This window comes from Streptosporangium sp. NPDC002607, assembly GCF_053592655.1.
On the sequence record NZ_JBSFWD010000061.1, the window covers coordinates 1 to 47,304 of the forward strand.

28 protein-coding genes and 1 riboswitch are annotated in these 47,304 nt (G+C 72.4%); of the genes, 19 read left to right on the top strand and 9 right to left on the bottom strand.

Annotation, left to right across the window (positions count from 1 at the left end):
* The 4 genes from ACWD3H_RS40570 to ACWD3H_RS40585 all read left to right on the top strand — a co-directional run.
* Nucleotides 1-2,184 (top strand): S9 family peptidase (locus ACWD3H_RS40570; RefSeq protein ID WP_451958811.1); only part of this gene is annotated, 2,184 nt, incomplete at its 5' end.
* A gap of 38 nt (nt 2,185-2,222) precedes the next feature.
* Complete coding sequence (locus ACWD3H_RS40575) at nt 2,223-2,831, top strand: nucleotidyltransferase domain-containing protein (RefSeq protein ID WP_451958812.1); 609 nt, start codon at nt 2,223-2,225, stop codon at nt 2,829-2,831.
* Between the two features lie 468 nt (nt 2,832-3,299).
* Nucleotides 3,300-4,103, top strand: a complete 804-nt coding sequence (locus ACWD3H_RS40580) for an SAM-dependent methyltransferase (RefSeq protein ID WP_451958813.1) — start codon at nt 3,300-3,302, stop codon at nt 4,101-4,103.
* Between the two features lie 145 nt (nt 4,104-4,248).
* A complete protein-coding gene (locus tag ACWD3H_RS40585) occupies nt 4,249-4,737 on the top strand; it encodes a phosphotransferase (protein WP_451958832.1) in 489 nt (162 codons plus the stop codon).
* On the opposite strand, the gene ACWD3H_RS40590 is transcribed toward ACWD3H_RS40585, so the two are convergent.
* The 3 genes from ACWD3H_RS40590 to ACWD3H_RS40600 form a co-directional block, all read right to left on the bottom strand.
* Complete coding sequence (locus tag ACWD3H_RS40590) at nt 4,646-5,296, bottom strand: hypothetical protein (RefSeq protein ID WP_451958814.1); 651 nt, start codon at nt 5,294-5,296, stop codon at nt 4,646-4,648. The two genes, ACWD3H_RS40585 and ACWD3H_RS40590, sit on opposite strands and share 92 nt — an antisense overlap.
* A gap of 25 nt (nt 5,297-5,321) precedes the next feature.
* Nucleotides 5,322-6,233 (bottom strand): sulfurtransferase, encoded by a 912-nt coding sequence (locus ACWD3H_RS40595; RefSeq protein ID WP_451958815.1) that lies wholly within the window; start codon nt 6,231-6,233, stop codon nt 5,322-5,324.
* A 472-nt stretch (nt 6,234-6,705) separates the two neighbouring features.
* On the bottom strand, nt 6,706-7,710 hold the full coding sequence (locus ACWD3H_RS40600; protein ID WP_451958816.1) for an LLM class flavin-dependent oxidoreductase: 1,005 nt from the start codon (nt 7,708-7,710) through the stop codon (nt 6,706-6,708).
* Nucleotides 7,711-8,153: 443 nt separating this feature from the next.
* On the opposite strand from ACWD3H_RS40600, the gene ACWD3H_RS40605 reads away from it, so the two are divergent.
* From ACWD3H_RS40605 to ACWD3H_RS40625, 5 genes are all read left to right on the top strand, one after another.
* Complete coding sequence (locus tag ACWD3H_RS40605) at nt 8,154-8,828, top strand: TetR/AcrR family transcriptional regulator (protein WP_451958817.1); 675 nt, start codon at nt 8,154-8,156, stop codon at nt 8,826-8,828.
* Between the two features lie 341 nt (nt 8,829-9,169).
* Nucleotides 9,170-10,249 (top strand): hypothetical protein, encoded by a 1,080-nt coding sequence (locus ACWD3H_RS40610; protein ID WP_451958818.1) that lies wholly within the window; start codon nt 9,170-9,172, stop codon nt 10,247-10,249.
* Nucleotides 10,134-10,949: an SDR family NAD(P)-dependent oxidoreductase gene (locus ACWD3H_RS40615; protein WP_451958819.1), complete on the top strand. Its 816-nt coding sequence runs from the start codon at nt 10,134-10,136 to the stop codon at nt 10,947-10,949. Before ACWD3H_RS40610 ends, ACWD3H_RS40615 begins: the two co-directional genes overlap by 116 nt.
* 261 nt (nt 10,950-11,210) lie before the next feature.
* Complete coding sequence (locus ACWD3H_RS40620) at nt 11,211-11,654, top strand: hypothetical protein (RefSeq protein ID WP_451958820.1); 444 nt, start codon at nt 11,211-11,213, stop codon at nt 11,652-11,654.
* A 475-nt stretch (nt 11,655-12,129) separates the two neighbouring features.
* The gene (locus ACWD3H_RS40625) at nt 12,130-15,303 is read left to right on the top strand and encodes an AfsR/SARP family transcriptional regulator (protein ID WP_355557026.1); all 3,174 of its coding nucleotides are present in this window, start codon (nt 12,130-12,132) and stop codon (nt 15,301-15,303) included.
* A 190-nt stretch (nt 15,304-15,493) separates the two neighbouring features.
* On the opposite strand, the gene ACWD3H_RS40630 is transcribed toward ACWD3H_RS40625, so the two are convergent.
* The 6 genes from ACWD3H_RS40630 to ACWD3H_RS40655 all read right to left on the bottom strand — a co-directional run bounded on the left by ACWD3H_RS40630 (nt 15,494) and on the right by ACWD3H_RS40655 (nt 23,591).
* On the bottom strand, nt 15,494-16,765 hold the full coding sequence (locus tag ACWD3H_RS40630) for an allantoate amidohydrolase (protein WP_451958821.1): 1,272 nt from the start codon (nt 16,763-16,765) through the stop codon (nt 15,494-15,496).
* Nucleotides 16,762-16,938, bottom strand: a complete 177-nt coding sequence (locus ACWD3H_RS40635; RefSeq protein WP_355557032.1) for an MbtH family protein — start codon at nt 16,936-16,938, stop codon at nt 16,762-16,764. Before ACWD3H_RS40635 ends, ACWD3H_RS40630 begins: the two co-directional genes overlap by 4 nt.
* Before the next feature lie 87 nt (nt 16,939-17,025).
* Entirely contained in the window at nt 17,026-20,118 is a 3,093-nt protein-coding gene (locus ACWD3H_RS40640; protein ID WP_451958822.1) for a condensation domain-containing protein, read from the bottom strand.
* Nucleotides 20,119-20,138: 20 nt separating this feature from the next.
* Complete coding sequence (locus tag ACWD3H_RS40645) at nt 20,139-20,747, bottom strand: LOG family protein (protein ID WP_350925206.1); 609 nt, start codon at nt 20,745-20,747, stop codon at nt 20,139-20,141.
* 10 nt (nt 20,748-20,757) lie between these two features.
* On the bottom strand, nt 20,758-22,098 hold the full coding sequence (ccrA, locus tag ACWD3H_RS40650; protein WP_451958823.1) for a crotonyl-CoA carboxylase/reductase: 1,341 nt from the start codon (nt 22,096-22,098) through the stop codon (nt 20,758-20,760).
* Nucleotides 22,095-23,591 carry an amino acid adenylation domain-containing protein gene (locus tag ACWD3H_RS40655; protein WP_355557042.1) on the bottom strand — a complete coding sequence of 499 codons (1,497 nt, stop codon included), beginning with the start codon at nt 23,589-23,591 and terminating at the stop codon, nt 22,095-22,097. Before ACWD3H_RS40655 ends, ccrA begins: the two co-directional genes overlap by 4 nt.
* Nucleotides 23,592-23,734: 143 nt before the next feature.
* On the opposite strand from ACWD3H_RS40655, the gene ACWD3H_RS40660 reads away from it, so the two are divergent.
* From ACWD3H_RS40660 to ACWD3H_RS40705, 10 genes are all read left to right on the top strand, one after another.
* Nucleotides 23,735-28,123, top strand: a complete 4,389-nt coding sequence (locus ACWD3H_RS40660; protein ID WP_451958824.1) for an SDR family NAD(P)-dependent oxidoreductase — start codon at nt 23,735-23,737, stop codon at nt 28,121-28,123.
* A complete protein-coding gene (locus ACWD3H_RS40665) occupies nt 28,120-29,817 on the top strand; it encodes a fatty acyl-AMP ligase (RefSeq protein WP_451958825.1) in 1,698 nt (565 codons plus the stop codon). The genes ACWD3H_RS40660 and ACWD3H_RS40665 overlap by 4 nt, the downstream gene beginning before the upstream one ends.
* Nucleotides 29,814-32,645: a beta-ketoacyl synthase N-terminal-like domain-containing protein gene (locus ACWD3H_RS40670; protein ID WP_451958826.1), complete on the top strand. Its 2,832-nt coding sequence runs from the start codon at nt 29,814-29,816 to the stop codon at nt 32,643-32,645. The genes ACWD3H_RS40665 and ACWD3H_RS40670 overlap by 4 nt, the downstream gene beginning before the upstream one ends.
* Nucleotides 32,642-34,045 carry an amino acid adenylation domain-containing protein gene (locus ACWD3H_RS40675; protein WP_451958827.1) on the top strand — a complete coding sequence of 468 codons (1,404 nt, stop codon included), beginning with the start codon at nt 32,642-32,644 and terminating at the stop codon, nt 34,043-34,045. Before ACWD3H_RS40670 ends, ACWD3H_RS40675 begins: the two co-directional genes overlap by 4 nt.
* A gap of 8 nt (nt 34,046-34,053) precedes the next feature.
* Nucleotides 34,054-37,179: an amino acid adenylation domain-containing protein gene (locus ACWD3H_RS40680; RefSeq protein WP_451958828.1), complete on the top strand. Its 3,126-nt coding sequence runs from the start codon at nt 34,054-34,056 to the stop codon at nt 37,177-37,179.
* A 13-nt stretch (nt 37,180-37,192) separates the two neighbouring features.
* Nucleotides 37,193-37,621 carry an aspartate 1-decarboxylase gene (gene panD, locus ACWD3H_RS40685; protein ID WP_350925222.1) on the top strand — a complete coding sequence of 143 codons (429 nt, stop codon included), beginning with the start codon at nt 37,193-37,195 and terminating at the stop codon, nt 37,619-37,621.
* Nucleotides 37,618-37,923: a phosphopantetheine-binding protein gene (locus ACWD3H_RS40690; RefSeq protein ID WP_350925224.1), complete on the top strand. Its 306-nt coding sequence runs from the start codon at nt 37,618-37,620 to the stop codon at nt 37,921-37,923. Before panD ends, ACWD3H_RS40690 begins: the two co-directional genes overlap by 4 nt.
* A 73-nt stretch (nt 37,924-37,996) precedes the next feature.
* Nucleotides 37,997-42,175 carry an amino acid adenylation domain-containing protein gene (locus tag ACWD3H_RS40695; protein ID WP_451958829.1) on the top strand — a complete coding sequence of 1,393 codons (4,179 nt, stop codon included), beginning with the start codon at nt 37,997-37,999 and terminating at the stop codon, nt 42,173-42,175.
* Between the two features lie 59 nt (nt 42,176-42,234).
* Nucleotides 42,235-42,310, top strand: a riboswitch (S-adenosyl-L-homocysteine riboswitch).
* A 14-nt stretch (nt 42,311-42,324) separates the two neighbouring features.
* Entirely contained in the window at nt 42,325-46,002 is a 3,678-nt protein-coding gene (metH, locus tag ACWD3H_RS40700; RefSeq protein WP_451958830.1) for a methionine synthase, read from the top strand.
* Nucleotides 46,003-46,474: 472 nt separating this feature from the next.
* On the top strand, nt 46,475-47,122 hold the full coding sequence (locus tag ACWD3H_RS40705; RefSeq protein WP_451958831.1) for a leucine-rich repeat domain-containing protein: 648 nt from the start codon (nt 46,475-46,477) through the stop codon (nt 47,120-47,122).
* Nucleotides 47,123-47,304 lie beyond the last annotated feature (182 nt).

A 47,304-nucleotide genomic window follows, 5' to 3' on the forward strand; every position in this document is an offset into this window, starting at 1 on the left:
GGCACGCGGCGGACCCCCCCGGCGGGCACCGGCCTGACCGCCTGGAGCTGCCGGGCGCCCGCGCTGGCGCCCGACCTGAGCGCCGTCGCGTTCATCGCCGACAGGGACGGCTCTCCGCGCGTCTGGGTCCAGCTTCTCGGCGGCGATCTGGAGGCGTTGCTCCCGGGAGGAGCGCCGGCCGGAGGGCCGGCCGGGGGAGAGACGGAGGCGTGGTCTCTCGACACCGGTCCTGAGCCCGCCGCCGACGTGAGCTGGTCTCCCGACGCACGGCGGCTGGCCGTCCTCGTCGTGCCGGGCGGCGGGGAGCACACCCAGGTCTGGACGGTCAGGCCCGACGGGAGCGATCTGCGCCCGCTGGCCGCGCCGGAAGGGGGATCGGCGTCGTTCGTGCGCTGGACCGGGCAGGGGGAGATCCTTCTCGTCGCCGAGGTCTCCGCGTCCGGCCGTACGGACGCGGTGCTCATCGACGCGGGCTCCGGCAGCCGGGAGGTCATCGCGGGCGGCGCGCTGATGCACCCGGCGGCGATCAGCCGTGACCACCGGCGGATGCTGCTGCGGCGCGGCCCGCGCGGCGTGCGCCGGATGTACGCGGCCGATCTTTCCGCCTTCCCCGGTGATCCCACCGGCCTTCCCGCCGCCCGTCCCGGTGATCTCACCTCGGGTATGTCCGGTCCCGACGGCTCCGCCGGTCCCGGGGCCCTCGCGTCCGGCCTCTCCGCTCCGGGGGATCTCGCACCTGGTCCTCTCGAAACCGGGGGCCTCGTCCCGGGACTCCCCGGCGGCCCTCATCCCGGGCTTCCCGAGGACCTCACCCCCGGCCTCTGCTCCGGCCTCTCCGCTGATCCTCCGGCCGGGCTCCGCTCCGATCTTCCCGAGGGTCATCTCGAGGACTTCCCGCCCGGCCTGCCCTCGGGGCTGCCCGACGAGGCCGCGGGCGATCTTCCAGGACCCGGGGAACAGCCGCTGCTGGCGGGGATGAACGGCTCCACCGACTACGGCATCCTCTCTCCGGACGGGACGGTCGCCTACCTGTTGTCCGACGTCGGCCGCGACCGGGCCGCGCTGCTCGCGGTGGGTGAGGACGGCGCGGAGGTCGTGCTGGCCGAGCGGGTGGACGCCGAACTCGACCAGTTCGCGCTGAGTGCCAACGGCCACCGCGCCGTCCTGGTGTGGAACGACAGCGGCCGGTCGGAACTGGAGGTGATCGAGCCGGCCACCGGGGCGGTGCGCCCGCTCCCGCCGCTGCCCGCCGAGGTGGTCTCCTCGATCAGGGTCTCGCTGGACGGCAGCCTGGCCGTCCTGGCGGTCGAGGGGCCCGGCGCCCCCTCCCACGTGGTGCTCTGCGATCTGGAGAACGGCGGCTACCGGCGGATCGCGGGGGACTCCCCGATCGCCGAGGCGGCCGAGGCGGAGTTGATGCGCTTCCAGGCGCGCGACGGCATGGAGCTGACCGGCTGGCTCTACCGGGTCCCCGGGGCCCGGGGACCGATGCCCTTCGTCGTCTACCTGCACGGCGGTCCGGAGAGCCAGGAACGGCCCACCTTCAACCCGCTGTTCCAGAACCTGCTGGCCGCCGGGATCGGGGTGTTCGCGGCGAACGTCCGCGGCTCGTCCGGGTTCGGCAGGGCCTTCCGCAACGCCGACAACCACGCGCTCCGCTTCGACGCGATCGACGACGTCGCCGACTGCGCCGTCGAACTGGTGCGGTCCGGTGTCGCCGAGGAGGCCAGGATCGCCTGCATGGGACGCTCCTACGGCGGTTACCTGACGCTGGCCGCCCTCGTCACCCACCCCCACCTCTTCCGCGCCGGGGTCGACGTCTGCGGTATGGCCGACTTCGAGACCTTCTACGACCGGACCGAGCCGTGGATCGCCGCGGCGGCCGTCAGCGAGTACGGCCACCCGGTCGCCGACCGTGACCTGCTGCGGGTGCTGTCGCCCCTGCACTCCTTCGACCGGCTGGCCGCCCCGTTGCTGGTCGTGCACGGCGCCCGCGACACCAACGTCCCGGTGTACGAGGCCGAGCAGGTGCTGCGGGAGGCGCGGGCCCGTGGCATCCCCTGCGAGTTGCTGCTGTTCGAGGACGAGGGGCACGAGATCCGGCAACTCGCCAACCGGGTGACCTTCGTCAAGAACGTCGTCGAATGGCTCAGGTGGCACCTGACCGCCCCCGCCCCGGCATGATGCTTTCCCACTGGGGCAGGCTCGGTGACAATGACGACATGCCGCGTACGGAGACACTGTGGGGAGCATGGGAACCGGCTCCGCTGGCCGAGGTCATCGAGCTGTTCGGCGGGCTGGAGACGCCCTGGTGGATCGGCGGAGGATACGCGATCGAGCTGGAGGTCGGCCGCGCCTACCGCGAGCACGCGGACATCGACGTCGGGATCCTCCGCCGGGACCAGGCCACGGCGCGCCGGTTGCTCGCGGGGTGGGACTGCTGGGCCGCCGACCCGCCGGGCACGCTGCGCCACTGGCCACGGGACGAGATCCTCCCGCCGGGCGTTCATGACGTCTGGGTCCGCGAGGACGCCGGCGGCCCGTGGCGGATCCAGCTGATGCTCGACGAGGCCGACGGGCAGGACTGGGTGTACCGGCGAGATCCGAGGATTCGCCGCCCGCTGGCGTCGTTCACGGTCGCCGAGGACGGTTTCTCGCGGATCGCGCCGGAGATCCAGCTCCTGTACAAGGCCAAGTCGCCGCGTCCCAAGGATGAACTCGACTTCGACGAGGTCCTGCCCCGGCTCGACGACGCGCGAAAGGCGTGGCTGGACGAGGCTCTGGCGACCGAACACGGCACCCACCCCTGGCACGCGCGCCTCCGCCGCTGAGCGGAAGAGCCGACCGTCAGGCGGAGGTCGTAGAGACCGATGCGGGATCGGGCTTGGACACACCCCAGTCGTCCGATGTCGCGATCATGTCAGCCGGAAGATCCAAACCACGCAGGATGCCGCCCGCCCGAACCGTCCGGTTTCCGGCGATGCCCACCCACAGGCCGTCGGCCCGGAGCTGTTTCAGCGACGAGCGGACATCCGGGTAGAGATCATCTTCGCCGAACCACTCCGGCTGCCCCGCCGCGGCTCGCCTCTCCCGCAGCCCTGATCACGACCAGCAGCCTACGACGCACCACCGTCTTCCATATGTCAGCCCCAGGCTCTCATGGCAAATTTCGGTGGGCTCGGCCGCTCGCATTGGGGATGTCCGGATACCTGGCTCTGGTCATGGGAGAAGCCGCTTTGGTGGGGCTTCTGGTCTTATGATCACTCGCATCGCCCGGAGATCGCGAGGAAGGACCCCAAGTGACCGACAAGAGGGATGAGCGGGACGCCGGCATCGACACGACCAGGCCCAGCATCGCCAGGGCCTATGACGTCGTCCTCAACGGCAAGGACAACTTCGAGGTCGACAGGGCCTTCGTCGCGGAGATCGTGAAGATCGTCCCCGAGATCTACGACGTGGCGACCTACAACCGTCAGATCCTCGGCCGGGGGGTGCGGTTCCTGGCGGAGCAGGGCATCACCCAGTTCATCGACCTCGGCTCGGGGCTGCCGACGGTGGAGAACACCCACCAGGTCGCCCAAGGCGCGAATCCCGAGGCGCGGGTCGTCTACGTCGACAACGACCCGATGGTGCTGGCCCACGGCCGGGCGCTGCTGGCGGAGAACGACCGTACCGCGGTGGTCACCTCCGACCTGCGCGACACCGAGGCGATCCTCGCCGACCCGGCGGTCAAGCGGCTCATCGACCGCGACCGGCCGGTGGGCGTGATGCTGGTCGGGGTCCTGCACCACCTGCACGACGACGACGATCCCCGGGGAATCGTCGAGGCCTACATGGCGGCGGTCCCATCGGGCAGCTACCTCTTCATCACCCACTTCTGCGCCTCCAGCCAGGACTCCCGTGACGCGGAGCAGAAGTTCCTCGCGCTGCTCGGCAGCGGCCGGTTCCGGACGCCGGAGGAGATCACCGCGTTCTTCGACGGGTTCGAGTTGCTCGAACCGGGTGTCGTCGCGCTGCCCCTGTGGCGACCCGACGGGCCGGTCCCGGCGCAGCTGACCGTGGGCCAGCGGCTCATGTACGGCGGGATCGCCTACAAGCGATAGTCCCGCGGTTGCCCCGGTCGACCTCCGCGCCGGACATGCCGGGGTGCCGTGTTGGGCCGGTCGGCCCGGCTGTCACGTACAACCTCGATGACGTGCGTCAGGTCGGCGTCGAAAATCGATTGCCGCGGCCGGCGCAGGCGGCCGCATCGACGGTGATGCGGCCCTCCGCTCGTGGCGGGAGTCGCTCAGTGCCCCGGCATGGAGGAACCCGGAGGTCTGGGTGCACGGCGACCTGTTGCCGGGCAACCTGCTCGTCGTCGACGGTCGCCTGTCGGCGGTCATCGACTTCGGCGGCCTCAACGTGGGCGATCCCGCATGCGATCTCCAGCCTGCGTGGAACGTGGTCGCAGGGGAAAGCCGCCTGCGCTTCCGGGCCGAACTCCGCGTTGACGACGCGTCATGGTCGCGCGGCCGTGGCTGGGCGCCCTATCAGGCCATGACAGGGCGCGTACTACTGGGATACCAACCCCGGGATGGTCCGCCAGACCGCACACGCGCTGGCGCAGGTGCTCGCCGACACTTCCCCGTGAGATGCCCGTGGCTCATTGACGACCCATCCGTACTGTCACAGGGGCGCCCCGGTCCGGCCCAACACGGCAGCACGTACCGGCGGGAAGGCCGGGGATTTTTATAAATCTACATTGTAAAGGGCGCGGGTCGTCGCGGGAAACGGTGACGACCCGCACCGTCCCCCGCGGCCCGCGTGATCCTTCGACGGAACCGTCGTCGATCATGAACTTGATGTAGTCCGAGCCGCCTGCGACCAACCGGGGGATGAAGGCGACGGCCTCCTCGGGTGTGGTCGAGAACGGCATCAGCGGCGGCCCGCCCCGGGGCTTTTGACCTCCGGCCCTCTCACTGTGCTCGCGAGGGTTGAAATCCTTGGGGAACAGCTCGCTGGGGTGCCCGCCGGGCGGGGTGATACCCATACCCGACGAGCGGACGTCGGCCACCGCGTCATTGTCGGTGATGTGCGCCCAGTTGTTCCTGGTGTTGGTGCCCTGCATCTCCAACTCGGTCGTCACCCCGAACCGCAACGCCAGCGCCTGCTCGCCGGTGTGCACGTGAGCGTCGAGCAGGCCCGGTAGCAGTGTGGCGCCGCGTGCGTCGACCGTGTCGGCTCCCGCGGGAGCATGCTCCCCGACCGAGCTGATGATTCCCCCGTCGATCACGACGGTCGGCTCACCCAGCACCCGCTCCCCGTCGAAGACACGCGCGCTAACGATCCTTGGTCGCTAGCGCCTCGTCGGAGCCTTCTTGGTCCGCGGGCACAGCGGTTCGAGGCTGCGCCGCCCGGGAGTGCCCGGGCCGGCATGCTGTCGCGGGTACCAGGGGCCGGCCGCTGGAGATCCATTCCGTGATCGAGCCGTCGTACACCCGTACCCCGGTGACGCCGGCTGAGCGCAGCGCGAGCCACACGGCCGGGGCGGAGATCGCCGCGCCGCAGTACGCGACGGCCGGTGTGTCGGCGTCGATCCCGGCCACGGTGGCCACCGCTCTGATCCGGGACGGCGGAAGGTGCAGCCCCGAGGAGTCGACGAGCATGCGCATCGGCAGCCTCGTCGCGCCCGGGATGAGCTGAGGTTCCTCCGCCCAACTGGAGTCGCGGCGGCAGTCGACGATGGGCAGGCCGGCCGTCTGGTGGGCGAGTAGATCGTCCAGGCCGACGACGGCGGGGCCGGTTCGGCTCAGGAACGGCGGGCGGGTCACGCCGGGCCGCCAGGAGATCGGCCCGGTCTCCACGGGCCCGCACGACCGCAGCCAGGCAGGCCACCCGCCGTCGAGGCGGAACACCCGCTTGAAGCCGTGGGCCCGCATCAGCCATATCAGCCGTGCCGCGGTGAACTGGTGGTTGTCGTCATAGGCGACCACGATGCTGTCGGTGCCGACGCCGAAACCGGCGAGCGCGGCGGCGAGCGATGCGGGGTCGGCGGCCCGGCCCGGTGGCTGCGGGCCGGGTGCCTGGGTGGCATCGAACCCGAGATAGACGGCGCCGGGTACGCGAGAGCGGCGGTACAGGTTCCGGCCGGCTGGACCGTCGCCCACGGGCCAGCGCGTGTCGAGGATCCGGACCGACGGCGCGCCGATCAATCCGGCCAGCTCATCGCAGGAGACGAGTAACTTCTCCACTGTCACCCTCCAGGTGGCCATGGCCGCGGCCCATACTGATCCCAAAAGGCTAGGACATGTCTTCAAAGTGATCTAGGTTCTTCGGGATCATCTGTTTCGTGATTCGCCGTCATCGTGGGCAGGCGCCGCGGCATAAGCCCAAATCATCATCCTCGATCACCGATCTGGAGGTTGGTGAGAGGGGCGTTAGTACACGGCACCCCATGACCGCCTCCGCGCTCTATCGCAGATATCCACAGAGACCGGCCCCTGCCGGGTGAAGGCGTTCACCTGGGACAGAACCGACGCGACCGCAGACAGTCGTCAAGTATCTGCGGCCAGCCGTTCCCGAAGGGATCCGACACAAAAGCCGCACGGTGCTGACCTGCCCGGACAGGGCTTAGCGTACGATCCGGCTCCAATGTTCCTTAGACCTCGATCCCCGCGACAACCCGTCCCCTCGGTCTGGGAGAGGAGCCGAGGCCAACGCTGGTCAGGCGCGCGCCAGCTCGGCCAGCAGCTCGTAGGAGCGCACCCGCGCCTCATGGTCCGAGACCATGGTCAGGGCCATCAGTTCGTCGGCTCCGCTGTGTTTGACGAGCTCGGTGAGCCGGTCGCGTACGGTGCCGGGGCCGCCGATGATCTGCGGGTCGAGGTGTTCGCGGACGAACCGCTCGCCCGAGGGGGTAAGCGAGTGGCGCTCGGCCTCCTCGGCGGTGGGAAAGAGCGTGAAGCGGTCCTCGGTGCGGAGCAGGAGCCGGCCCACGGCATAGCCCCGTGCCAGCCACCGGGCGCGCTCGTCGGAGTCGGCGGCGATCACGGTGGGGGCGACGATCGTGTACGGGTGGTCCAGCCACGCCGACGGCTCGAAGGCGTTGCGGTAGGCCTGCAGCGCGGCCACCGTACCGGCCGGGTTGATCTGGTGGGCGTAGGCGTACGGCAGGCCGAGCGCTCCGGCGAAGCGGGCGCTGGAGGTGCTGGTGCCCAGCAGGTACACGGGCGGGCGGGTCTCCGGTCGTGGGACGGCGCGCACGTCGGAGGACGGTTCCCCGGGGGCGAGGTAGCCCAGCAGTTCGCCGAGTTGGCCGGGGAAGTCCTCCTCGGCGGATGGCAGGCCCCGTCGCAGCAGGTGGGCGGCGGCCGGGTCGGTGCCCGATGCCCGGCCGATGCCGAGGTCGATGCGGCCGGGGTGGAACGCCTCCAGTGTCCCGAACTGTTCGGCCACCGTCAGCGGCGCGTGGTTGGGCAGCAGCACCCCGCCGGAGCCGACCCGGATCGTGCTGGTGGCGGAGGCGATCTGCGCGATCAGCACGGGCGGGACCGACGTGGCCAGACACGGCGTGTTGTGGTGTTCGGCGACCCAGTAGCGCGTGTAGCCGAGCCGCTCCACCCGGCGGGCGAGGTCCGTCGAGTTACGCAGGGACTGGGTCGCCGACGACCCTCGCCAGACGGGGACGGTGTCGAGCACCGACAGGCGGACGCCGGACAGATCTGTCATCAGGATGTTCTCCGTTCGTGGGGTCAACGTCGCTTGCCCGGGCCCGGCGCCGGCAGGCGTGTTGGGGGCCTGAGCGGGTCTGGTCTTCCGTGCCGCCCAGGGGGCGCCGGACGCGTGCGGGCCCGGGGGAGCGTGGCCGATGGCCATGTCATGCCGCGATCACAAAATTATTGAACTCATGCGTTCAATCTAACCGGCTGCCTTGTTCTGGGACGGCAGGAACCAGGCCACCAGGCCGACGACGATCGCCAGCCCGGCGACGACGGCGGAGGCGGTGGAGGCCCGGGACATCCCGGCCGCGACGTCGTCCCCGCCGGGGAGTCGCCGGTGTTGACCTCGGTGGCCATCTGGGCCTCCAATTCTTACTTGAGTGAACGTTATTTTGAACTCATACGTTCAAGTTGGCAAGCCGGATGTGGCCATGACTGGAGTAACCTCGAAGAGTGACCACCATCGAACGCGCGCGGTCGGGCCGGGGACGGATCGACAAGCGGACGGCGATCCTGGACGCCGCCGTGAAGGTCTTCTCCCAGGAGGGCTACGCCCAGGCGAACATCGACGCGATCGCGAGCCTCGCGGGGGTCGCCAAGCCCACCGTCTACAACCACTTCCACGACAAGGAGACCCTGTTCCGCACGGTCATGCGGGACAGCGCCGACCGGTCGACGGCCAGGATCATCGCCGCGTTCGCCACCCTCCCCGACGACGGCGCCGACCTCGCCGGTGAGCTGGAGAGGGTCGGCCACCTCATGGTCGAGTGCCAGCTCAGCGAGGAGGGCTGGGCGCTGCAGCGGCTGCTGTACGCCGAGGCCGCGCGCCTGCCCGACCTCTACGACGAGGTGGTCGCCCGCGGCGGCATCCCCGCGCTGAACGTGCTCGCCGGCCGGCTGGCCGGCCTGGCGAACCGGGGCCATCTGGAGATCGACGATCCGGCGGTCGCGGCCGGCCAGTTCATGGCGCTCGTCGCGGGCAACCTTCCGGCGCTGTCCGCGCTGGGCACCCGTCCGGTCAGTCCTGACGACCTCGCCGGCGCGGTCCGCGACGGCGTGCGCACGTTCCTGCGCGCCTTCGCCGCTCCGGCCAGACGCCGCTCGTCCCGCCGCCCCCGCGAGTCCTGAGCCTCCCGTCGCGCGACACATCCGAGGGAGGGGCGGTATGGGCTTCATGTCCGCTACCGGCCGACATTCTCCTACAGCCAAAATTCCCTAGGCCGAGGGCGCCGGCGCCGCGTCACCTGGAACCCTGATCGCCCGAGTGCGGGCTTCCGGCCGCTGAATCCAGGTCCTGCCGGAGCGTGGGCGGTTCTCGTCTTTACCGGCGAGGCCGGTCTTTCAGCGTATTTCTTTATCTTTGCGGCCTGCTGCTGATAACAGATCGGTAAGACCGTACTGTCATGGGCCGCATACAGTGTGTGATTTTTGCCAGGCTGGGGGAGGTCGGACGCGATACGGGAGGCGAGATGTACGGTGAGCATGATCGGACTCACGGCCACGGCCTCAACGCCAGACCGCGAGGGCGCATGCCGTACAGCGACTCGTGGCTCCGGCCACCTGATCCTCCTCGCTCCGCCGGACCCGCGACCCTCCCCGAGCCCGATGGGCAGTGGCAGGAGGAAGCGCCGGCACCCCACAGGACGGCGCGGCACCGGAAGGACGAGGAGGCGGGTGACGACGCCGTCCGGTCACCGGCCCACCGCTCCTGGACATACCTCGACAGCAGGCCGTTCTCCATGCCCCCGCCGCCCAGCCCCTGGCGGCGGCCGTGGTCGAGGCTCTCGCGCGACCAGCTCCTGGGGCCGGCGCTGGTCGCCGGGTTCCTCGTCGCCGCAGGGGTCGGCGTCTGGTCGTCCGGCTGGTCCCCGTGGGCCGGGACGCCCACCGCGAGCACGGTGCCCGCGCCTCCCGCGGAGCGCCTCCTCGCGGATCACGACACGGTGTTCACGCCACCGCGAGCCCCGGCGACGGCCGGGGCGGGGGCCTCCGCGGGGGAGCGGAAGACCTCGGCGGGCAAGGGGAGGGCGGCCGGGCGGAAGAAGGCGCCGCGCCGAGACCCGGTGCGGGTCATGCCGGCGGAGCGGGCCCTTTCCGGCTCTGCCGGAAGGTCCGGCAACGAATGGGTCAAGCGGGTGGAGCGGCACCGCGAGAGCGGGGAGGGGCGAGGCTCCGCGCGGACCGGCACCAGATCGGGAGAGGCCGGAAACGCCGCGCCGGTGACCGGAAGCACCGGCCGGGGAGCGGGCAATGCCGCAGGAGGCGCCGGTACCCGGGGGGACACCGGAAGCGCCGCATCGGGGCGGTCGCGCTCCGGGGTACGGAAGGCCCGGTCACAGCCCCGTACGGCCAGGACGGGTGCCCCGGACGCCAGGTCGCCCTCGCCCTCGGCGTCCAGGAGCAGGCCGTCGGATCCAAGTGCCGGGGGCGGGAGTGCCGCCGGTATCAGCGCCGCCTACGCCTGCCGCCACCTGCCCTCCGGCGACTGGCGCTACGCCTACTGCGTACGGGTCTGGAACGACTACAAGAGCAGGAACGGCCTGCCCTGATCGGGCTCGAAGGCCGGGAGAGCGCGACGGTTCCCCCGTCGTGGTGGCCGGGCGTAGTGCCGACGAGCTTGCCCGGACCGTCAAGCTGATCGAGCAGGAGGGCGGGCGGGCGAGTTTCGTCACCGCCGACGTCACCGTGGAAGACGATGTCGCCCGTATGGTCGCGACCACCGTGGAGCGCCACGGCGGCCTCCACATCGCCCACAACAACGCCGGGATCTTCGGCCAGGCCGCCCCGGTCGCCGACCTCGACACCGAGACCTGGCGGCGGGTCCTGGATGTCAACCTGACCGGCGCCTTCCTCTCGATGAAGTACGAGATCCAGCACATGCGCGCCCACGGCGGCGGCGCGATCGTCAACACCGCCTCCAACATCGGTGCGCACGGTCGGCTCCCCTGGCTGGGCTCCTATGCCACCTCCAAGGCCGGCGTGAGCACCCTGACCCGTGCCGCCGCTCGCGATCACATCGGCGACGGCATCCGTATCAACGCCGTCAGCCCCGGCGCCTCCGACGGGCCGATGTCCTACCTGCCCGGTGAGACCCGTGAGCGGCGCGACGCCCGGATCACGCCGTCGATCCCCCTCGGACGGGTCGGCACGCTCGACGAGGTCGCCGCCACCGTGCTCTGGCTGGCCTGTGACGAGGCGGGTTTCGCCGTCGGCCACGACCTCGTCGTCGATGGCGGGGCCACCGCCTGACCGGGTGACGCGCGCGTGGTCTCTCCCTCTCGGACGTGGGCCGACAGGGGGAGACCGTCCCATCATGTCGCCGGTGGCGGTCCGGTTCGTGATCTGGGTGAGCGAGGTGGCGGATTGCGGCCGATGTCCCAGCTGGGGCCGGGGGAGTGCGCGGTGCTCACGATCCTTGGCGTGAACTTGGGGTATCCCGGCGATTACTCATGGTCATCGCGGCGCATGAGGTCACGTGCAGATCAACCCTCAGTACCAACGGGAGTACCCATGCACATCCGCATCGCCGCGACGGGGCTCGTCGCCGTCGGCCTTCTCGTCACCCTGGCCACCGCCGGCGTCGCCACCGCCGCCACTGACGTCGCGGTCGTCCCCGCCCCGGCCGCGTGTGCCCAGGAGCATCTCGCGCTGCTGGACGCCGAGGACGCCATCGCAGGCGTCGAGGCCGTCCCGGAGGTCAAGGCCGCCCACGACGCCTTGGTGAAGGCCAGCGCCGCCGCGGACGTGGAGAAGCTCTCTCGGCAGACGCCCCCGAAACCGCTCGGGGCAGGCGTGCCGGAGGCGGATCCCGCCACCGCGAAGGCAATGGAGGCGTACAACGCCGCCGGGGCCAAGTATCTGCAGGCGCGCGACGCGGCGCTTTCGAAGGTCACGCCACTGCACCAGAGCTCCAGGGACGCGCTCAAGAAGTGCCTCCAGGTCGGCTCCGCCTGAACCCGATCGGATGACACGGGCCGGAGTCTCCCAAGCCGTGACCAGGGTGGGCGGTCAGTGGCGGCCGGGGACTCCGGCAGGAGGCGACACAGGCTGCTACCGGGATGCGGGCCAGTGCTCCGGCCTTCAGGCCGGGGGGCGCGTCAAAGAACTTCTGCCTCAGGGACGGATCGTCCTGCCGCGTGACCACTTCGCACCGGAGGGCGGAGTTCTGAGGAGGCGCCGGTATCGCCCGGGTCTGTCGTGCCTCTCCGTGCTCTTCCAGTGTCCCTCGTGGTTCCGGTTGCGTCGTTCGGCGTGAATACGGATGTCCGGTCGCTGTAATCTCCAACAATCCCGCAAGTGGCGCCGTGTTCGGCTACGCCTGCAAAATAAGACTGGACATCTCATGATAAATACTGCTGAAATGGTGTTTTTCGTGAATAAGTAATTCACCCTACGCAAGGGGCAGTCGGACACTCCCTGATGGTGGCGCATGGACACTGCTCTGTCGTTTCGCGTTCTCGGTCCACTTGAAGTCCTGGTAGGTGAGCGACGGGTCTCGATCGGAGGGTCACGCCAGCGAATTATTCTCGCCACGCTCATCCTGCGCGCGGGGCGGGTCGCCCCCGTCGACCTGCTCGCCGGGGCGATATGGGGCGAGCACCCGCCGCCCACCGCCCGCAGCCAGGTGGTCATCTGTGTCTCCGGGCTCCGCCGGGCCTTCCTGGAGGCGGGCGCCCCGGCGAACCTGCTCGGTACCTCCTCGCCCGGATACATCCTGCAGGCCGACCCCTCCCAGGTCGACGTCCTGCTCGCCGAGCGCCTCGCCGCCAAGGCGAGGGCCGCGGAGAGCGCCGGCGACCTCTCCGGCGCCGCCCGGCTGTTCGCCGAGGCGTGCGGTCTGTGGCGCGGTCCGGTTCTGGCGGGCATCGAGAGCGCGTTCGTCGAGTCCGAGGCACGACGGCTGGACGATCGCCAGCTGACGCTGACCGAGGAGCGCGTCCAGCTGGAGCTCGCCCTCGGCCGGCACCGGGAGCTGATCGACGACCTCGCCGTCTTCGTCGACGCCAACCCCCTGCGCGAGCGGCTGCGGGCCCAGCTGATGCTGGCCAGATACCGGTGCGGGCGCCGGGCGGAGGCGCTCGACACCTACCGGATCGGGCGGATGCAACTCGTCGAGGAGCTCGGCATCGAGCCGGGCACCGAGCTGCAGGCCCTGCACGACGCCATCCTGCGCGACGCCCCCGAGCTGACCCCGGCACCCGTCCGGGTGAGCGTGCCCGTCTCCGAGGCCGCCACCGGACCGGAGCCCGTGCCCGCGGAGCCCGTTGCGGTGATCCCGGTCGAGCACGGGGTGGTGCCCGCGCAGCTGCCCGCGGACGCGCCCTGCTTCGTCGGCAGGACCACCGAGATCGCCGAGTTGGACGCCCTGCTGGACAAACGGATCGGCCAGGGGCTGCTCACCATCGCGCTCATCACCGGGGTGGGCGGGGTCGGCAAGTCGGGGCTCGCCGTGCACTGGGCGCACCGGGTCGCCTCCCGCTTCCCCGACGGCCAGCTCTTCGTGAACCTGCGCGGCTACGACCTCAACGCCCAGCCGTTGACCCCCGGCGCGGTCATGGACCGCTTCCTGCGGGCCTTCGGCATCGCCGGCGAGCGCATCCCCGAGGACCTGGACGAGCGCGCCGGCCTGCTGCGCACCGTCATCGGCAGGCGTCAGGTGCTGCTGCTGCTGGACAACGCCCGGTTCATCGACCAGGTCAGGCCGCTGCTGCCCGGCTCCGGCACCTGCTGTGTGATCGTGACCAGCAGGGACCCGCTGGGCGACCTGGCCGCCAGGGAGGGCGCCAGCGTGATCCATCTGGAGGTGCTGGGCGCGGCGGACTCCGCCGCGCTGCTCGCCGGGGTCGCCGACTCCGTGGTCATGGACGAGGACCCCAAGGCCGCCGCGCTGCTCGGCGAGCTGTGTGACGGGCTGCCACTGGCACTGCGGATCGTGGGCGCCCGCCTCACCGCCCGCTCGTACTGGACCCCGGCCCGCCTGGCCAAGCGTCTCGCCGACGAGCGGCGCCGGTTGGACGAGCTGAGTTACGGCCAGCTGACCGTACGGGCCAGCTTCGCCCTCAGCTACCGCGACCTGAGCCCCGAGGCGGCGCTGATGTTCCGCAGGCTGGGGCTGCTCGAGGCGCCCGACTTCGCCTCCTGGGCGGGTGCGGCGTTGCTCGACATCGACGGCCTCGACGCCGAGGACCTGATCGACCAGCTGGTGGACGCCCAGCTCGTCGAGGTGCTCGGCCCCGACGGCGCCGACCAGATCCGCTACCGCTTCCACGACCTGGTCCGGCTGTACGCCAGGGAGCGGGCCGATGAGGAGGAGCCGCCCGAGGACCGGCTCGCCGCCGTCACCCGCTCCCTGAGCTGCTGGCTCGTGCTGGCCGAGGAGGCACACCAGCGGGAGTACGGCGGAGCTTTCACCCAGCTGCACGGCGCGGTGCCCCGGTGGCGGCCGGCCGACGCGGACGAGCTCCTGGAGCGGCCACTCGACTGGCTGGACGCCGAACGCGGCGCTCTGGTCGCCGCCGTCTCCCAGGCCGCCCACCTCGGCGCGTCCGAGCTGTGCTGGGACCTCGCCGTCACCGCCACCACCCTGTTCGAGGCCCGGAGCCACTTCGACGACTGGCGCACCACCCATGAGACGGCCCTCGCCGCCGCTCGCCGGGCCGGCGATCTGCGCGGTGAGGCGGCCGTTCTCTGCTCGACGGGAAGCATGTATCTCTTCCAGCAGGTGCCGGAGCGGGCGGGCGAGTGCCTGTGGGCGGCGCGCGAGCTGTTCGAGCGGCTTGAGGACTCGTACGGGATGGCGCTGGCGCTGCGCAACATCTCACTGCTGGACCGGCTCGCGGGCCGCTTCGACACGGCGCTCGACGGGTTCCTCACCGCGAAGAGGATCTTCGCCGCGGTCGGGGACCGCTTCGCCGAGGCCCACGTGCTCGGCGGCATCGCCCAGGTCCACGTCGACCAGGGGAGGGTGGAGCTCGCCGAACCCCTGTTGAGGCAGGCCCTGGAGGTCTTCCGGCAGCTGGGCAGTGAGCGGGGTCAGGCGCAGATACTCAACAGGCTGGGGGAGACACTGCTGCGCCAGGATCGGCTGGGGGAGGCGGAGGCGACCTCCCGGGCCGCGCTCGCCCTGGTCAGGGAGCGGCAGGACGACATCGGGCAGGCGTACATCCTGTGTGGGCTGGGGGAGATACAGGTCCGCCAGAACCGGCTGGAGGCCGCCGTGGAGAGTCTCGACGAGGCGCTGGCCATCGCCCAGGGGGTGCGCGAGCGTTTCGTGGAGGCGCGGATCCACCTGGCCTTCGGCCAGTTGCACGCCCGGCGCGGCCGGTTCGACGAGGCGGTGGCCTATCTGCTTGAGACCTTCGAGATATCCACCGAGCTGGATACCCGGCTGTGGCAGTTCAGGGCGCTGTCCGCGCTGGGGGAGGTGTTCATCCTCAAAGGGGACGAGGCCGCCGCCTCCGATGCGCTGAATCGCGCCCTGGATTGTTGCACCGATACCGATTCCGAGGATTACCGGCGAATCAGGGCGCGACTGGCTACTTTATCGGGAATTTCCGCTGAATCATCAGGTCCATGTGCTGTCGCCGGTGATGTGAGCGACTGACGAGGCTGCGGTGATCGTACCCTGAACGACGGCCACAGGCAGGGTGAAGAGCGCGGCAGTGGCGGTGACCTTCGCGACCCAGGTAATCCACCGAGACATTTTCAACCTCATTCATCCGTGGTGTTTTCGTTCCTTCTTTCGTTCTGCGACAAACGTAGAATGGGGCGCGATCGAGTCGATATCACATCGGCTACCGCTTGATATCCGGGGTCGCGTCGCGCATCAGCACCGCCGTGAGCAGCACGTCCGCTCCCCACGCCAGGTGCTCGGGGGCGGTGTACTCCCCGGGGGCGTGGCTCACCCCGTCTCTGCTCGGCACGAATATCATCCCGACGGGCGCGATCCGCGCCACGATCTGGGCGTCGTGGCCGGCGCCGCTGGGCAGGCGGTGGTAGGGCAGGCCCTGCTCGGCCGAGGCGCGGGCGATGAGCTCCCGCAGGCCCGCGTCACAGTCGACCGGAGAGGTACGCGCACCGGGGACGACCGTGACGCGGGTGCCGGTCGCGCCGGCCACTTCGGCGGCGACCTCGGCCAGCCGCGCCAGTGCCGTGTCCAGCGCCCCGGCCGAGGTGTCGCGGAACTCCACCCCCAGCCGGACCCTGCCGGGGACGACGTTCCACATGCCGGGCTCGACGGCGCATGTCCCGGTGGTGGCGCGCAGCACCAGCCGCTCGTCGGCGGCGATGGCCCGCACGGCCAGTACCAGCCGGGCGGCGCCGTCCAGCGCGTCCGCCCGGTGCTCCATGGGCGTGGTGCCCGCGTGCCCGGCCACGCCGTCGACCGTGACCGAGACGTTCACCCGCCCGGTGATCGTCTCCACCACCCCGATCGGTACGTCCAGGCGTTCCAGCACCGCTCCCTGCTCGATGTGCAGCTCCAGGTAGGCGGCGATGTCGCGGGGTGACCAGGCCGCCTCGGCCAGCCGCTCGGCGTCGCCCCCGACCGCGGCCAGCAGGTCGGCGACCGGGATGCCGCGATCGTCCAGGACGCGCGCCGCGCCGGGCGGCAGCACCCCGGCGAAGCCGTGCGAGCCCAGCATGCCCATCGTCCCGTGGGCGCCCTCCTCGTCGCAGAAGGCCACCACCGCGAGCGGGTGGTTCAGCCGCACGCCCTCCTCGTGCAGGGTCCTGGCCACCTCGATGCCGGCCAGCACCCCGTAGGCCCCGTCGTAGGCGCCGCCGTCCGGCACCGTGTCGATGTGCGAGCCCAGGACCAGCGCGGGCGCCCCCGGCGCGGCGCCGGGGCGGCGGCCGATCAGGTTGCCGGCCGCGTCGATCCGTACGGCCAGCGCGGCCTCCTCCATGAGCCGCGCGACGTAGGCGCGGCCCTCCACATCCGCGGGGGTGAACGCCAGCCGGGTCACCCCGCCGCCGGGCACCGCGCCGATGGCGCCGAGCCCGGCCACCTGCTCCACCAGACGCCCGGCGTTGACACGGGGCCGGGTCCCCTGCAGGACGGTCATGGCGTACGCAGGGATTTAGGGCGCATGTCTGTCCAGACCCGCTCGATGTGCGCCAGGCAGTCGTCCCGGCCGCCGAGGGTTCCGGTGGCGGTCCACCCGGCGGGCAGGGCCCGGTCGTGCGGCCAGATGGAGTACTGCTCCTCGTGGTTGACCACCACTACGTAGGTGCTCACGTCAGACCTCCAGGTCACCGATCGTGGTCGAGTCGTCCCGCACGGCGCTCGTCCGGGAGGAGCGCGCCGCCCGCGCGGTACGCGGTGTCATCTCGTAAGGGGAAGGCCGGGGCCGGACACCAGGGCGGTGATCGACCGCTCCAACTCGCCGGCCATCGCGGCGACCGTCTCCGGAAGGAACAGTGCCGTGTCGTACTCCAGGACCGCTCGCGCGTGGCCGCCCAGGTCGGTGACCTCCAGGGCCAGGTCGAACTGCGAGGTGCCCAGCGGCATGACCAGCCGGTCGGCCGTCACCCCGGGCAGCCGGTCGTCGGCCGACTCCAGCAGGCGCCGGTCGTGCAGGGTGAACAGCACGTCGAACGGGGTCCTGCGGTCCCTGCCCAGCTCCGCGGTCAGCTTCGACAGCGGCAGTTCCTGGTGCTCGTAGGCGCCCAGCAGGCTCTGCCGGACCCGGCCGACGACCTCGGTGAAGGTGTGCGCCTCGGCCAGCGGGGTGCGGACCGCCACCGTGTTGACGAAGTGCCCGATCAGGTCGGCGACCTCGCTCCTGGAGCGGCCGGACACCACCGAGCCGACCGTCACGTCCCAGACGCCGGTGCGGCGGGCCAGCCAGACCTTGAAGGCGGCCAGGTAGACCATGTGCGGTGTGGTGTCGGTGGCGCGGCACAGCCCGCGTACGTCGACGGGCAGTTCGAAGGCGTGCTGGGCGCCCTGGAACAGCGGCCGTCTGGGGCGGGGCAGGTCGGTGCGGAGCGCGGTGCGCGGTGCGCCCGCCAGTTGCCTTCGCCAGTAGTCCACCAGGCCGGACAACCGCTCACCGGTCAGCGACTCGCGTTCCCAGACGGCGAAGTCGACGTAATGGGTGCCGGGCGGCGCCGGTTCGGCCGAGCCCTCGACCCGGTTGCGGTAGAGGGCACACAGCTCCCGCCAGAAGATCGCGGTCGACCAGCCGTCGAAGACGATGTGGTGCGCCAGGACGAGCAGCACGTGCTCGGTGGGGGAGACCCGGTACAGGACGGGCCGCAGCAGCGGGCCGCCGGCGAGGTCGAACGGTCTGCGGTACTCCTGGAGGATGAGCCCGGCGGCGTCGGCCGTCTCCACCACCGGCAGCGGCACCGGCGCCGGGTCCGCCACCCGCTGCACCGGCCCCTGCCTGGTCATCGTGAACGTGGTGCGCAGCGACTCGTGCCGGGCGACCACCCGCCCGATCGCCCACTCCAGCGCCTCGACGTCCAGGGGGCCACGGAGCCGGAACGCGTGCGGCGCGTTGTAGGCGAGGCTCGCCGGGGCCAGGTGGTTCAGCACCCACAGGCTCTCCTGGGCGTAGGAGAGCGGGTATCCGGCGCCGGGCGTCCTGGGCAGCGGGCGGGGCCCGGTCCCGGCGGGACCGGCCAGCCAGGCGGCCAGCTGGGCGGCGGTCAGGTGGTGGAAGACGTCGGAGATCGACACCTGCACGCCCAGCCGGTCCTGGATCCGCATCGCCACCTGGACCGCGGCCAGCGAGTGGCCGCCCAGGCCGAAGAAGTCGTCGTCCGGGCCGATCTCGCCGGGTTCCAGATCGAGCACCTCACTCCAGACGGCGGTGACGACATCCAGCAACTCGGCCGGAACCCGGCCGGTCGTGCCCGTGTTCCCGGCCGGGGCGCCCGCGCGCGGGGCCGGGCCGTGCGGGATCGCCGGGGGACTCACCGCCGCGGCGGCCGGGTCCCCGCTCCCTGCTCCGACATCGGGACGGGGCTCCCACGCAAAGGCCGCCACCGGACGGCCGGGGTCGCCGGCCGCGAAGTCCAGTACCCGCAGGTAGCCCTGGGCGAGCCAGGCGATCGTGTCCGCGTCGAACAGGTCGGTGTTGTAGCGCAGCAGGCCGGAGATCTCGCCGTCCGCGGCGACCAGCTCCAGCTCCACGTCGAAGCGGACGGTCCGCTGGTCGAGGGGGTACGTCGACAGGGTCAGCTCGCCCAACCGCAGCAGCATGCCCCGCTCGCCCGCCGAGGAGGCGCCCAGCGGCGACGCCGCCTCGGGGGACTCGGTCCGGACGATCTCCCCCCGGTGCGAGGCGCGCAGCGTGAACGCCACGTCGAACAGCGGGGAGCGGCTGGGGTCGCGGTGCGCGCCCAGCCGCTCCACCAGCAGCGGGAACGGGTAGTCCTGGTTGTCCAGGGCGCCGAGCACCGCCCGCCGGGTGCGGTCGAGCAGCTGCGAGAACCCGGGGTTCCCCGACAGGTCGGCGCGGAGTACGACCGGGTTGACGAAGTAGCCGGCGACGTCGGAGAACTCTGGGCGGCTGCGCCCGGAGGTCCAGGTGCCGAGCAGGAAGTCCCGCTGGCCGGAGGCCCGGCCCAGCAGCACCTGGAAGGCGGCCAGCAGCGTCGTGTACAGGGTGGCCCCGCCGCCCGCGGCCAGCTCCCCGACCGCCGCCGACCGTTCGGCCCCCAGCCGGAAGGCGTGCGAGGCGCCCCGGAAGGTCTGGTCGGCAGGGCGCGGCCGGTCGGCGGGCAGTGCGAGCACCGGCGGCGGGTCGGCCAGCAGACGCGTCCAGTAGGCCGCCATCCTGGCCCCCTCCGGCCGGGCCAGCATCGCCGCCTGCCAGGCCACGAAGTCGGCGTAGGTCGCGGCGGGTGGCGCGCAGGCGGGCTCGGAGCCGCCGCGCAGCGCCGTGTACGCCTGCCCCAGCTCCTCCAGCAGCGTGAACAGCGACCAGCCGTCGATCGCGATGTGATGGGTGACCCAGAGCAGCACGGGTGCCGCCGCCGGGCGCCGTACCAGCACGACCCGCAGCACCGGGCCGCGCTCCAGGTCGAACGGGCCGGCCGCCTCGGCGCCGAGCAGGGCCGCGAGGTCCTCCTCGGGCGCGAGGGCGACGACGCGGAAGTCCAGCTCCCCCTGCGGGGCGACCCGCTGTACCGGCGTGCCCTTGACGTGCCCGTACGTGGTGCGGAAGATCGGGTGCCGCGCCACCAGCCAGGCGAACGCGCCACGCAGCGCCTCCGGGTCGGCCTCGCCGTGCACCGTCCAGGCGAACGGCATGTTGTAGGCGACGCTGGCCTCCCCGCGCATCCGGTCCATGAACCACAGGGACTGCTGGCCGTAGGAGAGCGGAAAGGGCGCGGCGCCCGATTTCATCAGCTTGGCGAGCAGGGCGCGCTTGTCCGCCTGGGACAGCGGCGCTCGGGTCTCCATCGAAGTCCTCCAGTGGGGGGTCAGGTCGCCGGGACGGTCAGACGCTCGACGAGGGAGACGGCCTCCTCGGGGGAGGCGACGGAGTGGAACATCGACTGCCCGGCCAGGGAGATCAGCTCGAACCGCCGCAGGGTCTCGACCAGGCTGATGAAGCCGTCCCAGACGCCCTCGGCGTTCACGATGACCAGCGGTTTCTCGGACATGCCCAGGTAGGTGGCGGAGATCACCTCAAGGATCTCGTCCAGCGTCCCGTAGCCTCCGGGCAGCGCGATGAAGGCGTCCGCGCCGCGCAGCATGTGCTCCTTGCGCCGGTGCAGGCTGTCGGTCAGGTGCGTCTCCTGCGCCGGCGCGGCGATCGCCCGCTCCCGCTCGTACAGGAACCGGGGGATGATCCCGCGGATGGTCGCGCCGGTCTCCGAGGCGGCCCACGCCACCTCGCCCATCAGGCCGGAGCCGCCACCGCCGTAGATCAGGCGGTGGCCCCGCTGCCCGATGAGCCTGCCGGTCGCCCTGGCCATGTCGACGATGATCTGTGAGTTGCTCCGTCCCGCGCCGCAGAAGACGCAGATCTCCAGTGGTTTGCCGCCCCCGCGCACACCCGCGCCGGGTTGGAGGATCGTCGAGGTCATCGCTGTCTCCCTAGGAGGACCGGTAGCGCGTGATCGCCGGCAGGTGCCGTTCGCGGAGTTCGTGGTCGCGCACGCCGAGACCCTCGGCGGGGGCGAGGCAGAGCACGCCGATCTTGCCCTGGTGGGTGTTGCGGCGGACGTCGTGCACGGCCTCGGCGCTCTGCTCCAGGGCGTAGGTGCGCGACAGGGTCGGGTGGACGCGTCCCTGGGCGACGAGCCGGTTGGCCTGCCAGGCCTCGTGGTAGTTGGCGAAGTGCGTGCCGACGACGCGCTTGAGGCTCATCCACAGGTACCGGTTGTCGAAGGAGTGCATGAACCCGGTGGTGGAGGCGCAGGTCACGACCGTCCCGCCGCGCCGGCAGACGTAGACGCTCGCGCCGAAGGTCTCCCTGCCGGGGTGCTCGAACACGATGTCGGGGTCGTCGCCGCCGGTCAGCTCGCGGATACGGCTGCCGAAGCGCCGCCATTCGGCGACGTCGGGGGTGTGCTCGTCGAGCCAGAAGGAGAAACCCTCCGCGGACCGGTCGATGATCAGGGAGGCGCCCGCCTTCCTGGCCAGCTCCGCCTTCTCGGGGGAGGAGACGACGCAGATCGGGGTGGCGCCACCGTTCAGCGCGTACTGGGTGGCGTAGGAGCCGAGCCCGCCGGAGGCGCCCCAGATCAGCACGGTGTCGCCCTGCTTCATGGCCGCGCCGTTGCGCGAGACCAGCTGCCGGTAGGCGGTGGAGTTGACCAGGCCGGAGCAGGCGGCCTCCTCCCAGGTCAGGTGGGCGGGCATCGGCATCAGCTGGTTGGCCTTGACCAGCGCCAGCTCCGCCAGGCCACCGAAGTTGGTCTCGAATCCCCAGATCCGCTGCTGCGGGTCGAGCATGGTGTCGTCGTGCCCCTCGGGGTCCTCCAGCTCCACCGACAGGCAGTGCGCGACGACGCGGTCACCGGGCTTCCACTTGGTGACGCCGGGGCCCACCCGCAGTACGACGCCGCTGACGTCCGAGCCGAGCACGTGGTAGGGGAGGTCGTGGCGGCGGGCCAGCTCGCTGCGGCGGCCGTAGCGGCGCAGGAACCCGAAGGTGGGCACCGGTTCGAAGATCGCTGACCAGACGGTGTTGTAGTTGACCGAGCTGGCCATCACCGCCAGCAGTGCCTCGCCGGGACCGACCTCGGGGGTGGCGACCTCCTCGACGTGCAGTGATTTGCGCGGGTCCTTGTCCTCGCTGCGCATCCCGGCGAACATGTCGACCTCGTCGGCGTGCACGGTGACGCCCCAGTAGGACTCCGGTACGGCCAGCGCTTCGAAGTGGCCGGGGTCGTGCTCGCCGGACAGGATCGCGTCTCGGATCGCGGTGGTCATCGCGCTGCCTCCAGGGCGAGTCGGTCGAGCTTGCCGTTGGGGTTCAGGGGGAGGAGGGGAACGGTGCGGAACCGGGCGGGGACCATGTGCGCGGGCAGCCGCTCGCCGCACAGGGAGCGCAGCTCGCGGGGGGAGAGCGGGGTGCCGACCAGGTAGGCGACGATCAGCGGCTCGCCGCCGGGCGGGGTTCGCACGATCACGGCCGCGTCGCTCACGCCGGGCGTGCGCCGCAGCACGGCCTCGATCTCGCCCAGCTCGACGCGGAAGCCGCGGATCTTGACCTGGGAGTCGATACGGCCCAGATACTCGAAGGACCCCGACTCCAGCTGCCGTACCAGGTCGCCGGTTCGGTACCAGCGCCGCCGGCCGTCGCCCAGGTCGGCCACCGGGAACTTCTCGGCGTTGAGTGCCGGGCGGCCGACGTAGCCGGTGGCCAGGGCGGTGCCGCCCACCCACAGCTCGCCCTCGGCACCGGTGGGCACCGCGTGGCCGTCCGTGCCGACGACGGCGGTGCGGACGTGGCGCAGCGCCCGGCCGATGTTCGTGGGCCCCGAGGTGTCCTCCACCATCGCGCGGTCCACGACCGTGCAGGTGGAGAAGACCGTCGTCTCGGTGGGACCGTAGATGTTGACGATCTGTTCACGCCCGCCGGTCAGGTCCATCCAGGCGCGGATGGTGTCGCGGTCGATGGCCTCGCCGCCGAAGATCAGGTAGCGCAGCGCGAGCGGCCGGGGGCTCTGCTCCATGGCCCAGGCCAGATACCTGAACATGCTGGGCACCTGGCAGAGTACGGTCACCCGCTCGGCGTCCAGTGTCGTCAGCAGCAGCCGTGGGTCGCGCCCGGCGGCGACCGGGACGGCGACCACGCGCCCGCCGTGCAGCAGAGCCCCCCACATCTCCCAGACCGAGAAGTCGAAGCAGTGGCTGTGAAACCAGCTCCACACGTCGCCGGATCCGAAGGAGAACCGCTCGCGGGCGGAGCGGAACAGCTCCAGCACCGCGCCCTCGGGGGTGGCGACGCCCTTGGGGGTCCCGGTCGAGCCGGAGGTGTAGATGATGTGGGTGGGGATCTCAGCGGAGCGCTCGACGGGCGGCAGCACGTCTCCGGTCGCCCCGGTGACCTCGACCCTCGGCACCCCGGCGAACGGCCATGGCCCGTCCGGGTCGGCGCAGATCGCACGCAGCTCGCTGTCGCCGGCCATGAACCGCACCCGCTCGGCGGGGTAGTCGGGGTCGAGGGGGACGTAGGTGCAGCCGTGGCCGATCACCGCCACGATGGCGGCGACGACCCGCCAGGAGCGCCGCATGAAGATGCCGACCCGGTCGCCGGGGACCAGCCCCAGCTCGTCGAGCGAGCGGCGGATCTCGGAGGCGGCGCCCGCCAGTTCCGCGTAGCTCACGGATCGGTGTTCGTCGGTGACGGCGAGCGCGTCGGGCCGCCGCCGCACGTGCTCGTAGAAGGCCGAGGCCAGGGAGCCGAATTCTTCGTCCACAGATCAGGACGATCTCCAATAGCACGACATATGGGTATTCGTCGGCGGGCTAGGCTTCCCCCGGCGACCCGGCCGGGAGGCTAGGTGCCGTCCGCGTCCCGCGACGGAAGACGCCGGAGCCGCGCCTGGCGATGCTTCTCGGCATGAACGGTGTCGTTTTCGTCTTTCCCGGCCAGGGTGCCCAGTGGCGTGGCATGGGAAGTGCCCTGCTGGAGCAGGAACCGGTCTTCGCCGCGGCGATCCGGGAGTGCGAGCTCGCGCTCGAACCGTACACGGACCGATCCGTCACCGACGTGCTGGCAGGCAGGGCCGACGCCGACCGGATCGACGTGGTCCAGCCCGCTCTCTTCGCCCTCCAGATCGGGCTGGCCAGGCTCTGGGCGGCCAACGGCGTCGTACCCGCCGCGGTGGTCGGGCACAGCCTGGGCGAGCTCGCCGCCGCCCACGTGGCGGGCGCCCTGACCCTGGCGGAGGCGGCCAGGGTCGTCGGCGTCCGCAGCCGGCTCTACCGCAGGCTCAGCGGGGCGGGCGCCATGGCGCTGGTCGGCCTCGGCTGGGAGGAGACCGCCGCCCTGGTCGCCGAGCAGAACGGCCACCGTAGGGCCGCACCCGAGATCCCCGGCGTTCCCGGCGACGGTGGAACCGGCGCCGGCCGGATCTGCCTGGCCGCCACCAACGCGCCCGGCTCGACGGTGGTGGCGGGCGACCACGACGCGGTCCACGCGCTCGTCGAGCAATTCCGCTGGGAGGACGTCTTCTGCCGCCTGGTCGGCGCCGACGTCGCCGGCCACAGCCACCACGTCGACCCCCTCCTGCCGGAGCTGCGCGAGGAACTGGCCGCCCTGGTGCCGAACCGCGCGGGGATCCCGCTCTGGTCGACCGTCACCGGCCGCCCCGGCGCGGTGCTCGACGCCGACTACTGGTGCCGCAACCTGCGCGAGCCCGTCCTGTTCTGGCCGGTGATCCGGCAACTCCTGGACGCGGGCTACGACACGTTCGTCGAGCTCAGCCCGCACCCCACCCTGCTGTCCGGACTGCGCGACATCGACGCCCGGCTGCTGGCGTCCGTGCACAAGGAGGACGACACCGCCTTCGCGGGCTCGCTCGCCCGCCTGCGCGAGGTGGAGCTCACCGCGGACGGCCCTCTGGGTGACCACCGGGTCGAGGGCCGGCCGGTCTTCCCCGGCGCCGGATACCTGGCGGCCGCCCTGGAACACTCCGGTGCGCTGGCCGGGGTGGAGTTCCACGCCCCGCTGCTCCTGGACGCGCCGCGCCGCCTGGCCACCCGGCTCGACGGTGACGCGATCGACCTCACCGTCGAGGGGCGGACCCACGCCTCGGCCTCCCGCGCGACCCCGCAGGCCGTGGCGCACCTGGAGCTGTCGCCGCTCAGGTCCAGGTGCGCCACCCGGATCGGAGCGGAGGAGCTGTATTCGGGCTTCACCGCCAGGGGCATGCGGTACGGTCCGGCCTTCCAGCGGATCGAGGAGGTCTTCACCGCCCCCGGAGAGTCCCTCGCCCGCCTGCGCGCCGCCTCCCCCCTCTCGCCGGCCCGCGACGGCGAGCCCGCCTCCGGCCCCTGGCCGTACCGCCTCGACGTGGCGCTGCTGGACGCCTGCCTGCAGGCGGCGGCGCCCGTCCTCGCCGAAGGCGACGACCTCTACCTGCCCCGGGCGGTGGCCCGGGTGTCGGTGCTCGGCGAGGTCGGCGCGGCCCGCTGGGCGCACGCCAGGGTCGCGTCCGCGACGGGCATCGGCGACGGGGCCGACAACAGTGCCGGCGATGGGGCCGGCGCGCACCCGGAGGCGGACGCCGCTCCGTACGAGAACGCCGGAACGGGTGATGGGGCGGAGGTGACGCTCGACATCGACGCCTGCGACGAGGATGGCCGGGTGGTACTGGCACTGCGCGGGGTACGGCTGCACGGGATCGCGCGCGGCGCCGGGGCCGGCGGCTGGACGTACAGCACGCGCTGGGTGCCGGTGGAGGCGGGCGCGGACGAGCCGTTCGACGGTGTGGTCCACCGGGTCGAACCGGGACGGCCCGCCGAGGAGGCACTGCGGTCGCTGCTGGAACTGACCCGGGAGCTGATCGCCCAGCCGGAGCCGGACCGGCTGTGGGTGGTGACCAGGAACGCCCAGCCGGTCGAGCCGGGCGACCCGGTGGACCCCGACGCCGCCGCCGTGTGGGGGATGGCGCGCACGATCAGGCACGAACACCCCGAGCTGCGCTGCACCCTGATCGATCTGGACGGCGAGCACGAGCCGTCCTGCTGGACCCCGGGCGACGCCGGCGCCGAGCGGCCCACCTGGAGGCTCGCGGGTGAGAACGAGGTCGCGTTGCGAGGTGGCAGGCCGTTCGCGCCGCGCCTCACCCCGCGACCGGCCGGGCCGCGCGGCCCGCACCGGCTCGTCCAGCGCGCCCGGCAGGACCTGGCCACCCTCTGCCTGGCCGAGGACGTTCCCCGGGCGCCGGGGGCGGGAGAGGTACGGATCCGGGTACACGCCGCCGGGCTCAACTTCAACGACGTGCTGCGCGGGATCGGCATGCTGGGCGAGCAGCCGGAGCCACTCGGCTACGGCCTGGAGTGCGCGGGCGAGGTGACCGCCGTCGGCGGTGGCGTCACGGGCCTGGCCGTAGGCAGCCGGGTGGTGGCCCTGGTCGCCGAGATCGGCGCGATGGCCTCGCACGTCACCGTGGACGCCCGGCTGGCCGTGCCCATCCCCGGCGATCTGGACTTCACCGCGGCGGCGACGCTCCCCGCGGCGTACGTCACCGTGGTCTACGGCATGGAGCGGCTGGCCCGGCTGGAGGCGGGGGAGCGGGTGCTGATCCACGCCGCGGCCGGAGGCGTCGGCCAGGCGGCGGTGCGGCTGGCCCGGCGGGCGGGCGCGGAGGTCCTCGCCACCGCGGGCTCGCCCGGCAAGCGGGCCTGGCTCAGGGAACAGGGCATCCGGCACGTCTTCGACTCGCGCTCGCTGGACTTCGCCGACCAGGTCCTGGAGGCCACCGGCGGCGCCGGGGTCGACATGGTGGTCAACTGCCTGGCCGGACAGGCCGTCGACGAGGGGCTGCGGATCCTGGCGCCCTTCGGCCGGTTCGTCGAACTCGGCAAGCGCGACATCGCGGAGAACCGGCCGCTGCCGCTCGCCCCCTTCGCCAAGAGCCTGTCCTTTCACGCGGTGGAGGCGTTCTCGCTGGCCGGACGGCGCCCGGCACTGGTCGGCGCGATGCTGCGCGAGGTGGTGGACGCGGTCGCGGCGGGCGATCTCGGCCCGCTGCCGGTGACGGCCTTCCCGGCGGCGGAGGCCGAGGCGGCGTTCCGGCACATGGCCTCGGCCAGGCACATCGGCAAGGTGGTGCTCACCTTCGACCGGCCCCGGCTGCGCGCCGACGGCACCTACCTGGTCACCGGCGGTCTGGGCGGTCTCGGCCTGGCCGCGGCCGAGGGGCTCGTACGGCAGGGAGCCAGGCATCTCGCCCTGCTGGGCAGGAGCGAGCCCGGGCAGGCCGCGCGGGAGCGGATCGCCGCGCTTCGCGAGGAGGGCGTGCGGGTCGTGGTGCTGGCCGCCGACGTCGCCGACGCGGGCGCGCTGGAGCGGGCGCTCAACGGGCTCCGCGCCCAGGCGCCGCCCATCCGCGGTGTCCTGCACGCCGCCGGGGTGCTGCGCGACCGCACGATCGCCGCCGTCGACCTCGACGAGGTAGCCGAGGTGCTGCGCCCCAAGGTGGCCGGCACCCGCAACCTGCACCAGCTGACCTGCGGCGACCCGGTGGAGCTGTTCGTGCTGTTCTCCTCGGCGGCTGGGCTGCTCGGCTCCGGCGGCCAGGCCGGTTACGCGGCGGCCAACGCCTTCCTGGACGGTTTCGCGCACTGGAGGAGGAACCGGGGCCTGCCCGCCACCAGCGTCGACTGGGGCGTCTGGTCACAGATCGGGCTCGCCGCCCGGCCGGACCGGGCGGGCAGGCTGGCCGACCGGGGCATGGGCTCCATCGACACCGCGTCGGGCCTGCGGATCCTCGCCGAGCTGCTCGCCGAGCTGCCGGCCCAGGTGGCGGTCGTCCCGCTGGACGCGCCCGCCTGGTTCGCGAACAACCCCGGACACGAGCACTGGTCGATCTTCGCCGGGCTGGCGGCCGGCCACGCCGGGGCCGGCCGGCTGAGCATCACGACCCCCCAGGAGCTGGAGCGGGCGCTCGTCGAGTGGGTGGCGGGGGTGCTGCGCACCTCACCGGCCGCGATCGACCCGAAGGCGTCGCTGACCCGGCTGGGACTGGACTCGCTGATGGCCGTCGAGCTGCGCAACCTTCTGGAGGCCCGGCTCGGGGTGCGCCTGCCGGCCCCGGCCTTCCTCGACGGTCCCACCGTCACCGAGCTGGCCGGGCGGGTGAGCGCCCATCTGGACGACCGGCCGGCCGGCGAGACCGATACCCGTGACCCGATGGCGGCGCGGCTGGACGCCCTGTCCGACGCCCAGGTGGACGCCCTGCTGGACGAGCTTCTCAACGACCACATCGGAGGTATGGCATGACATTTCATGATTCGGTGCTGGCGTCGCTGCTGAGCACCGCCGACGAGCACGGTGAGCGCCCGGCGCTGACCTTCCTGGGCAGGGACGAGCGCACCCGGTGGACCTTCGCCGAGCTGGCCCTGCGTGCCCGCCAGGTCGCCACCCGCCTCACCGAGGCCGGCGCGTGCGGCGAGCGCGTGCTCCTGGTCTGCCCCTCCTCCGCCGAGTACGCGCCCGTCTTCTACGGCTGCATGCTGGCCGGGGCCCTGCCCGTGCCCGTCTACCTGCCCTCCCTCGCGCACTTCAGGTCCGCCTGGTCGAAGATCGCCTCCATCGCCCGCGACTCCGGCGCCGCCTACGCGATCGCCCCCGAGCCGCTCCCCGACGCGGACGCACTGGCGACCCTGCCCGGCTTCCGCGGCTGGCTGCACTTCGCCGACCTGTTCCTCGGCGACGCCGCCGACCACTGGAGGCTGCCCGCACCCGGCGACCTGGCGTTCCTGCAGTACACCTCGGGATCGACCGGCGACCCCAAGGGCGTCATGGTCACCCACGGCGGCCTGACGCACAACGCCCGCGCGGTGGCCGCCGCCGTCGGGGCCACCCACGAGACGACCACGGTCTCCTGGCTGCCGCTCTACCACGACATGGGGATCATCGGATCGCTGCTGTCGCCGCTGCTGTGGGGCGCGCACGTGGTGAAGATGTCGCCGCAGACGTTCGCCGCCCGGCCGTTCGCCTGGCTGCGGGCCATCTCCGAGCACGGCGGGCAGCTCTGCTACGCGCCCAACTTCGCCTACGAGCTGTGCGCCCGCAAGGTCACCGACGCCGAGATCGCCACCCTGGACCTGAGCGGCTGGCGGGTGGCGATCAACGGTGCCGAGCCGCTCAGGCGGGACACCCTGCGCCGCTTCGCCGAGCGGTTCGCCCCCGCCGGATTCGACGCCGCGAGCCTGCACGTCGGGTACGGCATGGCCGAGGCCACCCTGGTCGTCTCCACCGGGCCGCTGTCGGTCGCCGACCCCGGCGTACGGGTGGGGGAGCGCCACTACGTGCGCTGCGGCACCCCGCTGGACGACACGGTCGTCCAGATCGCCGACCCCGACACCGGGCTGGCGCGGGAGCCCGGCGAGGTGGGCGAGGTGTGGGTGTCGGGACCCTCGGTGGCGGCCGGCTACTGGCAGCGCCCCGACGCCACCGCCGAGACCTTCCACGCCCGGCTGCCGGGACGCCAGGAGAACTTCCTGCGTACCGGAGACCTCGGCGTGCTGGACGGCGACGGCGTGGTGATCGTCGGCCGGCACAAGGACCTGATCGTGCTCAACGGGGTCAACCACTATCCCCAGGACGTCGAGTACACCGTCGAGCGGGTCAGCCCCGCCGTGCGGGGCGGCTGCGGCGCAGCCTTCGCCATCGAGCCCACCGGTGACGTGCCGCAGGCCGAGGCCGCGGTGGTGGTCGCCGAGGTCACGGCCGCGACCGCGGGGGATCTCGGCGAGCTGATCACCGAGATCCGCCTCGCGGTGGCCAGGGAGCACGACGTGCTGCTCGACGGGGTGTTCCTGGTCGAGCCGCGCAGCGTTCCCAAGACCACCAGTGGAAAGATCCGGCGCCGCGAGTGCCGCGCCATGCTGGCGGAGGGCCGCTTCACCGTGCTGGCCGGATGGACCTCGCCCGCCCTCGCGGACGCCGATCCGGTGGCGGCCGGGCGATGAACGTCCTGGACCTGCTGACCTCCCTGGTCGCCGAACGCGCCGGCCTGGCCGATGTCGACGCCGACCGGCTGTTCATCGACTACGGCATCGGCTCGGCCGACGCGGTCGCCCTCGCCGCCGAACTGGAGGCCCGGCTGGGCACCCCGTTGCCGAACACGGTCTTCTACGACCACCCCACCCCGCGCGCCCTGGCCGAACATCTGGCGGGAGCCGTAGCACAACCGGATCGCAGGACCTCCGGCCACGGCACCTCCCGCGCCCGGGGCGGGCATGAGGCCCCCGCCCACTCCGCCGAACCGGTGGCGATCGTCGGCATCGGCTGCCGCCTGCCGGGGGCCGACGGCCCCGGACGGCTCTGGCGGCTGCTGGCGGACAGCGTCGACGCGGTCGGCACGGTGCCGGGCGAGCGGGCCGCGCACCACCCGGGCTGGCGCGAGCCAGGGGTGGGCGAGGGCGGGTTCCTGCCGGACGTGGAGGGCTTCGACCCGGCGTTCTTCACGGTCAACGCCCGCGAGGCGGAGGCGATGGACCCGCAGCAGCGGCTGCTGCTGGAGGTCGCGCACGAGTCCCTGCAGGACGCCGGGCTCCGCCTCGCCGATCTGGCCGGGAGCCAGACGGGCGTGTTCGCGGGCATCAGCAGCGGGGACTTCCTGGTCAGCAGCTTCAGCCCGGGACTCGCCGCGGCCGAGCCCGGCCTCTACACCCCGACCGGTGTGGCGCACAGCGTGGCCGCCAACCGCATCTCCTACGTCTTCGATCTGCACGGCCCCTCGATGTCCGTCGACACCGCCTGCTCGTCGTCGCTGGTCGCCGTCCACCAGGCGGTGACCGCACTGCGGACGGGGCAGTGCGACATCGCCCTCGCCGGCGGAGTCAACGCCATCCTCTCGCCGGACATCGGCCTGTGCTTCCGTACGGCGGGCGTGCTGGCCCCCGACGGCCGGTGCAAGTCCTTCGGCGCCGGGGCCGACGGCATGGGCCGCTCCGAGGGCGCCGTCATGGTGACGCTCCGGCGCCTGGGCGACGCGCTCGCCGCCGGGGACCGGATCTACGCCCTCATCCTCGGTGGCGCGGTCAACAGCGACGGGCGTACCAACGGTCTGATGTCGCCGAGCGCCCCCGCGCAGGTACGGCTGCTGCGCGCGGCATGCCGCGCCGCGGGGGTCGACCCCGGTGACGTCGGCTACGTCGAGGCGCACGGCTCGGGCACCCGGCTGGGCGACCTGATGGAGCTGCGCGCCCTGTCGGAGGTGCTGGGCACGGCGCCGCGCCGCGCCGCGCTGCGGATCGGCTCGGTCAAGAGCAACCTGGGGCACCTGGAGGCGGCGGCCGGTGCGGCCGGCCTGGCCAAGCTGGCCCTCGCGCTCTTCCACGGCACGCTGCCTGCCAGCCTGCACGCCACCGAGCTCGCCGAGGACTTCGACTGGTCCGGCGGCGGCCTGCGCGTGCAGCGGAGCCTGGAACCCTGGACCGGCCGCCTGGCCGGCGTCAGCTCCTTCGGTTTCGGCGGCACCAACGCCCATCTGATCCTCCAGGCACCGCCCGAGCGGCGGCGCACACCCGTCACGCGTGGAGGCGTTCCCGCCCGGCGGCAGGCCTGGGAGGACTGCGAGGGGGGACCGCCCGCCGAGACGTGGTCGTATCCACCGGCAGCGGTTTCGCGCACCCGCCACTACCTGCCGCTCTCGGCGCACACGCACGCCGGGCTGCGGGAGCTGGTCGTGCGCTGGCGGACCGCGCTGGACGATCCGGAACTGGACCTGGCGGCGGCCTGCCACACGGCCGGGGAACGGCGCGACCACCACGCCTACCGGGTCGGGGTGACCGGCGCCGACGCCGCCGAGCTGAGCCGGGAGCTCGACAGGGCACTGACCGATCTGGCCGCCGCGACACCCGGCGGCGCGGCACCCGGCGGCCTGGCCCTGGTCTTCGCCGACGAGCCGGGCGCCGGGACGGCCGCCGCGCACGCCGGCCTCGCCGCCGAACTGCGCCGGGCGGGCGTCCGTCCCGACCTGGTGATCGGCCACGGCGCGGGGGAGGTCGCCGCCGCCCGCCACCGCGGCGTGCTGTCGCCCACCGCCGCGGACGCCGTCGCCGGGCACCGCGCCAGACTGCTGGCCAGGTCGGCGCCGGTGCACGCGCTACGGGTGCGGCTGGCGCGCAGGCTGGCGGAGGCGCTGTGCGCGCGGATCGGTCCCGCGCTCGCGGTGGCCACCGTGGAGGACGCGCAGACCTGTGTCATCGTCGGTCCCCGGGCCGCGCTGGCCACCCTGGCCGCCACCCTCAGCGCGGGAGACGTGCTCTGCGGCGACCTCGGCCCCGCCACCGCCGACCACAGCGCGCTGGCCGCGCCACTCGCCGCCGAGCTGGAACTCGCCCTGCAGGGGCTGCCCGTCAACACCGGTGAGACGGCGGCGCTGTCGACGCTCACCGGCGGGCCGGTCGACGGCCGCGCGCAGGGCGCCCGGCACTGGGCGCGCCACCTGGCCACCCCGAGCCTGCTCGGCGACGCGCTCGCCCTCGCACTGGACCGGGGAGTACGCACCTTCGTGGAGATCGGTGCCGCCGAACTCGGCCCCCGGCTGCGCGGCGCCCCAGGGGGCAGGCAGGCTCGCGTGGTGCGCCACGCGAGCGCGAGCGACCTGCCCGGCGTGCTGATCCGCCTCTACGAGCTCGGCCACGACCTCGACTGGGCCGCGCTCAACCCACCGGGGGCCGTGGCGTCCATCCCACTGCTCCCCTGGTCCCGCGAACGGCCCGCGCACCTGCCCGAGCGCCCGCCCGCGTCCGGCCACGCCGGCACCGTCCCGCAGGAGGTGGTCGCGTGAACACCGTCCTGCACGAGGTGGCCCGGCAGGTGAGACACGCGCCCGGCGCGGTCGCCGCCCTCGACCCGGCCTCCGAGCTCAGCTACGGGCGACTGGCCGCCCGTGCCAACGCGGTGGCCGACGTCCTGCGGGAGAGAGGGGCACGCCCCGGTGACGTGGTCGGTGTCGCGCTGCCCCGCTCGGCCGACTACGTGGCGGTGGTCCTGGGCATCTGGCAGGCCGGCGCGGTCTTCCTGCCCCTCGATCCGGCCCTGCCGCCCGAGCGGCTGCGCTTCCAGCAGCGCCAGGCGGGCATGAGCCTGCTCCTCGACTCCGTACCGTGCGCCGAGGGCACCGAGGGCACGGCCGAGTTGCGGACCGGTGACGCCGAGCCGGAGCGGTGCGCGTACGTGATGTTCACCTCCGGTTCCACCGGGCGGCCCAAGGCGGTGCTGGTCTCGCACGCCTCACTGCACAACTGCGTGCGCGCCGTCGCCGAACTGCTCGGCCCCGGCCCCGCCGACCGGTACGCCGCCAACCAGACCTTCTCCTTCGACATCGCGCTGCTGGAGATGTTCGTCCCGCTCAGCCACGGCGGCGCGACCCTGGTGACCTCCGAGGCGCTCCAGGCCGCCCCGGAACGGCTGGTGGGCTGGCTGGAGAGGCACCGTGCCACCGTCGTGCACGCCACCCCCACCGCCTGGCGCTTTCTGCTGCCGTACCTGACGCCGGGGCGCGAGGAACTGCAGGCCGTCTGCGGCGGCGAGGTGCTGACCGCCCGGCTGGCCGCCGAGCTGGCCGGGCGCGCCGGGCGCGTCTGGAACTTCTACGGCCCCACCGAGGTCACCGTGTGGTGCACCGCCGGGCTCGTCACCGCCCAAGAGCCGGACCCGCTGCCGGTGGGCAGACCGCTGGCCGGTTACCACGTCGTCCTGCTCGACGACGCCGGTGAACGGGTACCGGACGGCGAGCAGGGCGAGATCCACGTCGGCGGGCTAGGCGTGGCCCTCGGTTACGGCGGCGCCCCCGAGCTGACCGCCGAACGGTTCGTCGACCACCCCGAGCACGGCAGGCTCTACCGGACCGGCGACCTGGGCCGGCTGCGCCCCGACGGCCGGCTCTGGTTCACCGGGCGCCGTGACCGGCAGGTCCAGCTGCGCGGCTACCGGATCGAACTGGGTGAGATCGAGTGCGTGGCCCAGGAGCACCCGCTGGTCGAGCTGGCCGCCGCGCACGTCGTGGACGAGGGCCTGCTGCTGTTCGCCCAGGGGGATGTCACCCCCCGGGCGCTGCGCAAGCACCTGGCCGCCCACCTGCCCGCCTACATGATCCCGTCCAGGATCGAGGTGCGCGGCGCCTTCCCGCTGACTCCCACCAAGAAGATCGACCGCGTCGCCCTGCTGGCGTCGGCGAACCGTTAGGAGAAGTCGTGGCCGGATTGCACGAGCTGGTCGAAGCCCAGGTGGAGCGGACCCCCCGCGCCGTGGCCGTCATCGATGCCGACGGCCACACCCTGACCTACCGCGAGCTGGACCGGCGCGCCAACCAGCTCGCCCACCACCTGCGCGAGCTGGGAGTGGTCGCCGACACCCCCGTGGCGGTGTGCGTGCACCGGGGACTGGACCTGGTCATCGCGCTGTGCGGCATCCTCAAGGCGGGCGGAGCCTACCTGCCGATCGACCCCGACGCGCCGCCCGCCCGGGCGCGGCTCATGGTCGCCGAGGGCGCGGCGCCGGTGTCGGTGGGCGAGCAGGCACTCGCCCACCTGCTGCCCGGCGACCTCACCCGCGTCGTGCTGCTCGACCGCGACAGCGCGCTGCTCGACCGCCACCCGACGACCCCCGCCGGCTCCGGGGTACGCCCGGGCAACCTGGTCTCCCTCTACTACACCTCCGGCTCGACGGGCACTCCCAAGGGGGTCGCCAGCACGCACGGGGGCTGGGTCAACCGGATGCGGTGGATGCAGGCCGAGCACCGCCTCGAACCAGGCGAGGCCGTGCTGCACAAGACCACGCTCAGCTTCGACGACTCGGCGGTGGAGGTGTTCTGGCCGCTGTCGACCGGCGGGGTGGTGGCGATCCTGCCGCCGGGCGAGCACCGGGACCCGGTGGCGCTGCTGGAGGCCACCTCGCGCTTCGGCGCCGCCGTCGTGCAGTTCGTGCCCAGCATGCTCGCGCTGTTCCTGGCGGCGCATCGCCGCGCCGGGCTGCCGCCGCTGCCGCACCTGCGCCACGTGATCTCCAGCGGGGAGGCGCTGACCGCACCCCTGGCGCTCGCCTTCCACGAGCAGATCGGCGTGTACGGCTGCGGGCTGCACAACCAGTGGGGCGCCACCGAGGTGTCGATCGACTCCACCCTGTACACCTACGACCCGCACGACCCGCACGCGGGCCCGGTCGTCTCCATCGGAACGCCCTTCACCGGCAACACCGTGCACGTGCTGGACGAGGCGGGAGAGCTCGTACCCGACGGTGCGGCGGGCGAGCTGTTCATCGGCGGGATCGGCCTGGCGCGCGGCTACCACCGCAGGCCCGCGCTGACCGCCGAGCGCTTCGTCCCCGACCCGTACGGCCCGCCGGGCTCGCGGCTGTACCGCACCGGCGACCTGGGGCGGCGCCGCCCCGACGGCGCCCTGGACTTCCTCGGCCGCACCGACCACCAGGTCAAGATCCGCGGGGTACGGGTCGAACTGGGCGAGATCGAGGCCACCCTGGACGCCCATCCCGGGGTCGAGCGCTCCGCCGTCACGGTCGCCGGGGAACGTCTGCTCGGCTACGTGGTGGCCTCCGGTGCCGCCCCCGACCCGGCGGAGCTGCGGGCCCATCTGGTCGACCGGCTCCCGCCCTACCTCATCCCCGCGCAGCTCGCGGTGATCGACCGGATGCCGCTGACCAGCAGCGGGAAGGTGGACCGGGCCGCGCTGCCGGAGATCACCCCGCCCGCCGAGCGGGCCGAGGGGAGGCCCCCGGTCACCGCCGTGCAGCAGGCGCTGGCCACCATCTGGGCCGACGTCCTGGACCTGGACACGGTCTGCCTGGACGACAACTTCTTCGAGCTGGGCGGCAACTCCCTGCTCGCCACCCAGGTCATGTTCCGCATCCAGGACGATCTGCGCATCGACTTCCCGCTCTACCTGCTCTTCTCCGCCGAGTCGCTGGAGGAGCTCGCCGAGGAGGTGGCCGAGACCCGCGCCGAGCAGCTTCCGCCGCTGCCGAGGGTGTCCCGCGAGGGGACACTGCCGCTCTCCTACGGCCAGGAACGCCTCTGGTTCCTGCACCGGCTGGCACCCGGCTCGACCGCGTACAACGTGCCGACCGCCTGCCGCCTGCACGGCCACCTCGATGTGGCGGCGTTCCGCCAGGCGTTCGACGAACTGGTCGCCCGGCACGAGATCCTGCGGACCCGGTACGTGGAGAGCCCCGAAGGCATTCCCGAGGTGCGCGTCGACGCTCACGGACCCCGGCTGAGGTTCGGCGTCGCGCCCGGCGAGACCCGCATCGCCCGCGAGAGCGCCGCCTCCGACGCCCTGCAGGCCGACTGGGAAACCCCCTTCGACCTCGCCGCCGCCGCGCCGGTGCGGGCCAGGCTGACCAGGTTGGACGCCTACGAGCACGTGTTCTCCCTGGTCGTCCACCACGTCGGTTACGACGCCGCCTCCGAGCAGGTGCTCTGGCAGGAGCTGGCCACCCTGTACGAGGCCGCGCTGGCCGGGCGGCCCGCCGTGCTCCCCGAGCCGGCCGCGCAGTACGTGGACTACGCCGCCTGGCAGCGTGAGCACGCCGCGGGTGGTGAGCAGCTCGACTACTGGCGCGCCCAGCTGGCCGGGATCACCCCGGCCGAGCTGCCCATCGACCGGCCGCGCCCGCCCGTGCAGACCTACGCGGGCGCCAGGGTCTCCTTCATGATCGAAGAACGGGTCACCGAGGAGCTGCGCCGGCTCGGCCGCGAGGCGGGCACGACGCTCTTCGCCGCCCTGCTCGGAGCCTTCCAGGCCACGCTCTTCCAGGCGTGCGGCGGCGCCGACGTCGCGGTGGGCTCCCCGGTACCCGGCCGTACCCGCCCGGAGACCGAGCAGATGATCGGTTTCTTCGTCAACACGCTGGTGCTGCGCACCCCCTGCGGCGGCGACCCGACCTTCGTCGAACTGCTCGGCCGCGTCCGCGAGGTGGTCCACGGCGCCTACGCCCACCAGGACGTCCCGCTGGAGCGGCTGGTCCAGGCGCTGCGCCCGCCGCGCGCGCCCGGCCGCTCCCCCTTCTTCGACGTCATCTTCAACGGCGTCCCGCTCAGCGCGCTCACCGGCGCCGAGGGCGTACGCCTGCCACAGCTGACGGTGACCCCCATCGACCTGGCGACCCGTACCACGGTCGCCGACCTCGTCTGCTCGGTCGCGGAGACCCCGGACTCGATCATCGGCGAGGTCGCCTACAACACCGGCCTGTTCGACGGATCCACCGTCGAGAGTCTGGTGGATGCATGGCTGCATCTGCTGGGAGCGGCGGTGCGCGACCCGCACGCGCCGCTCTCGGCACTGTCACCAGCCTCCCATGTGTGAACGGAAGCCCGAGATGCTGCGCACGATGTTCAAATCCAAGATCCACCGAGCGACGGTCACCCACGCGAACCTGCACTACGTCGGCTCGGTGACGATCGACGAGAACCTGATGGACGCCGCCGACCTGCTGGACGGCGAGCAGGTGGCGATCGTCGACATCACCAACGGCGCCCGCCTGGAGACGTACGTCATCGCCGGGGAGCGCGGCAGCGGGGTGATCGGCATCAACGGAGCCGCCGCCCACCTGGTCGCGCCCGGGGACATGGTGATCCTGATCTCCTACGGCCAGTACTCGGGCGAAGAGCTGCCGGGCTACCGGCCCCGGGTCGTCCATGTGGACGGGGCCAACCGGATCGTCGACGTCGACCACGACCCCGCCCGCCCGGTGCCGGGGGCAGAAGACCAGCTCGCACCCGCGGGTGCGGCGAGGAGGACACGATGAGCGCGCCCACGCACACCCCCGTCCACCAGGCGCTGGCCGACGACTGGACGCTGCTGCTCGGCCTGGACGGTGTCGGTTTCGACGACGACTTCTTCGAGGCCGGGGGCCACTCGCTGGTCGCCATCCAGCTCGTCGCCAGGATCCGGGCACGGCACGGCGTCGAGGTGCCGGTCGCGGACGTGTTCACCCACCCGACGGTGGGCGAGCTGGCGCAGGTCGTCATCGGTCTGCTGGAAGACGGAGCGTCACCCCTCCCACCGCACTCGCCGCTGGAGGTGGAAGGTGCCGGTCGTAGCGCCTGAGACATCCTCGTCCGGAGCTTCCCCCGCCGGGACGCCCCGGTCCGAAGAGCCGCCGGCCGAGGCGCCCCCGGCTGTGACCTCTCCCGCCGGGACGCCGCTGTCGTACGCCCAGGAGCGGATGTGGCTCGGCCACCAGCTGGACCCCGCGGGGACGGAGTACAACGTCTGCCTGGCGCTGCGCCTGCGCGGCCCGCTGGACGTCCCGGCACTCGCCGGGGCGCTCGGCGACGTCGTCGCCCGCCACCAGGCGCTGCGCACCGTCTATCCGAACGTCGAAGGACGGCCGGTGGCCTCGGTGCTGCCACCGGCGCCGGTCGAGCTGCCGGTACACCCCGTGGCGTCGGAGGAGGAGGCCCGCAGGACGGCCGTCGCCGAGGCGCGGCGGCCGTTCGACCTGGCCGCCGGGCCGGTGCTGCGCGTCCAGCTCGCCCGGCTGGCCGCCGACGACCACGTCCTGGTGCTCGCCGTGCACCACATCGCCTTCGACGAGTGGTCCATGGGCGTCTTCCTCGGCGAGCTCGACGCCCTCTACCGGGCACACCTCGCCGGGCTGCCCGACCCGCTGCCCCCGCTGCCCGCCGGGTACGACGAGGTGGTGGCCGCCGAGCGGGCCGTGGATCTGGCGCCCGCCCTGGCGCACTGGCGCGGCGCCCTGGCCGGCCTGCCCGCGCTCGACCTGCCCACCGACCGCGTCCCCGCCACGAAGACCGCCGCCGAGCCCGCCACGGAGGGGGCGACGCTGACCTTCACCGTGCCGGCCGCCACCGCCGCCGTGCTCGGCACCGTCGCCCGGCGCTGCCGGGCCACCCCGTACATGGCCGGGCTCGCCGCGTTCGCCGCGCTGCTGTCGCGCCACTGCGGCCAGGACGACATCGCGCTCGGCAGCACCGTCGCCAACCGCGCCGTGCCGCACTCCGAGCACCTCGTCGGCGCCTTCTTCAACACCGTCGTGATGCGCGCCGACCTGTCGGGCGACCCGAGCTTCACCGAGTTGCTCCGCCGGGTCCGCGCCTACTGCCTGGACGCCCTCACCCACCAGCACCTGCCGTACCCGATGCTCGCCCAGGGCCGCGCCCCGCTCTTCCGCGTCCTGTACGAGCTGCACGCCGGCCTGCCGGGGAGCACGGCCCTCGGCGACCTGGCCGTGGAGCCGTTCGAGTTCCCCGACACCGCGGCCAAGTACGACCTCGCGCTGTCCCTGATGCCGGCAGGCGGCCACCTGCTGGGGCACCTGACCTACCGCGTCGACCTGTTCGAGCCCGGCACCGCCCGGCGGCTCGCCGAGTCCTTCGTCCACCTGCTCGCCCAGGTCGCCGCCGCACCCGACGTACCGCTCAGCGCCCTGGAGATCCTCCCGCCCGCCGAGCGCGAGACGCTGCTCGCGGCCTGCCGGGGGCCGGAACCACTGGGGTCGCCGGACGGTTGCGCGCACCAGCTCTTCGAGCGGCAGGCCCGGCGCACCCCCCAGGCCGTCGCGCTGACCTTCGGCGGGACCCGGCTGAGCTACCGGGAACTGAACGCCAGGGCCAACCGGATCGCGCACTGGCTGCGCGGCAGAGGCGTCGGCCCGGAGAGCATCGTCGCCGTCCGCCTGCGACGCTCCGACTGGCTCGTCGCCGCCTTCCTCGGCATCTGGAAGGCCGGGGCCGCCTACCTGCCGCTCGACCCCCATCTGCCGTCCGCCCGGCTGGAGTACATGCTGGCCGACTCCGGTGCCCGGCTGGTGCTGGACGATGAGGCCGCCCTGGAAGCCGAGAGTGCCGGATATCCCTCCGGCGACCTGGACCCGACCGCCGCGTCCGGCAACCTGGCCTACCTCATCTACACCTCCGGCTCGACCGGGCGTCCCAAGGGCGTCATGGTCGGGCACCGGGGCCTGGTGAACTTCCTGCGCTGGTGCGTGTCGGCCTACGCCGTCGGCGGCGTGGGCGGGGCCCCGCTCTTCTCCTCGGTCGCCTACGACATGGTCGTGCCCAACATCTACACGCCGCTGGTGGTGGGCCAGTGCCTGCACATCGCCGCCGAGGACACCGCCCTCGACGAGCTGGGCACCGCGCTGTCGGCCCGGCCGTACGGGTTCGTCAAGCTCACCCCCGGACACCTGGAGGTCCTGGCCGGGCAGCTCTCCGCCGAGCAGGCCGCGGGACTGGCCGGGGTCCTGGTGGTGGGCGCCGACGCCTTCCCCAGCCGGGCGCTGGCGTTCTGGCAGGCGCTGGACCCGGCACCGGTGCTGCTCAACGAGTACGGCCCGACCGAGGCGTCCGTCGCCAACTGCGTGCACACCGTGACCGGCCCGATCGGCGGAGAGCTGGTCCCCATCGGCAGGCCCATCCCCGGCACCGCCATGTACGTGCTGGACGACGCCATGCGTCCGCTCCCGATGGGGGTGCCCGGCGAGTTGTACATCGGCGGCGAGTGCGTGGTGCGCGGCTACCACGGCAGGCCCGCGCTGACCGCCGAGCGCTTCCTGCCCGACCCCTTCGGCCCGCCGGGCTCGCGGCTCTACCGCACCGGGGACCTGGGCAGGCTCCGCGCCGACGGGGAGTTCGAGTTCCTCGGCAGGCTCGACGACCAGGTGAAGGTGAGGGGATTCCGTGTCGAGTTGGGAGAGGTCGAGGCCGCCCTGGACGAACTGCCGGGCGTCGACCAGTCGGTCGTCGTCGCCGCACCCGTACCTGAGCCCCGGCCCGGACCTGGGACCGTACCCGTCCCTGAGCCCCGGCCCGGATCTGGAACCGTACCCGTCCCCGAGCCCCGGCCTGGACCTGGGACCGTACCCGTACCCGAGCCCCGGCCCGGCTCCGGAGGAGGGCGAAGGCTCGTCGCCTACGTCGTCGGCACCGCCACGGCGGCCGAGATGCGCGCGGGCCTGGCCCGGAGCCTGCCCGAGTACATGGTGCCCTCGGTCTTCGTGCCGCTGCCCGCGATCCCGCTCAACCGCAACGGCAAGGTGGACCGATCCGCGCTGCCGGAGGTGAACGCCGCCACCGTGCGGGACGCGGAGGAGGAGCCCGCTCCGCGCCGGGCGCGTACCGCCGTCGAGGGGCAGATCGCCGACCTGATCGCCGGGCTGCTCGGGATCGGCTCCGACGACGTCGGCGCGGACGAGGACCTGTTCGCCAGGGGTATCGACTCCCTCGGCGCGGTACGGCTGATGGCGAGCGTGGAACAGCGCCTGGGCGTGAAGGTCAAGCTTCGCAGGTTCCTGGCCAACGCCACGGTCAGCGGCCTGGCCACCCTGGTGTCCGCGGCCGTCCCCGGTTCCGACCGTGGCTTCGGGCACGCCTCCGGCGGGTCTTCGGGGCACGGCGCGGACCGTGGCTCCGAGCACGACCCGGCCCCCGGCGCCGACAGCGGCCCCGATCCCGGCCCCGCCTCCGGCTCCTCCGGTCTCGGTCACGGCCAAAAGAACGGCTCCGGCCCCGCCCGGGAACCCGGCCACGGTGCCGACCTGGGGAGTGACGGTGCTCCGGCCGCCACGCTCCCCGTGATCACCCCGCTGGCCGTCTCCTCGTCCGCCGGAGCCCCGCTGTACTGCTTCCATCCGCTCGGCGGCTCCGCGCGCTGCTACGCGGGGCTGGCGGCCAGGCTCGCCGCGTACCGGCCGGTCCACGCGCTGCAGGCGCTGGAGTCGGGGATGAAAGCCGGTTCGCTGCCGGACATGGCCGCCAGGTACGCCCGGGAGCTGGCCGGTTCGGGACTGGACCTGGCGCGTCCGTACACGCTCGCCGGCTGGTCCGCGGGCGGTGTGCTGGCCTTCGAGACGGCCAGGCGGCTACAGGCGCTCGGCCACCAGGTCGACCAGGTGGTGCTGATCGACTCGGTGCTGCCCGAGGTGTTCGTGACCGACCTACTGGGCGAGCTGGCCGAACTGGAGGCGCTGATCGACCGGCTGGCCCCGCTGGGCGCCGCCGAGGCCCGGCAGACCCTGCTCGACTCGAAGGTGGGCTTCTTCGCAGGGCTGGGCATGACCTCCTCCCAGGTGGCCGCCTACCACGAGGCGTACGGGCCGGAGCTGCTGCGGCTCTGGCGCGACAGCCTGCGCGGCCTGGCCGACTACCGGGCCGGCTGGTTCCACGGCCGGGTCACCCTGTTGGCCAGCGAGTCGCATCCGCCCGCGCTGCGCGCCGTCCAGGAGGCGGGCTGGCGCCAGACCGTCTCAGACCTGGCCGTCCACGAGATCCCCGGAGAGCACCACGAACTTCTCCGCGCCCCGCACGTCGACCTGATCAGCCGTTTCCTCACCGGCTGAGGACGCCGGCAGCGGATCGGCTTTGGCGTCCTCATTTGTTTTTAGGTACCCTCGATCTTCAGGTCGAGAGGCGCTGCAACGGGCTCAAGCCCGCCACGCTCGACCCCGATCCGCTACCAAGGGCGCCTCCCACAACGGGAGGTGGTCTGGTGAGCGATTCCCCGAGGCACGGCGACGAGCACGGGCGTGACAGCGGAGCGAGTCACGAGAACGGCGTGCCGAAAGCGGGCGGCCAGGCACTGCGGGAGCTGCTGGACCGGCGGATCGCGGTGCTCGACGGGGCCTGGGGCACGATGCTGCAGGGCGCATCGCTCACCCCGGCCGACTATCGCGGCGAGCGGTTCGCAGAGCACCCGCGTGACCTGACCGGCGACCCGGACCTGCTGAACCTGACCCGCCCCGATGTCATCCTGGACATCCACCGCCAATACCTCGCGGCGGGCGCGGACATCACTACCACGAACACCTTCACCGCGACCGGCATCGGCCAGGCCGACTACGGGCTGGAGCCATGGGTGCGGGAGATGAACCTGCGGGCCGCCCAGCTGGCGCGTCAGGCCGCGGACGAGGTGGGCGGACGTTTCGTGGCCGGCTCGATCGGCCCGCTGAACGTCACGCTCTCGCTCTCCCCGCGCGTCGAGGACCCGGCCTACCGGGCGGTGACGTTCGACGAGGTCCGCGCCACCTACGCCGAGCAGATCCGGGCACTGGCCGACGGCGGGGTCGACCTGCTGCTGATCGAGACGATCTTCGACACGCTCAACGCGAAGGCCGCGATCGCCGCCGCGCGCGAGGTCGCCCCGCACCTGCCGCTGTGGATCTCGGTGACGATCGTCGACCTGAGCGGGCGCACGCTGTCGGGCCAGACCGTCGAGGCGTTCTGGAGCGCGATCCGGCACGCCGAACCGCTCGTGGTCGGCGTGAACTGTGCGCTGGGCGCTAAGGAGGCGCGCCCGCACGTCGCCGAGCTGTCGCGCCTGGCGGACACCTACGTGGCCTGCCATCCCAATGCCGGCCTGCCCAACGCGTTCGGCGGCTACGACGAGACCCCGGAGGAGACGGCGGCGCTGCTCGACGAGTTCGCCAGGGCGGGCATGGTCAACGTCGTCGGCGGGTGCTGTGGGACCTCGCCGGGGCACATCGAGCGGATCGCGGCCGCCGTGTCCGGCCTCCCGCCCCGCCAGATCCCGGCGCCGGCGGCCCGCACCCGGTTCAGCGGCCTGGAGCCCTTCGAGATCGGCTCGGACACCGGATTCGTCATGATCGGGGAGCGCACCAACGTCACCGGCTCGGCGCGTTTCCGGCGCCTGATCGAGGCGGACGACCATCAGGGCGCCGTCGACGTCGCGCTGGAACAGGTACGCGGCGGGGCCAACCTGCTCGACGTCAACATGGACGCCGACCTGCTCGACAGCGAGCGGGCGATGACCACCTTCCTGAATCTGATCGCGACCGAGCCGGAGGTCGCCCGCATCCCGATCATGATCGACAGCTCGCGCTGGAGCGTGCTGGAGGCCGGGCTCAAGTGCGTGCAGGGCAAGGGCGTCGTCAACTCGATCAGCCTCAAGGAGGGCGAGGAGTCGTTCCTGGAGCAGGCGCGGATCATCCGGGGCTACGGGGCCGGCGTGGTGGTCATGGCCTTCGACGAGCAGGGACAGGCCGACACCGTCGAGCGCAAGGTGTCGATCTGCGCCCGCGCCTACGACCTGCTGACGCAGAAGGCCGGGTTCGCCGCCGAGGACATCGTGTTCGACCCCAACGTGCTCGCGGTCGCCACCGGCATCGCCGAGCACAACGGCTACGCGAAGGCGTTCATCGAGGCGCTGCCGCTGATCAAGCAGCGCTGCCCGGGGGCGCGGACCAGCGGCGGCATCTCCAACCTGTCGTTCTCCTTCCGGGGCAACGACGTCGTACGTGAGGCGATGCACTCGGCGTTCCTCCTGCACGCCGTGCGCGCCGGCCTCGACATGGGCATCGTCAACGCCGGGCAGCTCGCGGTCTACCAGGACATCCCCGCCGACCTGCTCGAACTCGTCGAGGATGTGATCTTCGACCGGCGTCCGGACGCCACCGACCGGCTCGTCGCCTTCGCCGAGACGGTGAGCGGGTCCGGCACCCGCCGGGTCGTGGACCTGTCCTGGCGGGAGGCGCCGGTGACGGAGCGCCTGTCGTACGCCCTGGTGCACGGCATCGTCGACTTCATCGAGGCCGACACCGAGGAGGCCCGGCAGCTGAAGGCGAGCCCCCTGGAGGTGATCGAGGGGCCGCTGATGGACGGGATGAAGACCGTGGGCGACCTGTTCGGCGCGGGGAAGATGTTCCTGCCGCAGGTGGTCAAGAGCGCCCGGGTGATGAAGCGTTCGGTCGCCTACCTTGAGCCCTTCATGGAGGCGGAGAAGGAACAGGCGCGGCTGGAGGGGCGCCTGGACAGCGGCCGAGGGCAGGGCAAGGTGGTGCTCGCCACCGTCAAGGGCGACGTGCACGACATCGGCAAGAACATCGTGGGCGTCGTGCTGGGCTGCAACAACTACCAGGTCATCGACCTCGGGGTGATGGTCCCGGCCTCGGTGATCCTGGACACCGCGGTCGCCGAGGGCGCCGACGTCGTCGGGCTCTCCGGGCTGATCACCCCGTCGCTGGACGAGATGGTCACCGTCGCCGAGGAGATGCGGCGCCGCGGGCTGAAGCTGCCCCTGCTGATCGGCGGCGCCACGACGTCGCGCCAGCACACCGCGGTCCGCATCGCCCCCGCCTACGACCACAGCACGGTCCACGTGCTCGACGCCTCCCGCGTCGTCGGCGTGGTCTCCGACCTGCTGGACGCGGAGCGGGCCGGAGAGCTGGACGCGAGCAACCGCGCCGACCAGGAGCGCCTGCGCGAGCAGTACGCGAGCAAGCAGCGCACCCCCCTGCTGGCCATCGCCCAGGTCCGGGCGAACCCCGAGCGGGTCCCGTTCGACGATCTGCCCGTCCCCGCCTTCACCGGCGTCCGCACCGTGCGGCCGGACCTGGCCGCCCTCCGGGAGATGATCGACTGGCAGTTCCTCTTCCTGGCCTGGGAGCTGAAGGGCAAGTACCCGGCGATCCTCGACCAGCCGGTGGCCCGCGAGCTCTTCGACGACGCGAACACCCTGCTCGACCAGATCATCGCCGAGGGCCACTTCCAGGCCGTGGGCGCCTACGGCTACTGGCCCGCCCACTCCGAGGGCGACGACATCGTGCTTGAGCACGGCCTCCGCCTGCCGATGCTGCGCCAGCAGACGGCCAAGCCCGAGGGCCGGCCCAACCGGTGCCTGGCGGACTACCTGGCTCCGGCGGGAGACCACCTCGGCGGGTTCGCCGTGGCGATCCACGGCGCAGAAACCCTCGCGGACGCCTACGAGGCCCAGAACGACGACTATCGGGCGATCATGGTGAAGGCCCTCGCCGACCGGCTGGCCGAGGCGTTCGCTGAGCACATCCACCTGGAGGCGCGGCGGGCTTGGTTCGAGCCGGACGCCGATCCCCGCATCGAGGACCTGCACGCCGAGCGCTTCCGCGGCATTCGTCCCGCGCTCGGCTACCCCGCGAGCCCGGACCACAGCCAGAAGCGGGACCTGTTCGACCTGCTCGGTGCCGACCGGCTGGGCATGGGCCTGACCGAGTCGTTCGCGATGACACCCGCGGCCAGCGTCAGCGGGCTGATCTTCGCCCACCCGTCGTCGCGGTACTTCACCGTGGGGCGGGTCGGCAGGGACCAGGTCGAGGACTACGCGCTGCGGCGCGGCCTCGACCTCGCGGAGGTCGAGCGCTGGCTGCGCCCCAACCTCGCCTACGATCCGGAGTGATCTGATCCGTCGGCCGGTGCCGAGGGCCGCTGACGGCCCCGGCCGACGGGATTCACCTCTAAAACCACCGCACAAACCATGACGCCCTGCTGTAGGAGACCTGCCATGAAGTCCTCCAAGGGCTGATCGATTTCCTGCTGGTTTCATCAGGTCCAACGGATCGGCCCGACGCCTCCACCTGAGTAGCGGGACGCTCGCCGGGACGGTTCCTGGCTGGAGCGGATGAGTGGCCCTCCGCCAGGGGCGGCGCGACGAGCCCAGAGTGGTGCCGCGAGACGGCTGTAACGGCAGGCGGTTCTCCTCAATGACGGCCATCTGTGGCCAGGCCGTCCTATGACTTACAAGTCGTTCTCCAGCGCCGGTCTCTAGCGTCATCGTCGACCCTCCTGTCCGAAGCGGCCGAGGAAGGGCCGGAGACCGGTACGGCGCAGGGGCGAGCCCAGGCGCGTGAGCGACAAGGAGAAGAGAGATCATGATGGACCCCGAGGCAGGCCAGGCGATCGCCGTCACACGGATCACCGAGTGCTTGGAGGACGAATCGACCCACCTTGACCTGTCCGGTCTCCGGCTGAGCACGATGCCCGAGTCACTCGCCCAGCTCACCGCCCTCAAACGGCTCGACCTGCGCGGCAATCGGTTGACCGCGCTGCCCGAGTGCCTGGGGAATCTCACCGCCCTCGAAAAGCTCGATCTGGGCGGCAATCGGTTGACCGCGCTGCCCGAGTGGCTGGGGAATCTCACCGCCCTCGAAAAGCTCGACCTGTTCTACAACCAGTTGACCGCGCTGCCCGAGTCCTTGAGGAACCTCACCGCTCTCGCCTGGCTTGACCTGGGCGGCAATCGGTTGACCGCGCTGCCCGAGTGGCTGGGGAACCTCACCGCCCTCACCTGGCTCGACCTGTATAACAACCGGCTGACCGCGCTACCCGAGTCGCTGGGGAACCTCACCGCCCTCGAAGAGCTCGATCTGGGCGGCAACCAGTTGACCGCGCTGCCCGAGTCCTTAAGGAACCTCACCGCCCTCACCTGGCTCGACCTGGGCGGTAACCAGTTGACCGCGCTGCCCGAGTCTTTGAGGAACCTCACCGATGCTGCCTGGTTCGGCCCCGACGGTCGCTAACCGATTGCGGTCCCGCACTTCCTGCGAGCCTTAGAACTCCTAGTGTCTCGCTCGCCGCCGAGAGCATCTGGGACGTCGTGGTCGCCTGTCCGGGGTGGTTGCGGACCACCATGAACCGGGAGGTCTGACCCTCGTACGGTCAGGCCTCGGAGAGCCGGAACCAGACCACCCGGCCGGTCGGG

Coding starts and splice junctions, on each gene's coding strand:
- ACWD3H_RS40575 (WP_451958812.1), top strand. CDS start 2,223: ATGCCGCGTACGGAGACACTGTGGGGAGCATGGGAACCGGCTCCGCTG.
- ACWD3H_RS40600 (WP_451958816.1), bottom strand. CDS start 7,710: ATGACAGATCTGTCCGGCGTCCGCCTGTCGGTGCTCGACACCGTCCCC.
- ACWD3H_RS40610 (WP_451958818.1), top strand. CDS start 9,170: ATGTACGGTGAGCATGATCGGACTCACGGCCACGGCCTCAACGCCAGA.
- ACWD3H_RS40620 (WP_451958820.1), top strand. CDS start 11,211: ATGCACATCCGCATCGCCGCGACGGGGCTCGTCGCCGTCGGCCTTCTC.
- ACWD3H_RS40625 (WP_355557026.1), top strand. CDS start 12,130: ATGGACACTGCTCTGTCGTTTCGCGTTCTCGGTCCACTTGAAGTCCTG.
- ACWD3H_RS40630 (WP_451958821.1), bottom strand. CDS start 16,765: ATGACCGTCCTGCAGGGGACCCGGCCCCGTGTCAACGCCGGGCGTCTG.
- ACWD3H_RS40640 (WP_451958822.1), bottom strand. CDS start 20,118: ATGGAGACCCGAGCGCCGCTGTCCCAGGCGGACAAGCGCGCCCTGCTC.
- ACWD3H_RS40645 (WP_350925206.1), bottom strand. CDS start 20,747: ATGACCTCGACGATCCTCCAACCCGGCGCGGGTGTGCGCGGGGGCGGC.
- ccrA (WP_451958823.1), bottom strand. CDS start 22,098: ATGACCACCGCGATCCGAGACGCGATCCTGTCCGGCGAGCACGACCCC.
- ACWD3H_RS40660 (WP_451958824.1), top strand. CDS start 23,735: ATGAACGGTGTCGTTTTCGTCTTTCCCGGCCAGGGTGCCCAGTGGCGT.
- ACWD3H_RS40665 (WP_451958825.1), top strand. CDS start 28,120: ATGACATTTCATGATTCGGTGCTGGCGTCGCTGCTGAGCACCGCCGAC.
- ACWD3H_RS40670 (WP_451958826.1), top strand. CDS start 29,814: ATGAACGTCCTGGACCTGCTGACCTCCCTGGTCGCCGAACGCGCCGGC.
- panD (WP_350925222.1), top strand. CDS start 37,193: ATGCTGCGCACGATGTTCAAATCCAAGATCCACCGAGCGACGGTCACC.
- ACWD3H_RS40690 (WP_350925224.1), top strand. CDS start 37,618: ATGAGCGCGCCCACGCACACCCCCGTCCACCAGGCGCTGGCCGACGAC.
- ACWD3H_RS40705 (WP_451958831.1), top strand. CDS start 46,475: ATGATGGACCCCGAGGCAGGCCAGGCGATCGCCGTCACACGGATCACC.